General features: G+C 65.1%; 57 protein-coding genes and 3 tRNA genes. 26 read left to right on the forward strand and 34 right to left on the reverse strand.

All coding sequences use genetic code 11. The features are described from left to right. From FCT00_RS16780 to ypfJ, 4 genes are all read right to left on the reverse strand, one after another. The coding region (locus tag FCT00_RS16780) for an Ig-like domain-containing protein (protein ID WP_138423947.1) at positions 1 to 2,892 on the reverse strand (2,892 nt) is incomplete at its 3' end. 1 nt (position 2,893) lies between these two features. Then, a complete protein-coding gene (locus tag FCT00_RS16785) occupies positions 2,894 to 3,085 on the reverse strand; it encodes a hypothetical protein (protein WP_138423948.1) in 192 nt (63 codons plus the stop codon). Positions 3,086 to 3,907: 822 nt separating this feature from the next. Then, positions 3,908 to 3,993 (reverse strand) — tRNA-Leu (locus FCT00_RS16790). A gap of 44 nt (positions 3,994 to 4,037) precedes the next feature. Then, on the reverse strand, positions 4,038 to 4,874 hold the full coding sequence (gene ypfJ / locus FCT00_RS16795; RefSeq protein ID WP_138423949.1) for a KPN_02809 family neutral zinc metallopeptidase: 837 nt from the start codon (positions 4,872 to 4,874) through the stop codon (positions 4,038 to 4,040). Positions 4,875 to 4,990: 116 nt separating this feature from the next. On the opposite strand from ypfJ, the gene FCT00_RS16800 reads away from it, so the two are divergent. After that, a complete protein-coding gene (locus tag FCT00_RS16800) occupies positions 4,991 to 5,569 on the forward strand; it encodes a YqaA family protein (protein WP_040884404.1) in 579 nt (192 codons plus the stop codon). Beyond that, positions 5,566 to 6,033 (forward strand): disulfide bond formation protein B, encoded by a 468-nt coding sequence (locus tag FCT00_RS16805; protein WP_008329034.1) that lies wholly within the window; start codon positions 5,566 to 5,568, stop codon positions 6,031 to 6,033. The genes FCT00_RS16800 and FCT00_RS16805 overlap by 4 nt, the downstream gene beginning before the upstream one ends. Before the next feature lie 90 nt (positions 6,034 to 6,123). Here the strand turns inward: FCT00_RS16805 and FCT00_RS16810 are convergent, their stop codons facing one another. Then, entirely contained in the window at positions 6,124 to 6,873 is a 750-nt protein-coding gene (locus tag FCT00_RS16810) for an RNA methyltransferase (protein WP_138423950.1), read from the reverse strand. Positions 6,874 to 6,919: 46 nt separating this feature from the next. Between FCT00_RS16810 and FCT00_RS16815 the strand changes: the two genes are divergently transcribed. After that, positions 6,920 to 7,258 (forward strand): TfoX/Sxy family protein, encoded by a 339-nt coding sequence (locus FCT00_RS16815; protein WP_040884405.1) that lies wholly within the window; start codon positions 6,920 to 6,922, stop codon positions 7,256 to 7,258. A 53-nt stretch (positions 7,259 to 7,311) separates the two neighbouring features. Continuing rightward, positions 7,312 to 7,932, forward strand: coding sequence for a thiamine phosphate synthase (locus FCT00_RS16820; protein ID WP_138423951.1), 621 nt, complete (start codon positions 7,312 to 7,314; stop codon positions 7,930 to 7,932). Here the strand turns inward: FCT00_RS16820 and FCT00_RS16825 are convergent. From FCT00_RS16825 to FCT00_RS16835, 3 genes are all read right to left on the reverse strand, one after another. Beyond that, the gene (locus tag FCT00_RS16825) at positions 7,929 to 8,759 is read right to left on the reverse strand and encodes a lysophospholipid acyltransferase family protein (RefSeq protein ID WP_138423952.1); all 831 of its coding nucleotides are present in this window, start codon (positions 8,757 to 8,759) and stop codon (positions 7,929 to 7,931) included. The genes FCT00_RS16820 and FCT00_RS16825 overlap by 4 nt on opposite strands. Then, positions 8,756 to 9,541 (reverse strand): GNAT family N-acetyltransferase, encoded by a 786-nt coding sequence (locus FCT00_RS16830; protein WP_138423953.1) that lies wholly within the window; start codon positions 9,539 to 9,541, stop codon positions 8,756 to 8,758. Before FCT00_RS16830 ends, FCT00_RS16825 begins: the two co-directional genes overlap by 4 nt. Positions 9,542 to 9,671: 130 nt before the next feature. Beyond that, positions 9,672 to 9,857: a DUF3553 domain-containing protein gene (locus FCT00_RS16835; protein WP_138423954.1), complete on the reverse strand. Its 186-nt coding sequence runs from the start codon at positions 9,855 to 9,857 to the stop codon at positions 9,672 to 9,674. Between the two features lie 27 nt (positions 9,858 to 9,884). Here FCT00_RS16835 and FCT00_RS16840 point away from each other — a divergent pair, with 27 nt between their 5' ends. Then, positions 9,885 to 10,481, forward strand: coding sequence for a histidine phosphotransferase family protein (locus tag FCT00_RS16840; RefSeq protein WP_138423955.1), 597 nt, complete (start codon positions 9,885 to 9,887; stop codon positions 10,479 to 10,481). A gap of 105 nt (positions 10,482 to 10,586) precedes the next feature. On the opposite strand, the gene FCT00_RS16845 is transcribed toward FCT00_RS16840, so the two are convergent. The 7 genes from FCT00_RS16845 to FCT00_RS16875 all read right to left on the reverse strand — a co-directional run bounded on the left by FCT00_RS16845 (position 10,587) and on the right by FCT00_RS16875 (position 16,426). Beyond that, positions 10,587 to 11,840, reverse strand: a complete 1,254-nt coding sequence (locus FCT00_RS16845; protein WP_138423956.1) for a glutamate-5-semialdehyde dehydrogenase — start codon at positions 11,838 to 11,840, stop codon at positions 10,587 to 10,589. A 221-nt stretch (positions 11,841 to 12,061) separates the two neighbouring features. Beyond that, entirely contained in the window at positions 12,062 to 13,174 is a 1,113-nt protein-coding gene (proB, locus tag FCT00_RS16850; protein ID WP_138423957.1) for a glutamate 5-kinase, read from the reverse strand. Beyond that, positions 13,162 to 14,208 carry a GTPase ObgE gene (obgE, locus tag FCT00_RS16855; protein ID WP_138423958.1) on the reverse strand — a complete coding sequence of 349 codons (1,047 nt, stop codon included), beginning with the start codon at positions 14,206 to 14,208 and terminating at the stop codon, positions 13,162 to 13,164. The genes proB and obgE overlap by 13 nt, the downstream gene beginning before the upstream one ends. 63 nt (positions 14,209 to 14,271) lie before the next feature. Beyond that, positions 14,272 to 14,781 (reverse strand): GNAT family N-acetyltransferase, encoded by a 510-nt coding sequence (locus FCT00_RS16860; protein WP_171043028.1) that lies wholly within the window; start codon positions 14,779 to 14,781, stop codon positions 14,272 to 14,274. Positions 14,782 to 14,785: 4 nt separating this feature from the next. Then, positions 14,786 to 15,343 (reverse strand): GNAT family N-acetyltransferase, encoded by a 558-nt coding sequence (locus FCT00_RS16865; protein WP_008329091.1) that lies wholly within the window; start codon positions 15,341 to 15,343, stop codon positions 14,786 to 14,788. 174 nt (positions 15,344 to 15,517) lie between these two features. Further along, positions 15,518 to 15,787: a 50S ribosomal protein L27 gene (gene rpmA, locus FCT00_RS16870; RefSeq protein WP_008329093.1), complete on the reverse strand. Its 270-nt coding sequence runs from the start codon at positions 15,785 to 15,787 to the stop codon at positions 15,518 to 15,520. 12 nt (positions 15,788 to 15,799) lie between these two features. Further along, entirely contained in the window at positions 15,800 to 16,426 is a 627-nt protein-coding gene (locus FCT00_RS16875; RefSeq protein ID WP_008329098.1) for a 50S ribosomal protein L21, read from the reverse strand. Between the two features lie 292 nt (positions 16,427 to 16,718). Here FCT00_RS16875 and FCT00_RS16880 point away from each other — a divergent pair, with 292 nt between their 5' ends. Beyond that, on the forward strand, positions 16,719 to 17,816 hold the full coding sequence (locus FCT00_RS16880) for a glycosyltransferase family 2 protein (protein ID WP_138423960.1): 1,098 nt from the start codon (positions 16,719 to 16,721) through the stop codon (positions 17,814 to 17,816). 22 nt (positions 17,817 to 17,838) lie between these two features. Then, positions 17,839 to 19,410, forward strand: coding sequence for an acyl-CoA synthetase (locus FCT00_RS16885; RefSeq protein WP_138423961.1), 1,572 nt, complete (start codon positions 17,839 to 17,841; stop codon positions 19,408 to 19,410). 6 nt (positions 19,411 to 19,416) lie between these two features. On the opposite strand, the gene FCT00_RS16890 is transcribed toward FCT00_RS16885, so the two are convergent. Next, positions 19,417 to 20,247, reverse strand: coding sequence for a hypothetical protein (locus FCT00_RS16890; protein ID WP_138423962.1), 831 nt, complete (start codon positions 20,245 to 20,247; stop codon positions 19,417 to 19,419). Positions 20,248 to 20,423: 176 nt separating this feature from the next. Between FCT00_RS16890 and FCT00_RS16895 the strand changes: the two genes are divergently transcribed. Both FCT00_RS16895 and msrB read left to right on the forward strand, forming a co-directional pair. Further along, positions 20,424 to 20,513 (forward strand) — tRNA-Ser (locus FCT00_RS16895). A 123-nt stretch (positions 20,514 to 20,636) separates the two neighbouring features. After that, the gene (msrB, locus tag FCT00_RS16900; protein ID WP_040884406.1) at positions 20,637 to 21,077 is read left to right on the forward strand and encodes a peptide-methionine (R)-S-oxide reductase MsrB; all 441 of its coding nucleotides are present in this window, start codon (positions 20,637 to 20,639) and stop codon (positions 21,075 to 21,077) included. 84 nt (positions 21,078 to 21,161) lie between these two features. Here msrB and FCT00_RS16905 read toward each other — a convergent pair whose 3' ends face one another. The 4 genes from FCT00_RS16905 to FCT00_RS16920 all read right to left on the reverse strand — a co-directional run bounded on the left by FCT00_RS16905 (position 21,162) and on the right by FCT00_RS16920 (position 25,063). Next, a complete protein-coding gene (locus tag FCT00_RS16905) occupies positions 21,162 to 22,667 on the reverse strand; it encodes a cytochrome-c peroxidase (protein WP_138423963.1) in 1,506 nt (501 codons plus the stop codon). 190 nt (positions 22,668 to 22,857) lie between these two features. Next, positions 22,858 to 23,202, reverse strand: coding sequence for a hypothetical protein (locus FCT00_RS16910; protein WP_138423964.1), 345 nt, complete (start codon positions 23,200 to 23,202; stop codon positions 22,858 to 22,860). A 30-nt stretch (positions 23,203 to 23,232) separates the two neighbouring features. Continuing rightward, positions 23,233 to 23,949, reverse strand: coding sequence for an RlmE family RNA methyltransferase (locus FCT00_RS16915; RefSeq protein WP_138423965.1), 717 nt, complete (start codon positions 23,947 to 23,949; stop codon positions 23,233 to 23,235). A 1-nt stretch (position 23,950) separates the two neighbouring features. Then, positions 23,951 to 25,063, reverse strand: coding sequence for a Ppx/GppA phosphatase family protein (locus FCT00_RS16920; protein ID WP_008329130.1), 1,113 nt, complete (start codon positions 25,061 to 25,063; stop codon positions 23,951 to 23,953). Positions 25,064 to 25,270: 207 nt separating this feature from the next. Between FCT00_RS16920 and FCT00_RS16925 the strand changes: the two genes are divergently transcribed. Further along, positions 25,271 to 25,597, forward strand: coding sequence for a virulence factor (locus FCT00_RS16925; RefSeq protein WP_008329132.1), 327 nt, complete (start codon positions 25,271 to 25,273; stop codon positions 25,595 to 25,597). After that, entirely contained in the window at positions 25,594 to 26,649 is a 1,056-nt protein-coding gene (locus FCT00_RS16930) for a methyltetrahydrofolate cobalamin methyltransferase (RefSeq protein WP_138423966.1), read from the forward strand. Before FCT00_RS16925 ends, FCT00_RS16930 begins: the two co-directional genes overlap by 4 nt. Before the next feature lie 153 nt (positions 26,650 to 26,802). On the opposite strand, the gene FCT00_RS16935 is transcribed toward FCT00_RS16930, so the two are convergent. From FCT00_RS16935 to FCT00_RS16950, 4 genes are all read right to left on the reverse strand, one after another. Beyond that, complete coding sequence (locus tag FCT00_RS16935; RefSeq protein ID WP_008329134.1) at positions 26,803 to 27,219, reverse strand: DUF1330 domain-containing protein; 417 nt, start codon at positions 27,217 to 27,219, stop codon at positions 26,803 to 26,805. 84 nt (positions 27,220 to 27,303) lie between these two features. Then, entirely contained in the window at positions 27,304 to 28,635 is a 1,332-nt protein-coding gene (gene tig, locus FCT00_RS16940) for a trigger factor (protein ID WP_138423967.1), read from the reverse strand. Between the two features lie 181 nt (positions 28,636 to 28,816). Beyond that, positions 28,817 to 29,404 carry a hypothetical protein gene (locus tag FCT00_RS16945; RefSeq protein WP_138423968.1) on the reverse strand — a complete coding sequence of 196 codons (588 nt, stop codon included), beginning with the start codon at positions 29,402 to 29,404 and terminating at the stop codon, positions 28,817 to 28,819. A 238-nt stretch (positions 29,405 to 29,642) separates the two neighbouring features. Further along, positions 29,643 to 29,727, reverse strand: a tRNA-Leu gene (locus tag FCT00_RS16950). 136 nt (positions 29,728 to 29,863) lie between these two features. Here FCT00_RS16950 and FCT00_RS16955 point away from each other — a divergent pair. After that, entirely contained in the window at positions 29,864 to 30,379 is a 516-nt protein-coding gene (locus FCT00_RS16955) for a Hint domain-containing protein (RefSeq protein WP_138423969.1), read from the forward strand. Positions 30,380 to 30,406: 27 nt separating this feature from the next. On the opposite strand, the gene FCT00_RS16960 is transcribed toward FCT00_RS16955, so the two are convergent. Continuing rightward, positions 30,407 to 30,871 (reverse strand): Lrp/AsnC family transcriptional regulator, encoded by a 465-nt coding sequence (locus FCT00_RS16960; RefSeq protein ID WP_008329141.1) that lies wholly within the window; start codon positions 30,869 to 30,871, stop codon positions 30,407 to 30,409. A gap of 148 nt (positions 30,872 to 31,019) precedes the next feature. Between FCT00_RS16960 and FCT00_RS16965 the strand changes: the two genes are divergently transcribed. The 5 genes from FCT00_RS16965 to FCT00_RS16985 all read left to right on the forward strand — a co-directional run bounded on the left by FCT00_RS16965 (position 31,020) and on the right by FCT00_RS16985 (position 35,027). Continuing rightward, the gene (locus FCT00_RS16965; RefSeq protein WP_008329143.1) at positions 31,020 to 31,319 is read left to right on the forward strand and encodes a DUF2849 domain-containing protein; all 300 of its coding nucleotides are present in this window, start codon (positions 31,020 to 31,022) and stop codon (positions 31,317 to 31,319) included. Continuing rightward, entirely contained in the window at positions 31,319 to 32,980 is a 1,662-nt protein-coding gene (locus FCT00_RS16970) for a nitrite/sulfite reductase (protein WP_138423970.1), read from the forward strand. Before FCT00_RS16965 ends, FCT00_RS16970 begins: the two co-directional genes overlap by 1 nt. Further along, positions 32,970 to 33,695 carry a phosphoadenylyl-sulfate reductase gene (locus FCT00_RS16975; protein WP_138423971.1) on the forward strand — a complete coding sequence of 242 codons (726 nt, stop codon included), beginning with the start codon at positions 32,970 to 32,972 and terminating at the stop codon, positions 33,693 to 33,695. The genes FCT00_RS16970 and FCT00_RS16975 overlap by 11 nt, the downstream gene beginning before the upstream one ends. Then, complete coding sequence (locus FCT00_RS16980) at positions 33,692 to 34,111, forward strand: DUF934 domain-containing protein (RefSeq protein ID WP_008329148.1); 420 nt, start codon at positions 33,692 to 33,694, stop codon at positions 34,109 to 34,111. The genes FCT00_RS16975 and FCT00_RS16980 overlap by 4 nt, the downstream gene beginning before the upstream one ends. A gap of 64 nt (positions 34,112 to 34,175) precedes the next feature. Continuing rightward, positions 34,176 to 35,027 carry a ferredoxin--NADP reductase gene (locus tag FCT00_RS16985; protein WP_138423972.1) on the forward strand — a complete coding sequence of 284 codons (852 nt, stop codon included), beginning with the start codon at positions 34,176 to 34,178 and terminating at the stop codon, positions 35,025 to 35,027. Positions 35,028 to 35,084: 57 nt separating this feature from the next. Here FCT00_RS16985 and FCT00_RS16990 read toward each other — a convergent pair whose 3' ends face one another. Beyond that, entirely contained in the window at positions 35,085 to 35,981 is an 897-nt protein-coding gene (locus FCT00_RS16990; protein ID WP_138423973.1) for a hypothetical protein, read from the reverse strand. Between the two features lie 232 nt (positions 35,982 to 36,213). Here FCT00_RS16990 and infC point away from each other — a divergent pair, with 232 nt between their 5' ends. Next, positions 36,214 to 36,708: a translation initiation factor IF-3 gene (gene infC / locus FCT00_RS16995; RefSeq protein ID WP_008329151.1), complete on the forward strand. Its 495-nt coding sequence runs from the start codon at positions 36,214 to 36,216 to the stop codon at positions 36,706 to 36,708. A gap of 56 nt (positions 36,709 to 36,764) precedes the next feature. On the opposite strand, the gene FCT00_RS17000 is transcribed toward infC, so the two are convergent. From FCT00_RS17000 to FCT00_RS17030, 7 genes are all read right to left on the reverse strand, one after another. Next, positions 36,765 to 38,309 (reverse strand): glutamate synthase-related protein, encoded by a 1,545-nt coding sequence (locus FCT00_RS17000; protein WP_138423974.1) that lies wholly within the window; start codon positions 38,307 to 38,309, stop codon positions 36,765 to 36,767. A gap of 97 nt (positions 38,310 to 38,406) precedes the next feature. Beyond that, positions 38,407 to 40,356, reverse strand: a complete 1,950-nt coding sequence (locus FCT00_RS17005) for an OmpA family protein (RefSeq protein ID WP_138423975.1) — start codon at positions 40,354 to 40,356, stop codon at positions 38,407 to 38,409. A 201-nt stretch (positions 40,357 to 40,557) separates the two neighbouring features. Further along, on the reverse strand, positions 40,558 to 41,340 hold the full coding sequence (locus tag FCT00_RS17010) for an FAD binding domain-containing protein (protein WP_138423976.1): 783 nt from the start codon (positions 41,338 to 41,340) through the stop codon (positions 40,558 to 40,560). A 15-nt stretch (positions 41,341 to 41,355) separates the two neighbouring features. Continuing rightward, positions 41,356 to 43,722 (reverse strand): xanthine dehydrogenase family protein molybdopterin-binding subunit, encoded by a 2,367-nt coding sequence (locus tag FCT00_RS17015; RefSeq protein WP_138423977.1) that lies wholly within the window; start codon positions 43,720 to 43,722, stop codon positions 41,356 to 41,358. Between the two features lie 36 nt (positions 43,723 to 43,758). Then, positions 43,759 to 44,244: a (2Fe-2S)-binding protein gene (locus FCT00_RS17020; RefSeq protein ID WP_040884415.1), complete on the reverse strand. Its 486-nt coding sequence runs from the start codon at positions 44,242 to 44,244 to the stop codon at positions 43,759 to 43,761. 122 nt (positions 44,245 to 44,366) lie between these two features. Next, positions 44,367 to 45,362 carry a molybdopterin-binding protein gene (locus FCT00_RS17025; protein WP_138423978.1) on the reverse strand — a complete coding sequence of 332 codons (996 nt, stop codon included), beginning with the start codon at positions 45,360 to 45,362 and terminating at the stop codon, positions 44,367 to 44,369. Then, positions 45,362 to 46,330, reverse strand: a complete 969-nt coding sequence (locus FCT00_RS17030) for an XdhC family protein (RefSeq protein ID WP_138423979.1) — start codon at positions 46,328 to 46,330, stop codon at positions 45,362 to 45,364. Before FCT00_RS17030 ends, FCT00_RS17025 begins: the two co-directional genes overlap by 1 nt. Positions 46,331 to 46,501: 171 nt before the next feature. Between FCT00_RS17030 and trpC the strand changes: the two genes are divergently transcribed. From trpC to lexA, 4 genes are all read left to right on the forward strand, one after another. Next, positions 46,502 to 47,302: an indole-3-glycerol phosphate synthase TrpC gene (gene trpC, locus FCT00_RS17035; protein ID WP_138423980.1), complete on the forward strand. Its 801-nt coding sequence runs from the start codon at positions 46,502 to 46,504 to the stop codon at positions 47,300 to 47,302. Then, positions 47,299 to 47,781 carry a cyclic pyranopterin monophosphate synthase MoaC gene (gene moaC / locus FCT00_RS17040; protein ID WP_138423981.1) on the forward strand — a complete coding sequence of 161 codons (483 nt, stop codon included), beginning with the start codon at positions 47,299 to 47,301 and terminating at the stop codon, positions 47,779 to 47,781. Before trpC ends, moaC begins: the two co-directional genes overlap by 4 nt. Further along, complete coding sequence (locus tag FCT00_RS17045; RefSeq protein WP_138423982.1) at positions 47,778 to 48,950, forward strand: molybdopterin molybdotransferase MoeA; 1,173 nt, start codon at positions 47,778 to 47,780, stop codon at positions 48,948 to 48,950. The genes moaC and FCT00_RS17045 overlap by 4 nt, the downstream gene beginning before the upstream one ends. Before the next feature lie 96 nt (positions 48,951 to 49,046). Beyond that, positions 49,047 to 49,739, forward strand: a complete 693-nt coding sequence (gene lexA, locus FCT00_RS17050) for a transcriptional repressor LexA (protein WP_008329183.1) — start codon at positions 49,047 to 49,049, stop codon at positions 49,737 to 49,739. Here the strand turns inward: lexA and FCT00_RS17055 are convergent. After that, a complete protein-coding gene (locus FCT00_RS17055) occupies positions 49,733 to 51,835 on the reverse strand; it encodes a ComEC/Rec2 family competence protein (RefSeq protein WP_138424215.1) in 2,103 nt (700 codons plus the stop codon). The genes lexA and FCT00_RS17055 overlap by 7 nt on opposite strands. A gap of 83 nt (positions 51,836 to 51,918) precedes the next feature. Between FCT00_RS17055 and gltX the strand changes: the two genes are divergently transcribed. From gltX to FCT00_RS17075, 4 genes are all read left to right on the forward strand, one after another. Continuing rightward, positions 51,919 to 53,322: a glutamate--tRNA ligase gene (gltX, locus tag FCT00_RS17060; protein ID WP_138423983.1), complete on the forward strand. Its 1,404-nt coding sequence runs from the start codon at positions 51,919 to 51,921 to the stop codon at positions 53,320 to 53,322. Positions 53,323 to 53,363: 41 nt separating this feature from the next. Then, on the forward strand, positions 53,364 to 54,659 hold the full coding sequence (gltA, locus tag FCT00_RS17065) for a citrate synthase (protein WP_138423984.1): 1,296 nt from the start codon (positions 53,364 to 53,366) through the stop codon (positions 54,657 to 54,659). 86 nt (positions 54,660 to 54,745) lie between these two features. Next, on the forward strand, positions 54,746 to 54,922 hold the full coding sequence (locus FCT00_RS17070) for a DUF4169 family protein (RefSeq protein ID WP_138423985.1): 177 nt from the start codon (positions 54,746 to 54,748) through the stop codon (positions 54,920 to 54,922). Continuing rightward, positions 54,915 to 55,133: a ribbon-helix-helix domain-containing protein gene (locus tag FCT00_RS17075; protein ID WP_008329196.1), complete on the forward strand. Its 219-nt coding sequence runs from the start codon at positions 54,915 to 54,917 to the stop codon at positions 55,131 to 55,133. The genes FCT00_RS17070 and FCT00_RS17075 overlap by 8 nt, the downstream gene beginning before the upstream one ends. Positions 55,134 to 55,166: the final 33 nt, after the last annotated feature.

Genomic DNA, 55,166 nt, shown 5'->3' on the forward strand with positions numbered 1-55,166 from the left:
GGTCACGGTCGCGGTATCGGTCGCGCCCTGATCGTCGGTGATGGTGTAGGTGAAGGTATCGGTCCCGGTGAAGTCCTGGTTCGGCTTGTAGGTCACCGTCCCGTCCGGGTTCAACGTCGCCGTGCCGTTCGTGGGCGTGCCCACGGCCGTCACCGAGAAATCGTCCCCCTGCGGGTCCGAGTCGTTCCCCGTCAGATCCACGATCAGCGTCGTGTCCTCGTCGATGTCGTAGCTGTCATCGACCGCGTTCACGCTGTTCTGGCCGCCGGCGTTCACCGTGACCGTCACGGTCGCCGTATCGGTCGCGCCCTGATCGTCGGTGATCGTGTAGGTGAAGGTATCGACCCCGGTGAACCCGGCATCCGGGGTGTAGGTCAGCACACCGTTGGCATCCGCCGAGACGGAGCCGTTCGTGCCGTTCGAGAACCCGGTGACCGAGAAGCTGTCGCCCTCGGGGTCCGTATCGTTCGCAAGCACGGTCACCGCGACCGCGTTTCCGGCGGTCGTCGTGGCGCTGTCGTCCACCGCGTCGACGGTGTTGTTGTCGACGTCGCCCACGACCACCGTGACGGTCGCCGTGTCCTGACCGCCGTTGCCGTCGGTGATGGTGTAGGTGAAGGTATCCGTGCCGGTGAAATCGGCATTGGGCGTATAGGTCAGCGGACCGGTGCCGCCACCCGTCACGGTGCCGTTCGTGCCCTGCCCGTAGCTCAGCACGTTCAGCGTATCGCCGTCCGGATCGCTGTCGTTGGCCAGCACGTCGATGTCGACAGGCGTGTTCTCATCCGTCAGCTCGACGTCGTTTTCCGCGTCGGGATCGTCCTGCACAGCGCCCACGTTGATCGTGACGGTCGCCGTGTCGGTCGCCCCCTGATCGTCGGTGATCGTGTAGGTGAAGGTGTCGGTGCCGTTGAAGTCGTCGTTCGGCTTGTAGGTGACGGTCCCATCGGGGTTCAGCGTCGTCGTGCCGTTGGAGGCCAAGCCGACCGAGGTGATCGAGAAATCGTCGCCTTCCGGGTCGCTGTCGTTCGCCGTCAGATCGACGATGAGCGTCGTGTCCTCGTCGATGTTGTAGCTGTCGTCCACCGCGTCGACCGAGTTCTGGCCGCCCGCGTTCACCGTGACCGTCACGGTCGCCGTGTCGGTTGCGCCTTGGGAATCCACGATGGTGTAAGTGAAGGTGTCCTGCCCGGTGAAGCCCGCGTCGGGGGTGTAGGTCAGGTTGCCGTCCGCATCGGCGGTGACCGACCCGTTCGTGCCGTTCGAGAAGCCCGAGATCGAGAAGGTATCGCCCTGCGGGTCGGTGTCGTTGGACAGAACCGCGATTTCGATCGGATTCCCGGCCGTGGTCGTGGCGGAATCGTCGTTCGCGACGACCGAGTTGTCGTCCACGTCGCCGACCACGACCGTCACGGTCGCCGTGTCCTGACCGCCGTTGCCGTCGGTGATGGTGTAAGTGAAGGTATCCGTGCCGGTGAAATCGGCATTGGGCGTGTAGGTCAGCGGGCCGGTGCCGCCCCCGGTCACGGTGCCGTTCGTGCCCTGCCCGTAGCTCAGGACATTCAGCGTATCGCCGTCCGGATCGCTGTCGTTGGCCAGCACGTCGATGTCGACCGGCGTGTTCTCATCCGTCAGTTCGACGTCGTTCTCGGCGTCCGGATCGTCCTGCACAGCGCCCACATTGATCGTGACGGTCGCCGTGTCGGTCGCGCCCTGATCGTCGGTGATCGTATAGGTGAAGGTGTCGGTGCCGTTGAAGTCGTCGTTCGGCTTGTAGGTGACGGTCCCGTCGGGGTTCAACGTCGTCGTGCCGTTGGTGGCCGAGCCGACCGAGGTGATCGAGAAATCGTCGCCTTCCGGGTCGCTGTCGTTCGCCGTCAGATCGACGATGAGCGTCGTGTCCTCGTCGATGTTGTAGCTGTCGTCCACCGCGTCGACGCTGTTGCCGCCGCCGTTGTCATTGACCGAGACGGTGACCGTCGCGGTATCCGTGCCGCCGTTCCCGTCGGACACAGTGTAGGTGAACGTGTCCGTGCCGGTGAAACCGGTGTTGGGCGTGTAGGTGATGGTGCCGTCGCCGTTGTCCGTCACCGAGCCGTTCGTCGGGTCGGTGCCGCCGATGATCGTCAGCGTGTCGCCGTCCGGGTCGCTGTCGTTGGCGAGGACTTCGACCGTCACAGCGGTGTCCGGGAAGGTGTTGGTCGTGTCGTTGACCGCGTCCGGGTCCTGGTTGCCGCCGTTGGGATCGGTCACGCAGACGGTCACCGTCGCCGTGTCCTGGCCGCCGTTGCCGTCGGTGATCGTGTAGGTGAAGGTGTCTTCGCCCACGAAGCCCGGGTTGGGCGTGTAGGTGACGGTGCCGTCGCCGTTGTTGGTGACCGTGCCGTTCGCCGGATCGGTCCCGCCGATGACGGTGAGCGTGTCACCGTCCGGGTCGCTGTCGTTGCCGGTCAGGTTGATCTGGACCGGGTCGCCCTCGGTCGTGTTGGCCGCATCGTCGACCGCATCCGGGTCTTCGTTGTTCCCGTTCGGATCGCATTCCACGCGGATGCAAACGGTCGCCGTGTCGGTACCGCCGTTCCCGTCGGAGATGGTGTAGGTGAAGCTGTCGTTGCCCGTGTAGCCATCGTCCGGCGTATAGGTCACCGTTCCGTTGGCGTTGACCGTGACGCTGCCGTGGCTCGGGTTGCCGGTGCTCACGATATTGAGCGCGTCGCCGTCCGCGTCGCTGTCGTTGTTCAGAACGCCGACCGTGACCGGATCGCCCTCATAGGTGCTCGCGCTGTCGTTGACCGCATCCGGGTCGTTGTTGCGATCGCCGCCGCCGCACTTGCCGTAGGAAAACGAGCCGTACTTGAAGTAGCCGTAAAGGTTTTTGCTATAGAACGTCATTTCACTGTTTCCCTTGCTCAAGTCCGCGGCGCGCTGCGCCGTCGGTAACCGTCATGCACGCATGGTTTTCGTTACCGGCGCCTGCCGCACCGGTGCTGAAGTCGCTGATTTCATTGGGTTGAATCACTCGAACGCCGAAGGCACCCGTGCGCGTCGCACAGATGATGAGTTCGTTATCGGTCAAAGACAGCATCGTCTTCTATGTCCCCTCGCCTTGGCGTTCGTTCCTGACCCAAGCATCGGGCGACACCGCGAAGCCACGGATGTGCCGCACACACCTTGGTACACCTGCCATGTGAGGAGAGATCGGGCCCGACTGGGACCCGGCTGGACCTGAAAAATCGATGAGGACCCCCCGTCCGCACGACCGTTCGCCCAGCTTGCAGACCGCCGCACAGCGATCGGCACACACCTCTACCCCACGGCAAATACCGTGGTTCTCGTGTGCGGCCGCCCCCGTGGCCTACAGACATCGCCCCCCAGTTGGGCACTTTGAAATTACTCCCAACCTCGTGTCCAAAAAAGGGAATTCTCGCGGAAACTTCGGTCAGGCCGCGCCGAAATCGTTAACAATCAATCACATCCGATCCGCGGATCGATCTGCCGGATGAGCCGTTTGTTTCGCCACCGGAGACAATTTCAACCCGCGCGTGCAGGCGAAACTACCAGTCTCGGTTATCAACGCCCTTTTCTGTAGCACTTATCCACAGATCAGGGCGAATTTAGGTGAATATTACCCGTTCTATTGTTTCCGTAACGACAACTGGCCAAAATCGATGTCGTGGAAACAAACGGGCAAATGCCGACAGAGACTCGCCCAAATCATTGGTATGGCTAACGTTCTCAAAATGAGACCAATGCCGCCGAAACCGCCGGTTCTGTTCCGAGCGAACGTCCGAAAGGCCTTAACAAAACCCGAATCAACGACACGCGTAATCCGCAGGGCGAGGTCAAATCGGCACAGGCGCGCATTCCGGCAAAGGCTTGCCGCTTCGCAAGGTCTGGATCGGCTGGATGGTGCCCGAGGTCGGACTCGAACCGACACGATATTGCTACCGGGGGATTTTGAATCCCCTGCGTCTACCATTCCGCCACTCGGGCACGACGCTTCGTCTAGCCCTGCACGGCGGCTGCGTCAACGGCGGTTAAGGCCTGTCGGTGGCGAAGGTATCGCAGGCGTTCAGATCGCCCGTCTCATAGCCGGTGGCGAACCACCGCTGGCGCTGCTCCGAGGTGCCGTGGGTGAAGGTGTGCGGCATCGGCACGCGGCCCGCGTTTCGTTGCAGCGTGTCGTCGCCGATCTGTTTCGCGGCATTCATCGCCTCGGCGATGTCGCCGCGTTCGAGCGAGCCGAACTGCGCCTCGGCCTGCCGCGCCCAGATGCCCGAGAAACAGTCGGCCTGAAGCTCGATCCGGACCGAGATTTCGTTCGACTGCGCCGCACTGACCTGCGCGCGAACCCGGTTCGCTTCGCCCAGAATACCAAGCTGGTCCTGAACCGAATGCGCCACCTCATGCGCCACGACATAGGCGGCCGCGAAATCGCCGCCCGCGCCGAGCTGACGCTCCATCGTGGTAAAGAACGCGGTGTCGAGATAGATCTTGCGGTCGCCCGGACAGTAGAACGGCCCGGTCGCACCGGAGGCGCCACCGCAGGCGGACCGGGTCACGCCCTTGTAAAGAACCAGCGTCGGCGGTGCGTAGGCCCCGTCCACCTGACGGTCGAAAATGCCCGCCCACACCTCCTCGGTATCGGCCAGCGTGACGGACACGAACTGCGCCGCGCGGTCGTCGGCTTCGGTGACCTCGCCCCCGCCTTGGGTCCCGGTCACTTCGTCCAGGATCGGCGTCACGTCGATCCCCGCGAAATACCCGATGGCGAGAATGACCAGAAGGCCCACGCCGCCGATCCCCGCCGTGCCGCCGGACATCCGCCTGCGATCTTCGATGTTCCGGCTGCCGCGCCGCCCTTGCCATTTCATCCGAGTCTCCCTTCGGAATTCACAACCTGTTTATGGTGCCGCCGGTTCCCGTGGAACGCATCTGCTTGACCCTTGCTGCGTTTTCAGTGCTTTTATCCGGCAAAAAGGGGCCGGGCATGCTGAGACGACTATACGACTGGACCATCGGTCTTGCGCAATCACCCTATGCGATGTGGGGTCTCGCGCTGGTCGCGTTCCTTGAAAGCTCGGTCTTTCCGATCCCGCCCGACATCCTGATGATCCCGATGATTATCGCCATGCCGCGCAAGGCCTTCCTGATCGCAGGCGTCGCGCTCGTCTCGTCCGTCGCGGGCGGGATGCTGGGCTACTACATCGGCTGGGGCCTGTTCGAGAGCATCGGACGCCCGGTGCTCGAGTTCTACGGGAAGGACGCCTATTTCGACGAATTCGCGGTGCGCTATAACGAATGGGGCGCGTGGATGGTGCTGATGGCGGGCGTCACCCCCTTCCCCTACAAGGTCATAACCATCCTGTCGGGGTCCACGGGCCTGAACTTCGGCGTGTTCATGATCTCGTCGATCATCGCGCGCGGATTGCGGTTCTTCGTGGTCGCCGGGCTGTTGTGGAAATTCGGCGAACCGATCCGGGACTTCATCGAGAAGCGGCTCGGGCTCATGTTCGTCCTGCTGGTTGTCCTCCTCCTCGCAGGCTTTTACGTGGTGAAATTCATATGACACTGAACTGGAAACAACTGGTCCTCGTGGCCACCCTCGGGTCCGTCGCCCTGCTTGGCGGTGCCTTCGTGTTCCAGGCGTTGGGATATGCGCCCTGCAAGATGTGCTATTGGCAGCGTTATCCCCATGCCGTCGCGATCCTGATCGGCGTCGTGGCGCTTGCGCTCGGTCGCAGGTGGCTTGCCTGGCTCGGGGCGCTGGCCGCGCTGACGACCTCCGGCATCGGCGTGTTCCACTCCGGCGTCGAACGCGACCTGTGGGAAGGTCCGTCCAGTTGCACGGGCGGGTCCACGGCAGGGCTGTCGACCGATGACCTCATGGATCAGATCATGTCGGCGCCGCTGGTGCGCTGTGACGAGATCCCGTGGGAGATGTTCGGCGTGACGATGGCGAACCTGAACGCCCTGATTTCCCTCGCCCTCGCGGTGATCTGGGTCATCGCGGCCCGGCGCGCCGCCGCCTGATTTCGGACCGGGCTGCGCCCGATCCGACCCGCTGGAGGGGCCAGCCCCTCCAGACCTCCCCGAGGTATTTTCGGACCAGAGAAGACGCGGTCAGTCGCCCAGCTTGCGAAAGATCTGACGCAGCATCCCGTGGAACATCTGCACGTCGGCGCGGGTGAGCGAGAGCCGGGTCCAGGCGTTGCGCAGGACGAGCTTCATGCCCGCCGCCTTGGTCTGGGGAAAGAAGAACCCGACCTCGTCCAACCGCCGCTCGAAATGGTCGGCCAGCGCCTCGACCTCGACCTGCGTGGCGAAATCGGTCTTGGCGAGGCTCATGACCTCGGGCGCGGCGTCGATGGTCTGACGCCCGTATTCATAAGCGGTGAGCAGCACGGATTGGGCGAGGTTCAGCGATGCGAACTCGGGGTTGACCGGCACGGTGATGATCGCGTTGGCGCGCGACACGTCCTCGTTTTCGAGCCCCGCCCGCTCCGGCCCGAACAGCACCGCGACACGTTTGCCTTCGGCGCGCATCGCGCGGGCTTCGGCCATGGCCCGCTCCGGCGTACGCACGGGTTTCGCCAGTTCGCGCGACCGGGCGGTCGTCGCGTAGACGTAGTCGCAATCGGCCAGCGCGGCGGGCAGATCGTCGTAGACCACCGCCGCGTCCAGCACCCGCCCCGCGCCCGAGGCCATCGCCACCGCCTTTGGATTGGGCCAGCCGTCGCGCGGGCCGACGACCCGCATCCGCTCCAGCCCGAAATTCAGCATCGCGCGCGCGGCGGCGCCGATGTTTTCACCCATCTGCGGGCGCACCAGCACGAAGGCGGGCTGCGGTCCTGTTTGATCTTCGTCGCTCATGGGCCCCGTGTTACTGTGGCGCGGTCGGACGGGCAAGGAGATGGGGATGGCGTTTGACGAGGGCGAGGCCGAGATCCTGCGCACCGACCTGTCGGGCCTGAAGGGGCTGACCGAAAAGGCCATGTTCGGGGGCCTGTGTTTCTTTCAGAACGGCAACATGATCGGCGGCGTGCGCCGGGCAGCCGAGGGCGGCGCGCTGATGCGGGTCGGAAAGGACAACATGAAGGCGGCGCTGGCGTCGGACGGGGTGACGCCGATGGTCATGGGCGGACGCACCATGGGCGGATATGTCGCCGTGACGCGCGAGGCACTGGCCGACGACCTGACGCGCACGCGACTGCTCGACATGGCACTGACCTTCACCGCGAGCCTTCCACCGAAGTAGCGTTTCCCCCCAAACGCTTGTAGAAAGCCGCGAATCCCAACCGAGGACGCGTGATGGCCGAAACCGACCTGCCCCAGCTTTATCTCGTGACGCCGCCGCAGTTCGAGCTGTCGAGCTTTCCCGACCAGCTCGCCCGCGCGCTGGACGCGGTCGAGATCGCCTGTCTGCGGCTCGAACTCGCCACCCGTGACGAGGATACGATCGCGCGCGCGGCCGATGCCTGCCGGGAGGTGGCCCATGCCCGCGACATCGCCATCGTCATCGCCGATCATGTGCTGATGGTGGAACGGCTCGGCCTGGACGGGGTGCATTTCACCGACGGGTCGCGCCAGGTGCGGAAGACGCGCAAGGATCTGGGCAAGGATGCCATCGTCGGCGCCTTCTGCGGCACCTCGCGCCATGACGGGATGACGGCGGGCGAACAGGATGCCGATTACGTCGCTTTCGGCCCCGTCGGCACGTCGAACCTCGGCACCGGCGAAATCGCGGGGCGCGATCTCTTCCAGTGGTGGACCGAGATGATCGAAGTGCCGATCGTCGCGGAAGGCGGGCTGACCGAGGCACTGGTGCGCGACTTCGCCCCGGTCACCGATTTCTTCTCGGTCGGTGAGGAGATCTGGGGCACGGACGATCCCATCGCTGCGCTCACGACCCTGGCAGCGGCCCGCGGCTAACCCGTCAGGCTGTCCAGCACCGGGCCACGCACCGCCGCCTCGCAATGGGCGGCCAGCGTCTTGCGATCTGCGAAATCGGCAACCCGCACCGGGGGGTGATAGACAACCTCGACCGACCCGTTCGGTCGCGCAGCCAGCACGGCCAAAAGGTGCGGGCCAAGGTCCATGCCGCCCCACCAGCCATAGAACCGATCGTCCCGCCCCTTGGGCGCGTGGTAGACGACGCTCACCGGCTGCACCCGCATGGTGTCGCGCAGCGCCGCGTCGAAGAAGGCCGCGAAGAGCGTCGTCTTGAAGGTCAGCACCCGGCGGCTGTCGGTCGAAGTGCCTTCGGGAAAGAACAGCAGCCTGTGGCCCAGCGACAGGCGGCGCCGGAACACCTCGACCTGCCCCCGCGCCTCGCGCCGGTCGCGCACGATGAAGACGGTCCCCGTCGCCTTGGCGAGCCACGAGATGCCGGCCCATCCCGCAACCTCGGCTTTGGAGACGAAATAGATCCGTTTCGGCGCGTTCAGAACGAAAATATCGAGCCACGACGCATGGTTGGCAACGACCGCGCCCGGCTCCTTCATCGGCGTGCCACGCACCCGCAGCCGCAGGCCGATCAGCACAAGCGCGCACAGGCAGATGATGCGGGTGATCGTGGGCGTCACTGGCCGACCCTCGCCCGCGAAGAGCTTTTCGAAGGGACGCAGCGCGAAGGTCAGGATCAGCCCGAGGGCCAACACAAGGGCCAGCGGAACGCCCCGGATAACGGCAAGGCACAGGCCCAGAGGGCCGACGGACAGGTCGGGCTGTGCCGACCCGTCATCCCACGGCTCGCTCACCCCTTCGCCTCGCGTTTGGCGAGTTTTTCGTACATCGCGCGCTGTTTCGGCGGCACCTTGGCCATGTCGACGATGATACAGACGTCCGAGGTGTTGAACGGCTCGTCGATATAGACACCGTCCCCGATCACGCCGTTCAGGCGCAGATAGGCCTTGATGAGCGCCGGCATCGCCTTCATTGCCGCCTTGTCGTCGATCTCATCCGCCGGCATCAGATCGGCCGAGGTGTAGAATTCGTCGAGCACGCGGGTGCGAAGCTCAGGCGGGGCGAGATGGCTGTGGTGCAGATGCGAGAGCGGCAGCTTGATCGCGTCGAGATCGGTGCCGTGAAAGCTCGCCACCCCGAACATCACGTCGATCCCGTGGGCGTCGGAGTAGTTCATAAGGCCCACCCAAAGCTGCGGCAGCGCCGATCCACCCCGGTAGTCCCTGTGTACGCAGGACCGCCCAAGCTCCAAAAGCTTGCGCCCGCAGGTCTTGAGCGCGGTCAGATCGTATTCGGCATCCGTGTAATAGCGGCCCAGTTTCGCGGCCTGATCGTCGCGCATCACGCGATAAGCGCCCACCGCCTGATCGCCTTCGGGCCGGGACCGGTCGTAGAGGATCAGATGATCGAACCAGTCGTCGAATTCGTCGCGTTCCAGCCGGTTTTCGTGATCGACGTCGACACCGTCACCGCCCAATTCCTCGACAAAGACCTGATAGCGCAAACGCTGTGCGTCGCGAATGTCGTCCTCGGTCTCGGCGATGCGCAGTTCGTAGACGGGACTGCTGTCTGACATCGGTACGGCGGGCTCCTCGTTTTCCGGGGTTCTAGGGATCACGCGGAAGATTGGCAACAGCAGCGTTCGCTGCGTTGGTTTGACACAATTCTAGGTTGTGATAGCGTCGGAGAAACGGATGAGGCGACCGTCAGCCTTCGTCGAAAACCGGTGTGAGATCGACTGTGGAGATATCAATGACCTGCTTGCCCGCGTGCTCGAAATTCACCGTCACCTTGCCACCGATATTCGACTGCACCTGCCCCAGACCCCAGTCGGGCTGGGTCGGGCAGCGCACGAGCTGGCCGGGTTCGAGAAGCGAGGCGAGCGGGTTCATCAGGTTCCTTTCGGCGGGTGGCGCGGCATGAGCAAGGACGAAACCGCCCCGGCCCCGGATCTGGTCGCCCTCGTCGGATCGCGCATCTGCCACGATCTCGTCAGCCCCTTGGGCGCCATCGGCAACGGGATCGAGCTTATGACGCTGACCGGGGGAGAGGAAACCCCCGAGATGGCGCTGGTCAATGAAAGCCTTGTGAATGCGCGGGGGCGAATCCGGTTCTTTCGGATCGCGTTCGGGGCGGCTGGCAGCGGCGCCGTGGTGCGTGCGGGCGATCTGGCCGAGGCCGTTGCCGGCATCGAAACCAAGGCGGTTGTGGAGTGGCGTATTCCCGGCGACATGGCCCGCACCGATGCGAAACTCGCGCTTCTGGCGCTCAACTGTCTGGCGAGCGCGATGCCCTATGGCGGGCGGATTTCGGTCGAGCGGGACGCAGGCGGCCTTGTCGTGACCGGGCGCGCCGAGCGGTTTCGCATCGAAGACGACGACTGGGCCTTGATCGACGGGCGCGGAACGGCCACGCCCGCCAACATCCACTTCGCCCTTCTGCCGGAAGAGGCCTTTGCTCAGGGCCGACAGGTCACGCAGGCACAGCTTGAAACCGAGGTTCGGCTGACCGTCTGACCTGTCCGGTCCGGGCACAGGCCAAAGAGAACCGACGGTGTGGCGTTCACGTCGGCACAGAGCCCCGCCGAAGCGAGCGGCCTGCTACGAACATTTTGGCTAGGCCTACGGTCGGACCGTACCGTCACCCTCGACGATGTATTTGAACGAGGTCAGTTGTTCGGCCCCCACCGGCCCGCGCGCATGCATCTTGCCGGTGGCGATGCCGATCTCGGCCCCCATGCCGAACTCGCCGCCATCAGCGAACTGCGTCGAGGCGTTGCGCATCAGGATCGCGCTGTCGAGCCGTTCGAAGAATTTGGCCGCCGCCACATCGTCCTCGGTCAGAATGGCATCCGTGTGGGACGAGGAATAGGTCCGGATATGGTCGATCGCCGCGTCCAGATCGTCCACGACCTTGGCCGCGATGATCGAGTCGAGGTATTCGGTCCCCCAATCATCGTCGGTCGCGACGACAGAGCCCTTGAGGCCCTCGCCCGCACGTACCTCGACCCCCGCCGCCATGAGCGCGTCGATCACGGTCTGGCCCAGATCCAGCGCGTCCATGTGGACGAGCAGACATTCCGCCGCGCCGCAGATCCCGGTGCGCCGGGTCTTGGCGTTGATGACCACGTCCATCGTTTTCTGCGGGTCCGCCGCCTTGTCGATGTAAACGTGGACGATGCCTTCGAGATGGGCGAAAACCGGCACCCGCGCCTCGCGCTGGACGAGGCCGACAAGCCCCTTACCCCCGCGCGGCACGATCACGTCGACATAGTCGGTCATGGTCAGAAGCTCGCGCACCGCTTCGCGGTCGCGGGTCGGCACGCGCTGAATCGCGTCCTCCGGCAGACCCGCCGTGTTCAGGCCTTCGACCAGACAGGCATGGATCGCGCCCGCCGAATGGAAACTTTCCGAGCCGCCGCGCAGGATCACGGCGTTGCCCGCCTTGAGGCACAGGGCGCCCGCATCCGCCGTCACGTTGGGACGGCTTTCGTAGATCACGCCGATCACGCCCAGCGGCGTGCGCACGCGCTTGATGTGCAGGCCCGAGGGCCGGTCCCATTCGGACATCACCGCGCCGACGGGATCGTCCTGGGCCGCCACCGAGCGCACGCCGTCGCACATGCCCTGAATGCGGGCCTCGTCCAGCATCAGCCGATCCATCATGGCGGGCGACAGACCCTTTTCACGGCCATACTCGAGGTCTTTGGCATTGGCCGCAATGATCTCGTCCCGCCGCGCCCACATGGCGTCGGCGGCCGCATCCAGCGCCTTGCGCTTGGCATCCGATGGCGCGAAAGCAAGCTCCGCAGCGGCGGCCTTGGCCTTGCGGCCCAGTTCCTGCATCAGCGCGGGGATGTTTTCAGCGTCTTTCATCGGAGCCTCCGTTGTCGCCGAGCTTACATAGGCGCAAGCGGGGCGTGGGTCAAAACATGATCGTGCGGCGGGGTGTTGGAATGGCGCGAGGCCGGATACCAGAATCCTAGGATTCTAGTATCTCGCACGGACAGCAATGATTTGAAATCAACGCCTTGCGCGCCGCCTTTCATCCGAAAGTGTTAAAAAGGGGCCTGTAACCCCGACCGAAGCACGAAAAATCAGAGCGCCATATCGTCCCGGTGGATCAAGGCCGCGCGCCCCGGATAGCCGAGTGTCGCCTCGATCTGGTCCGACCGCTTGCCGGCGAGCAACTTGGCCTCGTCCGAGGTGTAGCGGCTGAGACCGGCCCCGATATGCGCCCCGCCCGGTCCGACGATTTCCACCGGATCGCCGCGTCCGAACCGGCCCGTGACCAGCGTCACCCCGGCTGGCAGCAGCGACTTGCCTTTGCCAAGCGCCGCCACAGCGCCCGCATCGAGCATGACCGTGCCTTTGGGCTTCATCGACCCGATCCAGTGCTTGCGCGCCGCACTCGGGTCTTCACGCGCAACGAACACGGTCGCCTGCGCACCGTCCTCCAGCGCCGAAAGCGGCTGGACCGTGCTGCCTTCGGTGATGATGAGCGAACAGCCCGCCGCCATCGCCGTCTGGGCCGCAAGCAGCTTGGTCTTCATCCCGCCTTTCGACAGGCCCGTCCCGGCATCGCCCGCCATCGCCATCAATTCCGGCGTGATCTCGTCGACCGTGGGATAATGCCGCGCCTCTGGGTCGGTCTTGGGGTTGCCGGAATAGAACCCGTCCACGTCCGACAAAAGCACCGTCAGGTCCGCGCCGATGGTCACGGCGACCTGCGCGGCCAGCCGGTCGTTGTCGCCGTAGCGGATTTCGTCGGTCGCGACCGTGTCGTTCTCGTTCACGATCGGCACCACACCGAAACTCAGAAGCTGTTCCAGCGTCGCGCGGGAGTTCAGATAGCGCCGCCGATCCGCGCTGTCCTCCAGCGTCACCAGCACCTGCGCGGTTGTGATGCCCTTGGGCGCCAGCACCTCTTCATAGGCGCGGGCCAGCCGGATCTGGCCCACGGCAGCGGCGGCCTGCGACTGTTCCAGCGCCAGACCGCCTGCGGGCAGGCCCAGAACGCCGCGCCCCAGCGCGATGGACCCGGATGAAACCAGCACCACGTCCATCCCGCGTGCCTTCAGCCGCGCCACGTCCTCCGCCAGCCCGATGAGCCAGTCGGATTTCAACGCGCCGGACGTGCTGTCGACCAGAAGCGCAGAGCCGATCTTGACGACCAGCCGCCGCGCCGCCCCAAGGCTCAGGGTTGCCAAGGCTCGTTCTCCTCGTCCCCGCCCTCGGCGGCCTTCTGACGATAGCGGTCCGCCCCGATCTCGGCCTTCAAGGCGCGCAGAACCTGCGTCACGCCATCCTTGGCCACGCCGGACATCTCATAGACCGTGCCGCCCGACGCCTCTTCCAGCGCCGCGCGTTTTTCCTCGCGCTCCTCGTCCAGCAGCGCGTCGATCTTGTTCAGGACCGTGATGCGCGGCTTATGGGCGAGGATGCCGCCATACGCCTCCAACTCGCCCACGATGGTCTCGTAATCCGTGACCACGTCCTCGGCGGTCCCGTCGATCAGGTGCAAAAGCACCGCGCAGCGTTCGACGTGGCCAAGGAAGGTATCGCCCAGCCCCCGCCCTTCGTGCGCGCCTTCGATCAGGCCGGGAATGTCGGCCACCACGAATTCCACGTTGTCCACACCCACGACGCCAAGGTTCGGCACCAGCGTGGTAAACGGATAATCCGCGATCTTGGGCCGCGCGTTGGACGTGGCCGCAAGGAACGTGGATTTGCCCGCGTTCGGCAGGCCCAGAAGGCCCACGTCCGCGATCAGCTTGAGCCGCAGCCAGATCACCCGTTCGATCCCCGGCTGGCCCGAGTTCGCCCGGCGCGGCGCCTGATTGGTCGCGGTCTTGAAGTGCAGGTTGCCGAAGCCGCCGTTGCCGCCCTTGGCGATCACCAGACGCTCGCCCACCTCGGTCATGTCGGCGATGACGGTCTCTTCGTCCTCGTCCAGCACTTCGGTCCCGACAGGGACACGCAGGACGATGTCGTCGCCCGATTTCCCGGTGCGCTGGTTGCCCATGCCGGGCTGGCCGTTCTTGGCGAAGAAGTGCTGCTGGTAGCGAAAGTCGATCAGGGTGTTCAAACCCTCGACCACCTCGATCACCACGTCGCCGCCGCGCCCGCCGTCACCGCCGTCCGGGCCGCCGAATTCGATGTATTTCTCGCGCCGGAACGACACGCACCCGTTCCCGCCGCTGCCCGAACGGATATAGACCTTGGCGAGATCGAGGAATTTCATGGGTTTCAGGCCTTTCTGTTGGCCCCTGCGATAGAGGGAAACGGGGCGTGGCTCAAGGGCCGGTTAGGGGCGCGCGAGGCGATAGTGGATGGTGACGAGCCGGGTCTGACGCGCCCGGTTCTCGTCCAGCGTGCGCTCGACCTCGTGAAACCCGAGCTTGGTGAGGATGCGGGACGAGGCCGGATTATCGGCCCAGACCCGCGCGCGAATGTCCGGGTGATCCCCGGCGTCGAAGCCGTAACCGACCAGGGCCCGCGCCACCTCGGTGCCCAGTCCCCGGCGCCAATGCGTCTTTGCCAGCAGGTAACCGATTTCGCCGTTCGCGAACTGGCCCGTGCCGACGGGCAGGTCGCCATCGCGAATGATGCCGAAGAACGCCGCCTCGTCCATCCGCGTTGCGATCCGGTCGCGCACGAAGTCGAGCGACACGGGGTGCGGCCACGTTCCGGTCATGCGCACCACGTCCCAGTCGGACATGATGGCATGAAGCGCACAGGCGTCATCCGGGGTCTGTCGTGTGATCCGCAGGCGGGGCGTGACGATCACGTCGCCTGCGCCCTGCCCTTGTGTCATGGCGTCAGCGCATCTTTCGGCTATAGGTCCAGGTCGGGACGTTGGCATCGCGCGCGACCGAGAACGCCTCGCTGTCGCCGACATAGGCGAAGCCCGCGTTGGTCAGCACCCGGGCGCTCGCCGGGTTGTCCTGAAACACCTCGGCAAAGAGCGTGTCGTTGCCCAAGGGATTCGCGGCGACCAACGCCTGCACGGCTTCCGAGGCAAGCCCGGTGTTCCAGAACGGCGGCGCGACCCAGTATCCAAGCTGGCTTTGGTTGCGGTCCATCCGGGTCAGGCTGATGACGCCCAGAACCTCATGGCCCCGGTCGCCGCCCTCGACGGACGAGCCGTCCATCACCCAGACGTCTTCCAGACGGTCCGCAGTCATCGCGCGTTTGACGAAGGCGTCCGTGGTGCCGGGGGCCAGAGGATGCGGGATCGACCGCGTCTCTTCGGCCACGCGCCGATCACCGGAGTAATGCGCGAGCATCCCCACGTCCGATGCCTTCGGCGGGCGCAGAACGAACCGTTCGGTTTCGATCAGAACCTGATCCTGATCCATGACTGTCTCGACTTTCATACGCTCTCCTCCTCGAAAGCGTTCACCGGCCCGATATGGGGGCGCAATCCTGCACCCCAAGGCCGTTCGGTAAACACTTCTTGGCGATCCGGCCTCCTCTCCGTCACGCCTAAAACGACGAAGGGGGACCGGTTTCTAGCCGATCCCCCTTGTCTTACTGTGCCGGGTATCGGCTTATTCTGCGGCCTCCGCTGCCGGGAGGACCGATACGAAGGTGCGGCCCTTGAGGCCCTTCGCAAAGGTCACGCGGCCTTCGGCGGTCGCGAAGATGGTGTGATCGCGGCCCATGCCCACGCCTTCGCCCGGCCACACTTTGGTGCCGCGCTGACGGACGAGGATGTTGCCCGGAATCACGGCTTCGCCGCCGTATTTCTTGACGCCAAGGCGGCGACCGGCTGAGTCGCGGCCGTTGCGGGAGCTACCACCAGCTTTTTTATGTGCCATATCGCTCTCTCCTTACTTCGCCAGATCGGCGGCTTCGGCAACCCATTCGGGCTTCACGTTGACCGCGTCAAAGGTTTCGATGTCGACTTTCGCGAGCTCGGCGTAGGTATTCACACCGGCTTCGTTCAGTTTCTTCTGCATCGCCGGGCCGATCCCGTTGATCGCGGTCAGGTCGTCGGACCCACCAGCGGCCGGGGCTTCGGTCTTGGCTTCCGCTTTCGGGGCGGCTTTGGCTTCGGCCTTGGGGGCCGCTTTCTTGGCGGGCTTGGCAGCGGCCGGGGCCGACGGGGCCGAGCCTGCGCCGATGGCGGCTTTGATGCCCGACTTGTCCGCGCCCGATTCGAGAATGTCGGTGATGCGGAGCAGGGTCAGCTGCTGACGGTGGCCTTTGGTGCGCTGCGAGCTGTGCTTGCGGCGGCGCTTGACGAAGTGGATGAGCTTCTCGCCCTTGATCTGGTCGATCACTTCGGCCTGCACACCGGCACCTTCCACGAGGGGCGTGCCAAGGGTCGTGCCGACCATCAGAACTTCGTTGAACTGGATCTTTTCACCGGCTTCGGCTGCAAGTTTCTCGACACGGACGACGTCGCCGGTCTGAACCTTGTACTGCTTGCCGCCAGTCTTAACGACTGCAAACATGGGGTCTTCCTTTTTCTCCCGCGTTCTGTGGCCCCGGCGATCCGGCGTTCGCGGGGGCATCCCCCGGCCTCGAACAGCGCGCCCTGCTAGGGGCGTTGTTTCATATAGCATTCCGGCCCGCGGGAATCCCCCGTGCGCCAGAGCCGCGTATATCGGGGCATTCGGACCCCAAGTCAAGGAAAACAATGGCAACCACGGCCAGCCACCGGCCCGCCGGACATTGACCCCCCAACCGCTTCGCGAAAGGCTCACGGGGATCGTCGAATCGTTTCAGACCCATTGACCGGATTCCATGCCCAAGTTCTTGAATTCCCTGACCCAGCGCGTCGGTTCGCTCGCCGCCCCGCTCAGACCGCGCCGCCCGGCCCCGGCCCCCGTTTCCGGCCCGCTCGGCGGCTTCGACATTCCCGAGGTGCCGGGCATCAGCCTGGTCACCGCCAACAAGAACCGCACCGAAAACATGCTCCCCGCGCTCAGGACATGGATCGACCGGCCGGAGATCGACGAGATCGTCATCGTCGACTGGGATTGCGACGAGCCCCTGCGCGACGTGCTGGAGGCCAAGGGCATCTCGGACCCCCGCCTGCGCGTCGTGCGGGCCGTGCAGGACGAGGTGTGGCATGGGCCGCGTGCCTTCAACACTGCCATGCGGCTTGCGCGTTACGACAAGATCCTGCGGATCGACGGGGATATCGTGCTGAAGCCCGACTTCTTCACGCGCAACAGGCTCCCCAAGAACAGCTTCGTCGCCGGGAACTACCAGATCGTCGAGCAAAGCCAGGTCCACATCAACGGCACGGTGCTGTTTCACCGTGCCGACATCGCAAGGATCGGGGGGCAGAACGAATACACCATCGGCTACGGATGGGAGGACGACGATTTCTACAACCGGCTGATGCGGGCGCGGGTGAAGCGGATCGACCTGATCCCCGAGACGGTCTACCACCTGCCCCACGACGACACGACGCGCGTGCCGCCGCCCGAAAATCAATCGACGCGCGCGCTTTACATGTCGTGGCCCCGGTTCACGATCCGGCGCAATCGTCTGCTGATCGAACAGATGCCCGCCTGGGACGCGAGCCGACCGATGCAGCCCTTCGATCATGTGGTCGCCCCCGACGGCACCGAGACGCTGGTGCGCACCGGCCCCAATCCGTCCGAAGTGTCCGACGTGATCGCCGACCGGGTGACGAACATGGCGATCCTGTTCTTTCTGGCCCGCCGCAAGGGGGCCGAGGTCATGTGGCTTGACGACATTCACCTGAGCCGACTTCTCGACCTGCCGGAGAGCGAGATCAACCGCGACATGGTGAAAGAGATCATCGCCGCACAGAATGCATCCGGCGGCCCGTTTCTGAGCGCCGACATCGCGCGGCGGTTCGAGCCGTAGGGCGCACATTGAGGAGAACAGGATGAGCACGACGACCGACCGAAACATCGCCCGCGCCGGGCGCAACACCATCGCCGACGCGCTGACCCGTGCCGCGCGCCGTTACGGCGATCGCACCGCGCTCCATTTCGCGGACCGGACATGGACCTTCACCGGGCTCTACGATGGCGCGGGACGGATCGCCGCGCGGCTTCTCGAGGCGGGCCTCGTGCCCGGTGACCGGGTGGCGGCCTATGGACGCAATTCCGACGCCTACCTTCTGCTCTACCTCGCCTGCGCCCGCGCAGGGTTCATCCATGTGCCGATCAATTACGCTCTGGTCGGGCGCGAACTGGCGTATATCCTCGACAACTGCGGTGCCGACGCCCTGTTCGTCGATCCGGCGCTTCAGGACATGGCCGACCCGGTTCTGGCCGGGATGGAGCCGCTGAAACTGGTCGGCACCACCCATTCCGGTGACGGACTGGACGCGCTGACGATGGCGCAGGACGACGCGCAGTCCGTGCCCGGCGATCTGGGCGAAGGGATCGACGCCGAGGATCTGGTCCAGCTGCTTTACACCTCCGGCACGACCGCCGCGCCCAAGGGTGCGATGATGAGCCACCGCGCCCTGCTGGCCGAATACACAAGCTGCATCGTCGAGCTGGAGCTGTCCGCGAAGGACCGCGCCCTTGCCGGCCTGCCGCTTTACCATTCCGCACAGATGCATGTGTTCACGGTGCCCCAGTTCCTCGTCGGGGCGACCACGTGGCTGATCGAGGCGCCCCTGCCCGACCTGTGCCTCGAACTCATCGAGACGCATGGCATCACGTCGTTCTTCGCGCCGCCGACGGTCTGGATCAGCCTCCTACGCAGTCCGGCCTTCGACGCGCGCGATCTGACGAGCCTCGAATACGTCTACTACGGCGCGTCGATCATGCCGGTGCCGGTGCTTCAGGAACTGCGCGAACGCCTGCCGGGCGCGCGGCCCTTCAACTGTTACGGGCAGTCGGAAATCGGGCCGCTCGCCACCGTGCTCTATCCGCACGAACACGAAAAACGACCGGCCTCCGCGGGCCGCCCGATCTACAACGTGGAAACGCGGCTGGTGGACGAGGATATGAACGACGTCGCCCCCGGCGAACAGGGCGAGATCGTGCATCGCTCGCCCCAGCTTCTGTCAGGCTACTGGGACAAGGCCGAGGCCACCGAGGAGGCGTTCGCGGGCGGCTGGTTCCATTCCGGGGATGTCGGCGTGATGGACGAGGCGGGCTACATCACCGTCGTCGACCGCACCAAGGACATCATCAAGACCGGCGGAACGATGGTCGCGAGCCGCGAGGTGGAAGAGGTTCTGTTCACCCACCCCGCCGTCAGCGAAGTCGCCGTGATCGCCCTGCCCCATCCAAAATGGGTCGAAGCCGTCACGGCCGTCGTCGTCCTGCGTGAGGGTGCCGAGGCGAGCGAAGACGACCTGATCGCCTTTGCGAAAGACAACCTCGCGCCGTTCAAGCTCCCGAAACGGGTGCTTTTCGCTTCCGAACTGCCGCGCAACACGGCGGGCAAGATCCTGAAACGGACCCTGCGCGACACGCACGAGGCGCTATACGGCTGATCGGGATCAGATGTCGGTCTGCGGCGACAGATCGGCCAACCGGGCGGCCAGCGTTTCATAGCGGTCGCCCATGATCTCATACTGGATGCCGTTCAGGATTTCGTAGACCTGCTGCATCTGGGGGTCTTCGAGGGCTTTGCGGTAGGCCACGACCTCCTCGTCCGAGAACGACTGATAGACGTAGGCCGACCCGAAGACGCCGCTGGTGGAAATCGCGTTGGCAAGCTGATCGCTCTGCTGGCTCAGGATTTCGCGCAACTCGGCCTCGGAATACTGGATGTCCGAGGCACCGGCGGCCATCGCCGCCATCATGTAGCGCACCTGAATTTCGATGATCGCGCGGGTCGATTGTTCGACACCGCCAATCGCGGCGGACATCTTGCGGTATTCCTCGATCCGGTCGGGGTTTTCATCGGCCAGCCGCGTGACGATCATCTCGCCCTCGGCCATCTGGCGTTCGTTCGACACGCCATGGCCCGCGTTCTCGGCCTCGACCAGCCGCTGACCCAGCTCGGAACCGTAAAAGTCCATGCCGTGATCCACCAGCTCCTGCGGCATGATCGCTTCCATCATGTCGAGCGTGTCCTCGATCATCGCGTCGGGGTCGAACACCTGTTCCGACAGGCGCACCCATTCGCTTCCGAAAGCGTCCGGGTCCGCCCCCGCGATGCCGGGGCCGTTCATCGCCCCCTCCTGCATCGAGGTGATGGCGACATCGAATCCCGTGACTTCAAGAAATTCGCGCGAGGTTTCGCGGTCTGCGGCCACGAGCGCGGCCCCGAAACAGATGGCGGCCACGGCCACGGCGGCCCCGGTCATAACACGTTGGAAGGTCATGCTTTGCTGTCCTTTCCTTGCTGGCAACGCTCCATACCCTAAGCACCCGCGCGCCATGGCTCAAGAAACGGTCCCGTGACATGGCGGGGATGGGCGGGGCCCCGCCCGAATTTTCGTGAAGATATGGGTTGCGCCCATCCGCGCCTTACACTACATCGCCCGCCACAGACCCCCGCGGAGAGGTGCCGGAGTGGTCGAACGGGGCGGTCTCGAAAACCGTTGTGGGTGCAAGCCCACCCAGGGTTCGAATCCCTGTCTCTCCGCCACTTCGCCGATGTGCGAAGCGCGCTTTCCTGGACTTTGCCGACCCACGTGACGATCACGTGACCCGATCGGGGCTGGATTTTTCCTGCGTCCGCGCCATGTTGACCCCAAAGACGGAGGACAAGATGGCACAATACGAAAAGAACCCCGACGCCGTATCCGCGCTGGACGAAATGTCGTTCTACGTGACCCAGCAATCGGGGACCGAGCGTCCGGGCACGGGCAAATACCTCGATAACAAGGCGCGCGGCATCTATGTCGACATCGTGTCGGGAGAGCCGCTGTTCGCCTCGTCCGACAAGTACGATTCCGGCTGCGGTTGGCCGAGCTTCACCAAGCCGATCGAACCCGCCCATATCAACGAATTGCAGGACCGCACGCACGGAATGATCCGGACCGAAGTGCGCTCGACCCACGGCGACAGCCATCTGGGCCACGTGTTCCCCGACGGTCCCCCCGACCGTGGCGGGCTGCGCTACTGCATCAACTCCGCCGCCCTGCGTTTCATCCCTTTCGAGGATATGGAGGCCGAGGGTTACGGCGCCTACACCGATCAGGTGGAGTGACCCCGTTCCGCGCCGGGGTCAGCGCACACCGGCGGCTCGGGGTCGGCCCCGAACCGCCGACAATTCCGACGACCGCCGAGGGCCTTAGCGCCCCAGCAGTTGCGCGGTGATTTCCCGGTCCACCCGCACCAGTTCGGCAGGTGTGATATCCGGGCGGCGCACCGGGCCGACGGCGGGCACCGGATTGGCGGCCCGGATGATGCGGGCACGGTTGGGTGTCATCGGTTGCGGCGCGGCAGGGGCTTCGACCAGCCCCGGCGGCAGCACCTGATCCATGGCGAGGCCCGACAGCACGCTGGCGGGAACCCCAAGACGCCCGGTCAGCGCAATCGGGTCTTCCAGTGCCTCTAGAAAAGCGATGAGCGCCGGAATTTGCTCCTCGGTCACATCCACCCCGTCGAATTCGATGGCCGCCGCGATGCGTGCCATTTCCTCCGGGTCGTCCAGCGCCTCGGTGTCCAGATGATCGGTGTCCACGTCATGCAGCACCGCCTGATCGATGGTATAGGCCATGAGGCTGTCCCTCGGGTTCATGTGGTGGCGGATCACCGCCTCCAGCGTCGCATAGGCGCCCGCATGACCGTATGGCGCGGTCAGGGTCACGTTGCGCAGGGACGGCGTGCGGAACTTGTAGGCATCATTCGGGTCCTGCGTCACCGACATGCGCCCGATGTCGGCGTAGATCCGGTCGGCCACATGGGCCTTGCCCGGCCCGATCTGGGGCATCCCGATGGCGTGAAAGCTGTTGTCGGTCTGGAACGTGCCCGCGTGGCAGCCGGAACAGCCCGCGTCACCGTAAAACAACTCCATCCCCTCCATCGCGAGGTCCGAAAGCTGGTCTTCCTCGCCCCGCAGGTAGCGGTCGAACGGGCTGTCGGTCGAGCGGAACTCGAACGTCATGAAGCTGGCCAGCGCATTGGCGATGTCGGTGATGTGCACCGGCTCGTCCGGCCCGATGATCCAGTCGAAGGCCGCGCGATAGGCCGGGACACCCTCGACCTTGGCGGCGATGGTCGACCACGCGCCGGACTCGCCCATGAAGGTCATCTTCTCGACAAGCGCGGCGGTCTCGTTCTCGTCATGCTGGCCCGCCATCTCGTCGGCCGAGGTGATCGGGAGCAGCGCCTGCGCGGCCAGCGGGTTCAGGACCGGCCGTTCGAGGTCGCGGGCGGCGGGCATCAGCACCCCCTGCGGACGCTCGGCATCGGTCTGAAGGCGCCCGTCATGGAACATGGTGTGAAACAGGGTCGATCCCCGGTTCCACAGCGCCGGGGCGTTGCGCGGGATGCGGGCATAGACATGCTCGCCCTCGCCCAGCCGCCGGTCGGGGCCAAGACCCACGCCCCCCTCGCCGATGGACAGCGACATGCCGTCCGATGTGCCCAGCGTCGGGTGGTGGCAGGTCGAACAGGCGATGTTCTTGTTGCCCGCGAGGATGGGATCGAAGAACAGCGACTGGCCCAGCATGGCCTGCTGAATGTCGATCTTCGGGAACATATCCGCCGTCGCCGGGTCCGGCAGATTGTCGGGCGCCGCCAGCGACGCCCCCGCGACGAGGCACATGAGCCCCACAAGATACCCCTGTTTCATCCGATCCCCTCGCAATGTGTCTTGAGCAAATTCCTTGCCTCAAGCCTACCTCACGTTTCCGAGATCACTCAAACATTTCAGGTATTTGCCGTTACTTTGTCGCGCGTTGCGACAAGGTAACCAGGCGAATTGCGGGATTGTTTCGAAGAGCCGGACAGTTGCCCGGCCCAGGTATTTCGCGACTCACCCGTCACTCGATCGCGGCGACATCCTCGGGCGTCGCACAGGTCGTCGCTTCGTCCGGGTATTCGTGGGTCCAGACCAGCGCATTCAGAATGTCATCGACGTCGAACCCGTAAGTGCCATCGAAATACTGATAGCCACGCACCCCGCGCTTCATGACATGGGTGCGCTCATCCTCGGTCATGTCGTAGCCGCCGCGCAGCTTGAGCGTCACCGTTTCCGGCGCGTCAGTGTCGAGAAAGACCTCTTGATAGACGTCGCCGAACTCCGGCTCGCAGGTGAATTTCAACAGATCGGCAGAGGCCGCATTGCCCGCCAAAGCGAATGCGGAACACAGGATGAAAGGCTTCAATGGAACTCTCCTCAAACAAGTGAGGAAAGGTTAACCGCGGAACCCCGTCGCCACCACGAATTTTTCCGAGGAATCCGACCGTGACGCGGGCGGCTTGATGTTCACGACCTTGGTGAACTTCTGCTTGAGCAGCTTCTGAAGATCGCCCTCGGCCCCGCCCGCTAGAACCTTGGCGACGAATGTGCCGCCCTCTTCCAGCACATCGAAGGCGAAATAGGCGGCGGTCTCGCACAGCGCGATGATGCGCAGGTGGTCGGTCTGCTTGTGGCCCGAAGACGCGGCGGCCATGTCGGACATGACCACGTCGGCCTTGCCGCCAAGCCATTCCTTCACCTTCTCGTCCGCATCGTCCTCCATGAAATCGAGTTGATAGGCCTCGGCCCCCGCCACCGGCTCGACCTCCTGCAAGTCGACGCCCAGAACAGTGCCGACCTTCTTGCCCTTCTTCTCGCCAAGCGCGTTCACCCGTTCGACGGCGACCTGAAGCCAGCCGCCGGGCGCGCAGCCCAGATCGACGACGCGCGCGCCGGGGACGAGAAAGCGGAACTTCTCGTCGATTTCGAGGATCTTGAAGGCCGCCCGGCCCCGATACCCCTCGTCGCGGGCGCGTTTCACGTAAGGGTCGTTCAATTGCCGTTCGAGCCACCGGGTCGAACTCAGCTTGCGCCCACGCGCCGACTTGACCTTCACGCGAAGGTCACGCTGCCCCCGGCCGGAGGCGTTCTTCTTTCCCGGTGGTTTGGTCATCTCAGTAGGGTCCGTCTTCCAGCACGCCGTCGCGCGACATCTGCGCGTAGAGCAGCCCCTCGCGCAACCCCCGGTCGGCCACGGACAGGCGGTCGGTGGGCCAGATCCGCAACAGCGCCTGAAGGATCGCGGCCCCGGACATGATGAGCGCCTGACGGTCCTTGCCGATACGCGGGTCGCGACGGCGCCCTTCCGGCCCGGCGGCGAGGTAGCCGCGAATGACCTTGTCGATCTGGTCCGAAGTCATGCGCAGCCCGTCGACCTTGTTGCGGTCATAGCGCCGGAGGCCCAGATGGGTCGCGGCGACCGTCGTGACCGTGCCGGAGGTGCCGATGATCTGGAACCCTTCGCGGGCCTGTTCCTTGTGGAACGGGCTGAATTCGCCCAGTTGCTCTTCGAAATACCAGCTCATCAACGCGAACCGCGCGGCGTCGTCGTCCACGTCGTCGAACTGCTCACGCAGCGTCGCCACGCCCAGCGGGACCGAGATCCAGTCGACCACTCGGGCGAGCGGAAATGGCCCCGGATCGCCCTTGAACCCGGCGTGAAGCCGCATGATCGACTTCTGCCGGTCCTTCGGCGCGATCTTGGAGAGGTCGAGCCAGACAAGCTCGGTCGAGCCGCCGCCGATATCGACCACCAGAAGCTGTTCGGTCTTGCGCCCGACCAGCGGCGCGCAGGAGATCACGGCAAGCCGCGCCTCTTCCTCGGGCCGGATGATTTCCAGCTTCAGTCCGGTCTCGCGCTGCACGAACCGCATGAAATCGCGCGAGTTCGTCGCCCGTCGGCACGCCTCGGTGGCGATCAGCCGCATGTGGCTGACTTCGTGCTTCTGGAGTTTGCGCTGACAGATCTTCAACGCCTGAACGGTCCGGGCCATCGACGCGCGCGACAGCCGCCCGGAGCCGCCAAGCCCTTGACCGAGCTGGACAGATTTCGAGAAACTGTCCACGACGTGAAACTGGTTCCCCTTGGGCTGGGCAATCAGCATACGACAACTGTTGGTGCCGAGGTCCAGAGCCGCATACAGGCTATCTGGATCCGGCTTGACCGGCGCGGGCTGCTCGACCGCTTTCGGGAACGCGCCCGCACCATCGGGACGCTTGGGCGCCATAACTACACGCCCTCCATATCGAGTTACCTTAAAGGTAGTGCGGGGGCGGTGCGCTGGCAAGCGCCCTAATATGCGAAGATGCTTATGTGAAACCGCACAGGCGCTCTGCGAACATGCCGATGCGGGCCGCTATCACGCGGGGATATGTCGCAAACTGGCCCGCAGCCCGTCCCCCGTCGGTCTAAGCGGGTTGGAAACGGAGGGCACATGGCCGAGGTCACAATCGTCTACTGGCGCGACATTCCCGCGCAGGTCATCGTCGGCCGCGGTCGCAAGGCCGCGAAGGTGCCGTTGCCCGAACGCTTCGAACAGGCGATCGACCGGGCCGCGATGGGCGCGGGCCTTGCCGGAACCGACGACTACCTTGGCGAATGGCGCCGTGCCGCACCCTATTCGGTCGATGGCGACGACCGGGCCGTCGCGGAGGCCGAGGCCGCGAGACTCGACGCCGCGTACGACCAGGACCGCCTCAAGACCTTGATTTCAAACGCAGGCCGCGCCCCAGAGGCCGGACAAGACAGGGACAGACCATGACACGCACCGTTCTCGAAAGCGCGACCAAGACCGTCACCATCGGCTTCGACGAGCCGTTCTGCGTGATCGGCGAACGCATCAACCCGACGGGCCGCAAGAAGCTCGCCGCCGAGCTTGAGGCGGGCGATTATTCGACCGTGGAACGCGATGCCGTGGCGCAGGTCGCCTGCGGGGCCACCGTGCTCGATGTGAACGCGGGCGTCGTCTACAACTCCAACCCCAACCCGAACGAGACCGAGCCGCCGCTGATGACGGCGATCCTCGAACTCGTGCAGGGTCTGGTGGACGTGCCGCTCTGCATCGACTCGTCCGTGCCCGCCGCACTCGAAGCCGGGCTGAAGGTGACCAAGGGCCGCCCGCTGGTGAACTCGGTCACGGGCGAGGAAGAGCGCATGGATTTCGTCCTGCCGCTGATCGCGAAATACAACGTGCCGGTGGTGGCGATTTCGAACGACGACACCGGGATTTCCGAAGACCCCGACGTGCGCTTCGCCGTGGCGAAGAAGATCGTGGAACGCGCCGCCGACTACGGCATCCCCGCGCACGACATCGTCGTCGATCCGCTGGTCATGCCCATCGGCGCGATGGCGACCGCAGGCAAGCAGGTCTTTACGCTGGTGCGCCGCCTGCGCGACGAGCTCGGCGTGAACACCACCTGCGGCGCGTCGAACATCTCGTTCGGCCTGCCGAACCGCCATGGCATCAACAACGCCTTCCTGCCGATGGCGGCGGCGGCGGGCATGACTTCGGCGATCATGAACCCGCTCGCCCTGCCCGTCCCGCAGGCGAAGATCGCCGAGAAGAAGGCCGAAGTGGAAGCCGCCGGGATCATCCTGCCCGACGGCATGGACGACGAAACCTTCGTGACGCTCTTCGGCATGGGCTCGACCCAGTACAGGCCCGGCAAGGAGATGGAAGCGATCCGCGCGGCGAACATGCTGCTCGACAACGACCCGCATGGCGCGGAGTGGATCCGCTTCAACTCCGCCAACCAGGGCGCGGGCGGGGCCGCCGGGGGCCGTCGCGGCGGCCGCAATCGTCGGCGCGGCTGATGTGACCCAGCGGTGCGCGCCCAAGGGCGCGCGCTTGGGGAGCCTGAAATCTCGGGAGATTTCAGGCGGAATGAGGGGCGCTGCCCCTCAAACACCCCGAAGTATTTATGAAACGAAGAAGAACGGGACCACGCGCGTTCTTTTCGGGCGGTTTCAGCCGAAGTGTTCGCCCGCCTCGCCCGGTGCCATGCGGATCAGGCGTGAGGTCTTCACCCCCGCCTGCCGGTGTTTCATCGCCTCACGATAGGCCGGGTCTTTTATCATTTCGACGAATGCGTCGACCGAGGGGTATTCGGCCACGAAGCAGAAATCCCACTGCTCGTCCTGCGGCCCGATCAGCATGAATTCCATCTTCCCCGACCAGACGATCCGTCCCCCGACACGTTTGAAAATCGGCCCGCTTTCGCGCCCGTAGGCCTCGTAGGCCTCGAACCCCGTCGAGGTGCGCCCATCGTCGTAGGTGGCGATCTCTTTCATCTTGACGAGGTTCAGCATGTGGATCGGCCCGTCGCGGTCGATCCCTCGGAACTCAGCGAAGGCGTCGCCTTCGAAGCCAGTGTAATCGGTCATGGCATCCTCCCTTCTCCGACCGTAACACCGGGAACGAAAAAGGCCGCCCCGAAGGGCGGCCCGTCACGCAACGTCACGCTGCGCTCATTCGTTGTCGAGTTCCTCGACCGCTTTTTCGAGCTCTTCCTTGGAGACCTCTTTCTCGGTCACCTCGGCTTTTTCCGCGATGTGGTCGACGACCTTGTCCTCGAACAGCGGCGCCTGAATCTGCTGGCGCATCTGCGGGTTCTGCTGCACGAAGTCGAAGAACTGACGCTCCTGCCCCGGATACTGACGCGCCTGGTTCATCACGGCCTGGGTGAACTCGGCATCCGTCACCTGAACTTCGGCCTTCTGACCGATGTCGGCCAGCACCAGGCCAAGGCGCACGCGGCGTTCGGCCAGTTTCTGGGCGTCGTCGCTCACCTCGATCTCGGGGTGGTCGTGGCCGTGCACGTCGGGGTTTTCCTCGTGCCACAGCTGATGCGCGATCTGCTTGGCCTCGGCCTCGACGAGCGACGGGGGCAGATCGAACGACACTTTGCCGTCGAGCGCGTCGAGCAGGCTGCGCTTCATCACCTGACGAGCCGCACCGGCGTATTCGGCTTCGAGACGCTCGGTGACCTGCGTTTTCAGAGCTTCGAGGTTCTCGGCACCGTATTTCTGGGCGAGGTCGTCGTCGATCTCGGCCGGTTTCGGCTCTTTCACTTCCTTGATCGTGCAGGAGAACACGGCTTCCTTGCCCGCAAGGTTTTCCGCGCCGTATTCTTCGGGGAAGGAGACGGTCACGTCTTTCTCTTCACCGGCCTTGACGCCGACGAGCTGCTCTTCGAAGCCCGGGATGAACTGGCCGGAGCCGAGCACCAGCGGGAAATCTTCGGCCGAACCGCCGTCGAAGGCTTCGCCGTCGATCTTGCCGACGAAGTCGAGCACGACCTGATCGCCGTCCTTGGCTTTCGAGCCTTTCTTGCGGTCTTCGAAGTTCTGCGCGTTTTCGGCGAGGTTCTTCAGCGCGTCGTTCACCTCGTCGTCCGAGGCCTTGACCACCAGACGCTCGAGCTTGATGTCGCTCAGGTCGACGTCGGGGATGTCGGGAAGCGCCTCATAGGTCATTTCGACCTCGACGTCGTCGCCTTCTTTCCAGTCCTCGTTGGTCATCTTGACCTCGGGCTGCATCGCCGGGCGGTGGCCGGTTTCCTCGAAATGCGCATTCATCGCACCGTCGACGGCTTCCTGCATCGCCTCGCCCATCAGGCGCTGGCCGAAGTTCTTTTTCAGAAGCGCCATCGGCACCTTGCCCTTGCGGAAGCCCTTCATTTCCACTTCGGGCTGCGCTTCGGCAAGCTTTTCGTTGACCTTCGCGTCCAGATCGGAGGCAGGCACCACGATCTTGTAGCCGCGCTTGAGGCCTTCGTTCAGGGTCTCGGTAACGCTCATCTTCGGTTCCTTCATAGGCAAACAGGGCGCGCGCACGCGCCCCCGGAAATTTTCACGCCCTTCTATTTGCGCGATGCGGGGTGTGCAAGCGGTTTGCCCGCGAATTCGGCACCGGACCCGTGACACGCAAAAAGGCCCCCGCCAATGGCGAGGGCCCCATGGGTCACGATGCGACAGGGCGTCAGCCGCGATCGTCGACCAGCACGTCGTAGCTGCCGTCGGCCTTGGCAAAGATGCCGATGACATTCTCGGCCTCATAGCCGCTTTCTTCGAGGGCCGCCGAAAGCTTTTCATTGGCTTCGATGTCGGCGCTCCAGTCGCCCTCCATCGACGCCATCGCATTGTCGAGCGCCTGCGCGTTGCCCGAGGCGTTGCCCTGAATTTCGGACAGGGCCATCACGTCGATCGTGGCGTCTTCGCCGATGTCTTCGAAGTTCACGTCGGCGTTGGCGCCGGTCTGGATCGAGGACACGATGCGACCGTAGTTCCAGTCGCCCGACTTGCCCGGTGCCTCCATGTCGTCGCCACCTTGGGCCACCACGTCGGCATTGCCGGTCACCTCGCCCGCGACGCCGCTCTTGCCCCACGCATCGCCGGCAGTGACCGAGCCGTTGCCGCCCGCAATGGCCGAGATCGACCCGTTGCCGCCGCCGACATCGGCCGAGACGCCGCCGCCGACATCCGCGCTGACGCCCTGGGCCAGTGCCCCGGTCGCGACGGTGCCCGCGAGCAGGGCTGCGAGGGTGATGGATTTTTTCGAGTTGGTCATTGGATTTCTCCTTTGCTTCGGGCGCATCGCTGCGCCTTTGGTGAGGGGCCAATGAGGGGGGAGCGGTTTGGGTTCCTGTCGATTTCGCCCTGTCGGCGCGGTCGGAACTTTCCCGCCGCATCCGACAGCGCCGCGCAGCGAACGACCGCCGATTTTTCACGCAGGTCTTCACAGGGCTGGAACGAACGGCAAGTGCCGGAGGGCGCGGTCCGGCGCATTGCTTTGCATGAGAATTGAGTGGTGCGGGTGAAGGGACTCGAACCCCCACGCCTCGCGGCGCCAGAACCTAAATCTGGTGCGTCTACCAGTTCCGCCACACCCGCACGGGCGTGGATTTAGCATCACGCATTCGCGCTGGCGAGAGGCGATTGCCGCCTTTTCGACAAATTTTCTTGGCGCTTAACCCTTTGTTTGGTTAGGGTGAGGGAAAACAAACAGGCAAAATTGAGCAGGTAAACCATGACCCAGATCATGTCTCGGGTCGCGCAGGGACAGCCCCTTCGCGTCACCCTTCCCCTATGCCGTTCGGGCCTTGGCCTCGGCACCAACGTGATGACGGCGGACGGGGCCATTCCCGTCGAGTTCCTGACCCCCGGAGACCGCATCGTGACGCGCGACGCGGGCCTGATCGACCTCACCGACATCGCCGTCAGGACCGTTCCGATGGGCGACCTCGTCCGCATCCGGCCATCGGTCCTCGACGAGGTCGGCGACGGGCGCGATCTGGTCATTTCGGCGCGCCAGAAGGTGCTGATCCGCGACTGGCGTGCGCAGGCGATGTTCGGCAAACCCGCCGTTCTGGTCGAGGCGCGCAAGATGGCCGACGGGGCCTATTTCACCCATTTGACCGGCGCTGCGCCGATGCGGTTGTTTCAACTGACGCTCGAGGGCGGCACGCATCTTATGCAGATCGCGGGCGGCATGGTGGTCACATCCGTCAAGACGCCGAAAAAGGTAACCGTGTCAAAGGGCTGACCTTCGCCGGCCCAATGACGGGCACGGTCACGTCAACGGCAGTTCGGTGGTGAACTTGATCTCTTCCATCGACAGAAGCGCGGTGACGTTGAAGATCTTCACCTCGGAAATCAGCGCCTGATAGAACTCGTCATAGGCCCGTGCGTTTCGGACCCGGACCTTCAGGATGTAGTCGATCTCACCGGCGAGGCGATGCGCCTCCATCACCTCGGGCCGCGCCTTGAGCGTGGCGAGGAATTTTTCCTGCCAGTGCGCCTCGTGCTCGGAGGTGCGGATCAGCACGAAGAAACAGGCCTCGAACCCCAGTTTTTCGGCGTCCACGATGACGGTCTGCGCACCGATCACCCCTGCCTCGCGCATCTTGCGAATCCGGTTCCAGACCGGGGTCTTGGACGAGCCGACTTTGCCCGCGATCACGTCCAGAGACTGGCTCGCATCCGCCTGTAGTTCGCTGAGAATTTTCCGGTCGATGTCATCCAGCCGTAACGTCATTCTGCCATGCTCCCGTTTCATGGGCCAATCATCCCGACTGACTTCGGACTTGGAACGAATGTTCTTATTCGCCCGCCCTACTGGCCCGGAATTGGGACAATGTCCTATATTCTGCATAAGCGAAAGCCAAGATACGACGAGGCATAACATGGCCAAACGTTTCCAGCCCGGAATTGTCAGCGCGAACGACCTTCTGTCGGGCGCCGTCATCTACCTTGCCGCGGACGGCAAGTGGGTCTCGACCATGTCGGGAGCCGAATTCATCACCGACGAAGAGCGCGCGGCCGAACGCCTGTCGCTCGCCGAAAGCCAGCCCGAGATCGCCGTGGGCCCCTACCTCGCGCCCGCCGACAACTCGGACAACGGCCCGGTGCCCAATCACTTCCGCGAAAGCTTCCGCGCCGCTGGCCCCTCGGCCCCGGCCCGCAAGTCCTGGGGGATCGCCTGATGCTCGACGCACAAAGCAACCCGACCCGCACCTACCTCGACCGCCGCGTCGAGGAGTTTCGCGCGCAGGTTCAGCGCCGCATCGACGGCTCGCTGACCGAGGACGAGTTCCGCCCGCTGCGCCTGATGAACGGCCTTTACCTGCAACTGCACGCCTACATGCTGCGCGTGGCCATCCCCTATGGCACGCTGAACGCCGATCAGTTGGACGTGCTGGCCGAGATTTCCGAGCGGTGGGACCGGGGCTATGGCCACTTCACCACGCGCCAGAACATTCAGTACAACTGGCCCAAGCTGCCGGATGTGCCGGACATGCTCGCCCGTCTGGCCGACGTGAACCTGCACGCGATCCAGACCTCGGGCAACACGATCCGCAACGTGACCGCCGATCCGCTGGCGGGTGCCCATGCCGACGAGCTGATGGACCCGCGCCCGGTGGCCGAGCTGATCCGCATCTGGTCGACCGACCACCCGGAATACCAGTTCCTTGGCCGCAAATTCAAAATCGCCGTGACCGGTAGCCCGAACGACCGCGCCGTGACCAAGGCGCACGATCTGGCCGTTCGCATCGTCGAACGCGACGGTGAGGTCGGCTATCAGATCATCGTCGGTGGCGGCCTTGGCCGCACGCCCGTCGTCGGCAAGGTCATCCGGGATTTCCTGCCGCAGGCCGATCTGCTGCCGTATCTCGAAGCAGTTCTGAGCGTCTACAACCTCGCCGGGCGGCGCGACAACAAATACAAGGCGCGCATCAAGATCACCGTCAACGAAATGGGGCTCGAGGACTTCTCGGCGCTGGTGGACGAGGCGTTCGCCCGCATCCGGCCCGAATTCAAGGGCGCCGATCAGGACCTGCTGGCCGAGCTTCAGGTAGCGTTCGAGCCGCCCGCCCTGCCCGCACGCGACACCGACGCCTATGAGGCCGCCCGCGCCGCCGACCCGGTGTTCCGGTCGTGGAGCGATATCAACCTGCGCCCGCATTTTCAGGACGACCACGCGATCGCGATGATCTCGCTCAAGCCGCACGGCGGCGTGCCGGGGGATGCGAGCGCGGATCAGATGCGCCTCGTCGCGGCTCTGGCCCGCAAGTTCGGCAACAACGAAATCCGCGTGACGCAGGAACAGAACCTCGTCCTGCCGCATGTCGCCAAGGCCGACCTGCCCGCGCTCCACGCCGAACTCAAGGCCGCCGGGCTCGCCACCGCGAACGTCGGGCTGGCATCCGACATTATCGCCTGCCCCGGTATGGACTACTGCGCGCTGGCCACGGCGCGCTCGATCCCGATTGCCCAGCAGATCGCCGAACGGCTGGAAGAATACGAAGTCGAGGTCGGCGAAATGGCGATCAAGATTTCGGGCTGCATCAACGCCTGTGGCCATCACCACCTGGGCGACATCGGTATCCTCGGTCTCGACCGGGCCGGCGTCGAAAACTACCAGATCACGCTCGGTGGCGACGCCGGGGCCGACCTGAAGATCGGCGACAAGACCGGGCCGGGCTTCGGCTATGACGAGGTGACCGACGCGATCGAGCGCCTGATCCTCGCCTATCTCGAACTCAGGGCCGAAGGCGAGCGGTTCAGGGACACCATCGCGCGGACAGGCTCCGAGCCGTTCAAGGCCGCGCTCTATGAAGAAGAGGGGAACCGAGATGCCGCTTGAAGCCTTGGCCTTTCCCGACCGTCACGATCTGGCCCGCCGGATCAATGACAGGTTCGACCCGATGGACGCGCAAGGCGTCGTCGAAGCCGCGCTGACCGAAAACGGCCATGTCGCGCTGGTGTCGTCCTTCGGCACCGAATCCATCGTGCTGCTCGACATGGTGAGCCGTGTCGACCAGACCGCGCCGGTGCTGTTTCTGGAAACCGGGATGCTGTTTCCCGAAACGCTCGACTACCAGAAGGACGTGGCGCTGATCCTCGGCCTGACGAACGTGCAGATCGTGCGCCCGGCGCCCGAGGATCTGGCGGCGAAAGATCCGTTCAACCGCCTGCACATCGGCAACACCGATGCCTGCTGCGACATCCGCAAGGTTCTGCCGCTGGAACGGGCGCTGACGCCCTTCGACGGCTGGATCACGGGCCGCAAACGTGCCCACGGCGGGCAGCGCGCGCAGCTCGACCTTGCCGAGGTCGAGGGCGACCGGCTCAAGTTCAACCCGCTGGCCCATTGGTCGGGGCAGGAATTGCGCGACTACATGAAGGCGCACGGCCTGCCGAACCACCCGCTGACGGCCAAGGGGTTCCAGTCGGTCGGCTGCGCGCCCTGCACCTCGGCCACCAAGCCGGGCGAAGACCCGCGCGCGGGCCGCTGGCGCGGTTCGGACAAGGAAGAATGCGGAATTCACTTTATCGACGGAAAGGCGGTGCGCGGATGACTCGGATCGTAACCGACAAGGGCTTCGGCCAGGACGATTTCACCGGCGGCTTCGTCGCGCTCGAAGGGATTTCGGCCGGCGCGGGCTGTGACGATTGCGGCATCGACCTGTCGCCCTCCGACGACCTGAACGCCCATCGCGACCTGTTGCTGAACGCCCGCGCGATCCGCATCTCGTTCGGCTCCTTCGCCGACGGTCGCGGCTTCACCACCGCCAAGTCGCTGCGCCTCATGGGCTACACCGGGCGGCTGCGGGCGGGCGCGGGCCTGATCGCCGACCAGTATGCGATGGCGCGCCGGGCGGGCTTCGACGAAGTCGAGATCACGGACGAGCTTGCCGAACGCCAGCCCGAGGGCCAGTGGCTCTTTCGGGCCGACTGGCAAGCCTATGACCATCAGTCGCGGCTGCGCGGGTAGAAGCGCAGCCGAACCTCCTGTATAGCCTGACGAGAGGACGGGGGCGCAGGCCCCCGCATTGCTTATGAATGACGTGACCCCAGTGACCGAAGCCCAGAAAATCAAACCCGTCCCGACCCTGCCCGACGCCCAGACCGTGACCGAGGTCAAACACTGGACCGACCGGCTGTTCTCGTTCCGCTGCACGCGCCCCGCGTCGATGCGGTTCCGTTCGGGCGAGTTCGTGATGATCGGCCTGATGGGCGGCCCGGACCCGAAGACCGGCAAACAGAAACCGCTTCTGCGGGCGTATTCCATCGCGTCGCCCTCGTGGGACGAGGAGCTGGAGTTCTATTCGATCAAGGTGCAGGACGGTCCGCTGACCTCGAAACTCCAGCACATCCAGCCGGGCGACGAGATCATTCTGCGTCCCAAGCCCGTGGGCACGCTGGTGCATGACGCGCTGCTACCCGGCAAGCGCATCTGGTTCTTCGCCACCGGCACCGGATTCGCCCCCTTCGCCTCACTTCTGCGCGACCCGCAGACCTACGAGGATTATGACGAGGTCATCATCACCCACACCTGCCGTGAGGCGGGCGAACTTGTCTATGGCGCCGAACTGATCGAGGGCATCAAGAACGACGAGTTGCTGCGTGAACTGATCGGTGACGAAAACCTCGCCAAGCTGAAGTATTACCCGACCACGACCCGCGAAGAGAGCCCGAAGATGGGGCGGATCACCGATCTCATGCGTTCGGGCGAGGCTTTCACCGATCTGGGTGTCGAGCCGCTCAACCCCGAGACCGACCGCGCGATGATCTGCGGCAACCTCGCCTTCAACCTCGAACTGAAGGAAATGCTCGAAGACTACGGGCTTGAGGAAGGGGCGAACTCCGACCCCAAGCACTATGTGGTCGAAAAGGCATTCCTCGACTGAGATCGCCCGACAGGAACATGAGCAAGCCGCCGCAAGCAATTGTGGCGGCTTGTTTTTTTACTCCAACCCCAGCGCCGCCTCGATTTCCTCGATCACGACCGGGACCAGTGCGTCGTCACGGGCGGCGGCGTCGATCTTGGTGGCGAGCGAGGCTTTCTGCACGTCGTCCAGTTCGCTGTCCTGAATGAAGGCCTTTACCGCGTCCGCCTCGAAAGCCTCCAGCGTCAGGTAATCCGCGAGCGTCATCGGCTCAGGCTCGGGCGTGGGTTGCGGCGCTGGCGCGGGGTCGGGCGCGACGGTCGCTTTCTCCTCCACCACCTCCTCGGCGGTTTCGGCTGCCGTTTCGGCCACGTCAGCCGAGGTCCGGGCGCTTTCGGCGGCGTCCTGGGCGGTACTCATGTCCCCGTCTTCCGCCGCGGCCTGGGCCGCTTCAGCGGCGTCCTGCGCGTTTTGGGCGGCCTCCTGCGCGGTCTCGGCGGCGTTTTCGGCGGCCTCAGCGGCTTCGACGTCACCCGCGCTCTCCGCGTCCTCGACCGCAGCCTCGGCCTCCTGCGCGGCGTCCAGCGCCGCATCTGCGGCGTCCTGCGCCGCTTCGACCTCGCGGTTGGTCCCGTCCGCGCCCGCGTCGGCGGGTGTTTCCGGGTCCGCCGCTTCCATCGCCTCTTCGACGTCGGTGGCGATCCGTTCGGCCTCGTCGGCGTCGCTTGGCGCATCGGCTGCCGCAGCCGCCTCGCGCGCCTGTTCGGCCGCCTCGGTCGCCGCAGCCTCGGTCTCGTCCATCGGGTCTTCGGCGACGGTGTCCGCCGTGGCGTTCTCCACCGCTTCCTCAACGATGTCGCCTGCATCCTGCGCAGCCTGTTCGACCCCCGTCGGATCGCCCTGCTGCGCGTTCCAGACATAGCCGCCGACGACGACCACCGCGCCCACGACGAGCACCATCACACTGCGGTTCATTTCGACCTTCCTTTTCTCAGCCGGCACCTTCCGGCACACCATGATAGGCGGGTCGCGGGCAAAACCGTCAAGCTCCTAAAATATTTGGCCCTCTTCCCGCAGATATCGGCTTGAAAGCCCACCGGGCCGGCCTTAGGTTCTGGCCCCAAACTTTCCTGCCAACGAACGAAGGAATTCAACCATAGCCCGTAGACCCCACAACGCGCCGCCAACGCGCGATACCGGCCCCCGAGTGAACGAAAAGATCAGGGCCCCTGAAATTCGACTGATCGGTGCCGAAGGCGAAAACGTCGGCGTCGTGTCCCCTCAGCGGGGCATGGAATTGGCCGAACAAGCCGGTCTCGACCTCGTCGAAATCTCTCCGAATGCGACCCCGCCGGTCTGCAAGATCATGGATTTCGGCAAGTTCAAATACGAGACCCAGAAGCGGGAAGCGGAAGCGCGCAAGAAGCAGAAGACCATCGAGGTCAAAGAGGTCAAGTTCCGTCCGAACACGGACGTGCACGATTACGACGTGAAGATGAAGAACGTCGTGAAGTTCCTTGAAAAAGGCGACAAGGTGAAGGTCACGCTCCGCTTCCGGGGCCGCGAGATGGCGCACCAGAACCTTGGCCGCGACCTGCTGGAACGGGTCGCCGAAGACGTGAAGGAAATCGGCAAGGTCGAGAACATGCCGAAGATGGAAGGCCGCCAGATGATCATGATGATCGGGCCGCTGACCAAGTAACACCGCCCATCATGGCGTGAGAAAGCCCTGCCGATCCGGCAGGGCTTTTTCGTTGGTCATTCGCCTTCTTGTGCGAGGCCCGCGTAGCGGATGCGCGTCAGTTGCGCGACCTCGCGTTTCCACGTGGTCAGATCCTTGGGCGAGAACTTGGCGAGCGCATCGTGACCGCAGGCGCGTGCCATCACCTGCATGAGTTGCGTGGATGCGCCGAAGAACCGGGCGAGCTTGGCGGCACCGACTTCGACGTCGAGCCGTTTGCGCAGCTCCTCCTTCTGTGTGGCCACCCCGGTGGGGCAGTTGTTCGTGTGGCACATCCTTGCGCCCACGCAACCGACCGACTGGATCGCGGAATTGCCAAGCGCCACGGCGTCGGCCCCGAGCGCCAGCGCCTTGACGAAATCCTCCGGCACCCGCAGCCCGCCCGTGACGACGAGCGTGATCTCGCGCCCGGCCTTTCGGTCCAGATGCGCCCGCGCCCGGGCGAGTGCCGGGATCGTGGGGACCGAGATATGGTCACGGAAGATCAGCGGCGCCGCCCCGGTGCCGCCCCCGCGCCCGTCGAGGATGATATAGTCGGCGCTGGCCGCGAGCGCGAAGTCGATGTCGTCCTCGATATGGTTGGCGGACAACTTGAACCCGATTGGGATGCCGCCCGAGCGTTCCCGCACCTCGTCGGCCATCTTTTTGAAGTCTTCGGGCGTATCGAGGTCCGGGAAGGTCGCGGGCGAGACCGCGTCCTGCCCTTTCACCAACCCGCGCACCTCGGCGATCTTGTCGGTGACCTTGGAGGCCGGAAGGTGCCCGCCGGTGCCCGTCTTGGCCGCCTGCCCGCCCTTGAAATGGAACGCCTGCACCATCTCGGCGATCTCGGGCGACCAACCGAACCCGGCGGAAGCATATTCGTAGAAGTAGCGCGAGTTTTCGGCCCGCTCCTCGGGAAGCATGCCGCCCTCGCCCGACGCGATGCCGGTTCCGGCGGCTTCGGCCCCCTTGGCAAGCGCGATCTTGGCCTCGGGCGACAGCGCGCCGAAGCTCATGTCGGTGACGAAGAGCGGGATGTTCAGAATCAGCGGCTTTTTCGCGCGCGGGCCGATCACCGTTTCGGTCGCCACATGGGCATCGTCCATCAGCGGTTTTCGGGCAAGTTGCGCGGGCAGGATCTGGATATCGTCCCACAGCGGCAAGTCTTTGCGCGGAACGCCCATCGCGCCGACCTCGCCATGTTGGCCCTTCAGCCCGTTCTTCGCCATGTCGTGAATGCGCGCGACGGTCGGCTCCTCGGGTGTCGGTTCCGCCTCGGGCGCGCCGTCACTGTCGTTCACGGGCGACGGGTCGCCCGGTTCGAGATCGTCGTCCAGCTTGGCATGGGTGCCGTCGCAATAGGGCTGATCCCCCGTCGCCTTGCACCGGCACAGATAGGCCGTGCCGCTTTCCTCGGCGGTGAAGCCGACCGGCGTGATCCCGGTGCCCTTGTGGGAGCCGTCGCAGAAGGGTTGGTTCTGCGACCGTCCGCAGCGGCACCAATAGTATTCCTTGCCTTCTTCAAGCTCCACTTCGGCGGGGGATTTGGCGGCGATGATCGGGACCTCGTCCTTTGCCATCTGGCTGACCTCTCTGTTTGAATTCCTTTATTCGACTACGCATGAAAAGGGCGCGAGGATCAAATCCTCGCGCCCAAATCCTTGATCTTTCAACCGCTTATTGCAGAAGCGGCGTGATGTTGCGGACGTTGGCCCGACGGTTCTGCCGCTCGGCCTCGGAGGTCACGATCTTAAGCTCGCTCTCCCCGTAGCCCTGCGTGATCATGTTCTCCGGCGGAACATCGAAGTACTCGGTCAGCGCGAGGGCCACGCTTTCGGCACGACGGTCCGACAGGGCGAGGTTATAGGCCGCGCCACCGACCGCGTCGGTATGACCTTCGATCAGGAACACCGCGTCGGGTCGCTCTTCGATCACGCTGCGGATCGCCTGACCCAAGGCGGCCAGTTCTTCCGCCTGCCCCGACCGGATCACGGCCGAGCCGGTGTCGAAGGTGATCGCATCCACTTCGATCACGGGGGCGAGGTCACGCACACCCGAGAACTGACGCACCTGACGCAGGGAATAGGTGCGGCCCGGATCGCGGTCCATTGAAGCCATCAGGGCCTCGCGCAGCGCCGCCTCGTCCGAATCCGACGCGCGGATGTCGTCGATCGGCTCATAGTCCTGCACGTCCTGCTGACTGACAGGTTGCGCCTCGACCGTATCGTCGAACAGCACGTACTGGTCGCCGTTCGGCATGACGCGGGTCCGCTTGAGCACGGTGCCGTCCGCGGCACGAATGGTCACGATGCGCACGCCGTTGTCACGCTCGACAACCGTGCGGGTCGAACCGTCGTTGTAGGACTTGGTCGAGACGACCACGCCCGGCTGACGCAGGATCGTGTCGTCGTTCTTCAGCACCTGATAGGTGCCATCGGGGTTCTGAACCACGATGCGGTCACCCGAGTTCGACACGATTTCCTTGCCATTGGCGAGGATGGTGCCGACGGCGATCCCGCCAAGACCGGCAAGCACGAGCTTTTCGAAATCGGTCAGCTGGCGGTTGAGGCCCGAGCCGTTGTTGTTGCCGCCATTGTTCGACGCGGCGGCTTCTTCGGTCACGGTCGCCGTGGTTTCGAATTCCTCACCCGAGGACCGGGCTTCGGCTTCGGTCACCTCTTCGACGACGACGTCTTCATCCGACGCCATGTCTTCGTCCGTGGCTTCGGCCTCGGCATCCGCAGCGGCGGCGGCTTCGGGCGCCTGATCTTCCATCGGCTCTTCGGGGGCTGACGGCGCCTGCGCGGTTTCGGCCGAGGTCTCTTCCTCGATCCGCTCGCCCGCGGTCATTTCCTCGTCCGACGCTTCGGCTTCGGCTTCGGCGGTGGCTTCGGCTTCGGCGTTCGCGTCTTCTTCAAGCGCGTCGGCCAGTGCGTCTTCGTCGCTCGTCGCTTCGGCTTCGGCTTCCGCTTCTGCGGTCGCTTCAGCTTCGGCTTCCACGGTTTCGTCTGCCGGCAGCTCTTCGGCCAGCTCTTGCGCCGCGTCGCCGGCTTCCTCTTCAGCCGCGTCCGCCGCAGCTTCCGCGGTGTCGGCCGCATCCTCGGCGGTCTGCTCTGCCGCATCCGCCGCGTCTTCGGCGGTCTGTTCGACGGCGTCACCAGCTTGTTCGGCGGTTTCCTGAACCGTATCGGCGGCCTCTTCGCCCGCGTCCACCAGATCGTTGGCGAGGTTTTCGACCAAGCCTTCATCGTCGGCTTGCGCTTCGGCTTCCGCTTCCACTTCGGCCTCGGCCTGTGCGTCGGCCCGCCCCGGCGCATCGGCGGCGGGCGTTTCATCGGCCACGTCCTGACCCGGCGCGTCCGGCGTCGCGGGTTCAGCGGGCGTTTCCGGTTCCTCTGGCGCGGTCTCGGCCTGCTCGGCTTCCTCCGCCTCGCTGGGCATCAGGGTTTCCTTGGCGAGTTCCATCGCGCTTTCGACCCGCACGCCGTTTTCGGTCACGCAGGGAAACGGTCCGGTGACCGTGCACTCTTCGAGGTTCTCTTCGGCATCCTGAGCCAGCACCGGCGGCGTCATCAGCGCCGTGCACAGTGCGACGACCGAGGTCGATTTCAGAGCGTTCTTGAGCATGTTTTGGTATCTCCGTGTTCTGCCCGAGCCTTGGGCTTCGTTGGCGCATCAACGTCGAAGGTATGGGTCGGGTTCCTAGACGACCTGCAAGAAAATGAGACACCTCAGCGGTAATCCGCTGAAAACACGCGCGTTTAGGCGAAACAAAGAAAAACCGCGCCCCAATGGGACGCGGCGTCGTTTTTAGATGCGGGGGTGGCGTCAGCCCGCCTTCATCACCGCGCGTTTGGTGATGACAGCCACAAGGTGCGCGCGGTATTCGGGCGTGCCGTGCAGATCGCCGATCATGCCGTCCGCCGGCACCGAGAGCCCTTCGAGCGCCGAAGGGGCGAAGTTGGCCGACAGGGCCTCTTCCGCCTCGCTCCAGCGGAACACGCCGCCTTCCGAGGCCCCCGTGACGGCCACGCGAACGCCGTTTGCGCCCTTGGTCACGAACACCCCGACAAGGGCGAAGCGCGACGCAGGCTGCTCAAACTTCACGTAGGCCGCTTTTTCCGGGATCGGGAACTTGACGGCGGTGATGATCTCACCCTCGTCCAGAGCCGTCTCGAAGAGGCCGGTGAAGTAATCGTCCGCCGCGATCTCGCGATTGTTGGTCACGATGGTCGCGCCAGAAGCGAGCGCCGCCGCCGGATAGCAGGCCGAGGGGTCGTTGTTGGCGAGCGAGCCGCCGATTGTCCCCCGGTTGCGCACATGCGGGTCGCCGATGTGGCCCGCAAGGTCGGACAGCGCCGGGTAGGAGCCGTCCTTGGCGACGTCGGCATGGCAGGTCGCGCCGCCGATGGTGAGGGTGCCGCCCTCGTTCTTGATGCCTTTGAGCTCGTCGATGCCCGTCAGGGACACGAGGGTCGAGGGCATCGCCAGACGCTGTTTCAACGTCGGGATGAGGGTCTGACCACCGGAGAGGGGCTGCGCCTCCTCCCCGCCCAGAGCCTTGATCGCATCGGCCAGCGTGGTCGGCCGTTCCAGTTCGAATGCGTACATGGTGTCGGTCCTTCCTTACTGGTTCATCGCGGCCCAGACCCGCGACGGGCTGAGCGGCATGTCGATGTGGGTGACCTCGGTCTTGCCCGCGCGTTGCAGCGCGTCGACCACGGCGTTCACCACCGCAGGCGGCGACCCGATGGCCCCGGCCTCGCCGCAGCCCTTCACCCCAAGCGGGTTGTGGGTGCACGGCGTCTGGCAGGAGTGGTCGACGGCGTAATACGGCACGTCGTCAGCACGCGGCATGGCGTAGTCCATGTAGGACCCGGTCAGAAGCTGGCCGTCTTCGTCATAGACGCACCCTTCGAGCAGCGCCTGCCCGATGCCCTGCGCGATCCCGCCATGGACCTGCCCGGACACGATCATCGGGTTCACGATGTTGCCGAAATCGTCGGCAGCCGCGAAGCTTTCGATGGTGACCTTGCCGGTTTCCGGGTCGACCTCCACCTCGCAGGCATAGGCGCCCGACGGATAGGTGAAGTTATTCGGATCGTAGAACGCCGTTTCCTCAAGCCCCGGCTCGATATCCTCGAGCGGGTAGTTGTGGGGCACGTAGGCCGCGAGCGTCACATCGCCCCAAGCAACCGATTTGTCGGTGCCTGCGACCGAGAACGCGCCATCCTTGAGCTCGATATCCCCTTCCGAGGCTTCAAGCAGGTGGGCCGCGATCTTCTTGGCCTTGTTGATGATCTTCTCGGTCGCGCGCACCATCGCCGACCCACCGACCGCGAGCGAGCGGGAGCCGTAGGTGCCCATGCCCATCGGGGTGTTGGCGGTGTCGCCATGCACAATCTCGACCATCGACGGGTCGATCCCGATCATCTCCGCGATGACCTGCGGGAACGCGGTTTCATGCCCCTGCCCGTGGCTGTGCGAGCCGGTCATGACGACCAGACCGCCGGTGGCGTTCACCCGGACCGTGGCGGATTCGTAAAGACCCGCGCGGGCGCCGAGTTGGCCGACGAGATGCGAGGGCGCGATGCCGCAAGCCTCGATGTAGCAGTTCACGCCGAGACCGCGCAGCTTGCCTTTCTTCTTCGATTCTTCGAGACGCGCCTCGAAGCCCGACAGATCGGCGATCTCTTCCAGCTTGGCCATCGTCGCTTCGTAATCGCCCGTGTCGTACTCCACGGCGACCGGGGTCGCATAGGGGAACTGGGTGATGAAGTTCTGACGTCTGAGCGCGATGGGATCGACGCCCAGCTCACGTGCCGCCTTGTCCACCACGCGTTCCAGCTGGAACGTGGCCTCCGGGCGGCCCGCGCCGCGATAGGCGTCGACCGGCACGGTGTTGGTGAACACGGCCTTCACGTTCACGTAGATGAGCGGCGTCTTGTAGTTGCCGGCCATCAGCGTGCCATGCAGCCATGTCGGAACCGAAGGCGCGAAGGTGGACAGATAGGCCCCCATGTTCGCGTAGGTCTCGGTCCGCAGCGCGGTGAAGTTGTTGTCCGCATCCAGCGCCAGTTCGATTTTGGTCACGTGGTCGCGCCCATGCGCGTCGGACATGAAGGCCTCAGAGCGCGACGAGGTCCATTTGACCGGACGGCGAAGCTGTTTGGCCGCGAAGGTGCAGAAGGCTTCTTCGGCGTAGTGGAAGATCTTGGTGCCGAAACCACCGCCCACATCGGGGGCCACGACGCGCAGCTTGTGCTCGGGGATGCCCAGCACGAAGGCGCCCATCAGAAGCCGGATCACATGCGGGTTCTGCGAGGTCGTGTAGAGGGTCGAGTTATCGCCCGCCGGGTCATAGTCGCCGATGGCCACACGCGGCTCCATCGGGTTCGCGACAAGGCGCTGGTTCTTCAGCTCAAGCGTGGTGACGTGTGCGGCATTCGCAAAGGCCTCGTCCACGGCGCCCTTGTTCTCTTCCACGAAGCCCCAGTCGTAACACAGGTTCGACGTCAGATCGTCGTGCACCTTGGGCGCGCCGTCCTCGAGCGCCTTTTTCATGTCGACGACCGCGGGAAGTTCCTCGATGTCGGCCTCGATCGCCTCGGCGGCGTCACGCGCCTGATCGAGCGTATCCGCGACCACGGCGGCGATCGGGTCGCCCACGTGGCGCACCTTGCCCTGCGCCAGAACCGGGTGGCCCGGCTCCTGCATCGGCTGACCATGCTTGTCGGTCACCTGCCAGCCACAGGGCAGCCCGCCGATGCCTTCGAAATCGGCGCCGGTAAAGATGCGGATCACGCCGGGCATGGCGGCGGCCGCCTCGGTGTTCACGCTGTTGATCTTCCCGTGCGCCACGCTCGAGCGCAGGAAATAGACATAGGCCTGTCCGGGCCGGTTGAGGTCGTCCGTGTAACGCCCGGTTCCCGTCAGGAACCGCACATCTTCGCGGCGCTTCATCGGTGCGCCGATACCACCATCTGCTGGCATGGTAATCCTCCCTGGATTGTCGCTGGCTGTGCGCCGTTATTCGGCAGCGATCGACGACACGTCCTGACCGGACGCCGCCATGATCGCCTTGACGATGTTGTGGTAGCCCGTGCAGCGGCACAGGTTGCCCGACAGGTATTCCCGCACTTCGCCCTCGGTGGGCGTCGGGTTCTCCTTCAGCAGCGCCGCGGCGGTCATCACCATGCCGGGCGTGCAGAAGCCGCACTGAAGCCCGTGGTGATCCTGAAACGCCTGCTGGATCGTGCCGAGCGAGCCGTCGGCATTCGCCATACCCTCGATCGTCGTGACATCCGCCCCGTCGGCTTCCATCGCGAACATGTTGCAGCTTTTGACCGATGCGCCGTTCACGTGCACCGTGCAGGCCCCGCATTGCGCGGTGTCGCAGCCGACATGCGTGCCGGTCGCTCCGGCGGTTTCGCGAATGAACGTCGACAACAACGTGCGACCCTCGACCGTGCCCGAAACCGAGCGGCCGTTGATCGTCATGGTTACATTCGTCATGAGATCCTCCCTATTGAACCTGTACTAGACCACCGATCCCGGCCTCTGAGAACCGGGTATCTCGGTGTAAATCCCTGTTGATTTGGCAATTTTCCGTGACCGATTGCTATAGTCCTAAAGTGTCATCCTCCCCGGGGTTGTTTTCGTGTGGGTATCTCTTTCAACAGCCCGCCGACTCCCATCGCGCCGACCTCGGCGCGGGTCGGCGGGTGCCCGGCGGCAAGGCGCTCCAGCACCCAGTCGGCCCCGTTCATGGCCGGTGAGCGGGCGCAGCCCGGCAGGCCGATGACGGGCCGACCATCCCCGAGCGCCCCGTAAAACAAAAGGTTTCCGGGGTCGACCGGCATCCCGAAACGGGTCACCTGCCCGCCGGCCTGCCTGAGGGCTTCGGGGCCGACATCCGCCGGGTCCGACGTGGCCGACGCGGTCAGCACGAGGATCATCGCCGTCTTCGCCGCGCCGATGGCGTCGGCGACCGCTTGGGCGTCGTGCGGCACCTGCACGGTATCGGCCAGCGTCATGCCAAGCGAAGTGAGTCGCCCCTCAATTGCCTTGAACCCCTTGCCGGTCTCCTCGCTGGACCCTGCTTTATGGGTGGTGACGATAAGCGTGGCATCGGGCGTCACCACCGGGGCAAGCCGCACCGCGCCGCGCCCCAGCGCCGCCGCCTTGTCGACCGACGCACGCGCGGCGCCATAGGCGATGACCTTGACCGTCGCGACCATCCCCCCCTCGCCCATCCGGCGCCAGTTGGGGACCGTGGCGAGCGTCACCATATCGTCGACCGCGTTCACCGCGTGAAGCCGGTCGGCATCGAGATGCGCCAGCCCGATCTTCGTTGCGTGGATGTTGACCCGTCCGGTGAAGGGCTTCGAGAGCCGCAGCCCCTCGCCCCCGTCCACGAGCGCATGGGCCAGTGTCATCGCCGCCTCGTCCTCGCCCAGATCGCCCGGTCCCAACCGCGCGACCGTCACCCGCGCGATGCCCGCCGCGCCGAGCGCCGCCACGTGATCAGTGTTCAGCACTGTGCCCTTCTTGAGCTTGCCACCGGGCAAGGCGACCGAATGGGCCAGAACGGCACCTGCGGCCTCGCCCACCGTGACCGCGCCGAACTCCATCAGCCCTGCCTCAGCGCCTGCGTGATCTGCGCCATCACCGAAATCGCGATCTCGGCGGGGCTTTTCGACCCGATGTCCAGCCCCACGGGCGCATGAATTCTGGAGATCTGGTCGTCGGAAAACCCCCGCTCCTTCAATCGATCCACCCGCTTGGCATGGGTGCGGGTCGATCCCAATGAGCCGAGGTAGAAGCACTCCGACGCAATCGCCGCCTCGATGGCCGGGTCGTCGATCTTGGGATCGTGGCTCAAAGTGACCACCGCCGTGCGCGTGTCGAGACCGTAGTCCGGCAGCACCTCGTCCGGGTAATCCTCGCGGATGTCCTCGCCGGGAAAGCGGTGCTCCTGCGCGAAGGCCCCGCGCGGGTCGATGATGAGCGGATCGTAACCCGCGAGCCGTGCCATCGGCACCAGCGCCTGCGCGATGTGCACGGCCCCGACCACGACCATGCGCAGAGGCGGGTTGTGGACGGCAACGAAGGTCTGCTCGTCCTCCTCGAACCCCGACCGATCGCCCCGGAACCGTTCGGGATAATCTTCCCGGCCCACGAGCTTGCGCTCCCACGTCCCGGTGTTCACCACGTAGCCCACCGGCCTGCGCGCCGCGCGCTTGTCGACGAGGTCCGCCAGAACCTCTTCTGACACCGCTTGGCCCACCGGCTCGACCAGCACCCGGATCGTGCCGCCACAGGCCAGCCCGACCGCGAAGGCCTCGTCGTCCGACACGCCGAAGGTCAGGAGCCGGGATTTGCCGTCCTCGACCGCTTCCAAGGCCTCGACGATCACCGCACCTTCGACGCAACCGCCCGAGACCGAGCCCTGAATTTCCCCGGTGCCCGACACCGCAAGCTGGCTGCCCACGGGCCGTGGTGCCGACCCCCAAGTCTGGACGACCGTGGCCAGAACCGCGCCCTTCCCGGCGCGATGCCAATCCAATGCCACCTCGGGAATATCGTCAAACCGGTCCATCAATGGTCCTCCACTCACCCCCGACCCTGCCCCCCGCACCGCACAAGAGCAAGTCCCTCTCTGTGGTCAGCGCCGAGCCTTCGACCAAAGTCTGAGGCGCGGGGGCCAGGCCGCACAGATTTTGCCAACAGCAACTTGCCCAAGTCCCGCGCCCTGCGTAAACCCGTGCGCATGACCAACGTGCTCGACAAGATCAAGGCCTACAAACTCGAAGACGTGGCCGCGCGCAAAGCCGCCCGGCCCCTGTCCGAGGTCGAGGCCGCCGCCCGCGACGCCACGCCCACGCGCGGTTTCGCCACCCGCCTGCAACAGGCCGCCGATACCGGATACGGGCTGATCGCGGAGGTGAAGAAGGCCTCGCCGTCCAAGGGCCTGATCCGCCCCGATTTCGACCCGCCCGCGCTTGCGAAAGCCTATGAGGCCGGGGGCGCCACTTGTCTGTCGGTGCTGACCGACACACCGTCGTTCCAGGGCGCGGACGAATTCCTCGTGGCCGCCCGCGCGGCGACCACTCTGCCCGCGCTGCGCAAGGATTTCATGTACGACACCTATCAGGTGGCCGAGGCGCGGGCGCTTGGCGCCGACTGCATCCTCATCATCATGGCCAGCGTGTCGGATGCACAGGCCGCCGAATTGGAGGCCGCGGCGTTCGAGTGGGGCATGGACGTTCTGGTCGAGGTGCATGACGCCGAGGAACTGGAGCGGGCGACCGCGCTGAAATCGCCGCTCCTCGGGATCAACAACCGCAACCTCAAGACCTTCGAGACCACGCTCGACACCACGCGCGCGCTTTCGAAGATCGCCCCGAAAGACCGGCTTCTGGTCTGCGAATCCGGCCTGTTCACGCCTGACGATCTGGCCGAGATGGCCAAGGTCGGCGCGCGCGCCTTCCTGATCGGGGAAAGCCTGATGCGGCAGGACGATGTGGAGGCCGCGACCCGCGCGATCCTCAAGGACCCGGTGCCGGCATGAGCGGCAAGCTCACCCATTTCGACGAGGCCGGACAGGCCCACATGGTCGACGTCTCCGCGAAAGAGATCACCGACCGCACCGCCATCGCGACCGGACAGGTCATCATGGAACCCGCCACGCTGGCGCTCGTCATGGACGGCACCGCCAGGAAGGGCGACGTGCTTGGCGTGGCGCGGCTTGCGGGCATCATGGGGGCCAAGAAAACCGCGGACCTCATCCCCCTGTGTCATCCGCTTCCCGTGACCAAGGTCGCGCTCGATCTGGTGCCGGACGAAGAGCTTCCCGGCGTGCGCATCACCGCGACCGTCAAGACCTCCGGCCAGACAGGTGTCGAGATGGAGGCGCTCACGGCCGTTTCAACCGCCGCGCTCACCGTCTATGACATGCTGAAGGCCGCCGAAAAGGGGATGCGGATCGAGGGGATCAAGCTTCTCGCCAAAACCGGCGGCAAGTCAGGCACTTACGAGGCGACGACGTGATTTCGGTCGAAGAGGCGCTGGGGCGGATTTTCGACCTCGTCGGCCCCGTCGGCACCGAAACCGTCCCGCTTGCCGAGGCCGCGGGCCGCATCCTTGCCAAGACCGTCACCGCCACGCGCGACCAGCCGCCATTCCCGGCCTCCGCCATGGACGGCTACGCCCTGCGCGGGGTCGAGGCCGACCCGGAAGCGCAGTTCAAGGTGATCGGCGAGGCCAAGGCGGGCGAGCGGTTCACGGGCAAGGTGGGTGCCGGTCAGGCCGTGCGCATCTTCACCGGCGCACCCGTGCCCGAGGGGGCCGACCGGGTGATCATTCAGGAAGACGTGGACCTGCGCGGATCGCTCATCACCCTGCACCGCGACCTGTCCCCCGGCGCGAACATCCGGCCCGCCGGCAACGATTTCCGCGTCGGTGACACGGTCACGGCCCCGCGCCGCCTGTCACCCCGCGACGTGGCCCTGATCGCGTCGATGAACGTGCCGCAGGTGACGGTCGCCAGAAAGCCCGACATCGCGCTGATCGCCACGGGCGACGAACTGGTCATGCCCGGCGAAGAGCCCGGCCCCGACCAGATCATCGCGTCGAACTCCTTCGGCCTGAAAGCGATGCTGGAGGCCGAGGGCGCGACCGTCCGCCTCCTGCCCATCGCGCGCGACAATGCCGAAAGCCTGCGCTTCGTCCTGGGCCTCGCGGCGAGCGCCGATCTGGTCGTGACCATCGGCGGGGCCTCTGTGGGCGATCACGACCTCGTCGGTCCCGTGGCGGCCGAGCTTGGGATGGAACAGGCGTTCTACAAGGTCGCCATGCGCCCCGGCAAACCGCTGATGGCGGGCAAGCTGGGCGATGCCGCGATGATCGGGCTTCCGGGAAATCCGGTCTCGGCAATGGTTTGCGGGACGGTTTTCATCCTGCCCGCGCTGCGCGTCATGCTGGGCCTGCCCGCCGCGCCGGTCACGCCCCACACCGCGACGCTCACCGCCGATCTGGCCGCGAACGGGCCGCGCCAGCATTACATGCGCGCGGTTCTGGACGAGGCCGGGATCGCGGCGATGGACCGTCAGGATTCGGCCCTTCTGTCGGTCCTCGCCACCGCGAACGCCCTGATCGTCCGCCCGCCGAACGACCCGGAACGGGGCAAGGGCGAGATCGTCGAATACCTCCCCCTCTGATTGCATATCGTTGACACGAAACGAGAACACGGGTAGAACTTTACCCGAACAGACCTGTGTGGTCAGAGAACATAACGGGCAGCCGGAGGGCGAACGATGCTGACGAAAAAGCAATTGGACCTGCTGGAATTCATTCACAAGCGCATTCAACGGGACGGCGTGCCGCCCAGTTTCGACGAGATGAAAGAGGCGCTTCAGCTTCGCTCCAAATCCGGCATCCACCGTCTTATCACGGCGCTGGAGGAACGCGGTTACATCCGCCGCCTCGCCCACCGGGCCCGCGCGATCGAGGTGACGCGGCTTCCCGATGCGCTCGACCCCTCCGGCAAGGCCGGGTTCGAACCGCGCGTGATCGACGGCGACAGGCCCGACAGCCGCCCGGCGCAGGCCATGCCGCTCGAAGGCAGCGCGATGGACCTGCCGCTTCTGGGTCGGATCGCTGCGGGCACGCCGATCGAGGCGATCGAGGACGGGCAGAGCCACGTCTCGGTCCCCGGCGCGATGGTCGGCAACGGCAAGCACTACGCGCTCGAGGTCAAGGGCGACTCGATGATAAACGCGGGCATCAACTCCGGCGACGTGGTCATCATTCGTGAGACGTCGCATGCCGACAACGGCGACATCGTCGTGGCACAGGTCGATGGCTACGAGGCGACGCTGAAACGCTTCCGCCGGGCGGGCGACATGATCGCGCTCGAAGCCGCGAACCCGGCGTTCGAGACGCGCATCCTGCCTCAGGGCCAGATCAAGGTTCAGGGCAAACTGGTCGGATTGATCCGCACCTACTGACGCGCGATCAGTAGCGGCAGGTCGGACGCGGCGGGCTGGGTCCGCCGCGTTTTCGTCTGGTCCGCACGGGTCCAGGGCCGGTTGCCCGACACCTGAGCGACCGATGTGACGCGCGGACCGTCAGCGGTCAGTGTGATCGCCAGCGCGCCCGTGCGCGCCAGCGCCGCGCGGTCAAGCATATTGCACCCCTCGGGGTAGCGATCCAGCGGCTTGGCGGCGAAAATCACCAGCGCCTCGGACGCGCAGGCCCCCTCAAGCCGGTCCGCTGCGCCACGACCGCTGACCAGTCTCAACGTCAGTCCGGGCAGATCGAACTGAGGATCGGTCGCCTGCGCCATGCGGGCCGCCGCACCTTCCTGATCCGTGGAATCACCGTCATTTTCCAGCCAGGATCGGGCCGCGAACCCCTCGCCCCGCGCCTTGGTCAACGCGCGTCCTTCGGCGGTCATCGCCCCGATCAGGCTGCCGGATGGCGAAATCAGCACATCGGGGCGCGTCGCCTGCGTCCACAGGGCCAGCGCCGCGACGACCGCGATCGCGCCAGCCGCCCGCCCCGCGCCGCGCAGCAGGATCACCGCCAGACCGCCGAGCGCGATCATGGGCATCACGGCATCGGGCGGCGTGATCACGTGGCCCACCGCACCGTCGAGCGCGGCCACCTTCTTGGCGACCCAGAGAATCCATTCGATCGGCCAGCGCATCAGGTCCAGCGCGATCCAGCTCAATCCCAATGGTGCCAGCAGGGCCGCAAGGACCGCGAGCGGCATGACGAGCGTGCCCATCACCGGCACCGACACCACGTTGGCGATCAGGCCGTAATGCGCCACGCGGTTGAAGATCGCGGCCGAGAACGGCGCAGTCGCCAGCCCCGCCACGAGGGACGAGAGCACGACCGCGAACACGGGCCGGGCCCATTTCGGTAGTTTGCCGCGCTGCACGTCGCGCAACGCCCCGAACACGAACACGAGCGCGGTCGTCGCCGCGAAAGACATCTGAAACCCGGCCTCGACCAGTGATTCCGGTTTCAGGATCAGCAGGATCAGGGCCGCGACCGCCACTGCGCGAAGTGTCAGCGCCCGCCGCCCGACGAGAATCGCGACCAGCATGACCGCCACCATGACGAAGGCACGCGAGGTGGACACGGCCCCGCCCGACATGGCGAGGTAGAACGCTCCGGCGGCCAGCGCCACGACCGCGGCCACCTTGCGCACGTCCATCGACACGCCGACCCCCGGTGTGAGGGCAAGGCCAAGACGCAAAGTGCCGAAGACGAACCCGACGAGCAGACCCATGTGCAGCCCGGAAATCGCCAACAGATGCGCAAGGTTCGATGCGCGCAACGCCTCGACCGTCTCCTGCCCCATCGCGGACCGGTCGCCGGTGGTGATGGCGGCGGCGAAGGCTCCGGCCTCGCCCGGAATTTCAGCCTGAACCGCCGCCGAAATCGCAGCCCGAAGCCGATGGATCGGCAAAGCCCGTTCCGGTAGCGCGAGGGCGAGGGCCGGTTTGGTCGTATAGCCGACCGCGCCGATGGACCTGAACCACGCCATGCGCCGGAAATCGAACCCGCCCGGCTCGACCGGTCCTTCGGGGCCGGACAGGTGCGATGTGACGGCGATCCGCATCCCCGGCACGGGATCGACGAACCCCTGTTGGCCATGCAAGGACACGCGAACGCGGTCCGGCACCTTCCACGGCGCCACATCGTCAAGCCGGACCTGATCCAACGTCAGGCGCACCGCGTCGGACTGGCTCCGGTCGATCACGACGATGCGCCCCTCGACCGGGCCGTAATAGCGGAAATCGAGCACCGGGGCCGCCACCATGGAGGTGCGTCCCCCGGCCAGCATCAGGCCCGTCATCACGGCGGCCGCGGCAAGGAACGGCAGGCCGAACCCCGGCAGGGTGCCGCGCCCGATCAACCAGCCCGCCATGGCCGCACCGACCGCCAGCCCGGCGAGGACCGCCCAGCCGATGACACCCGGTTCGGTGCGAAGAAGGAAATAGACACCGATCCCGATGCCCAGAAAGATCGGCGCGAACAGGATCAACCGTCCGCGCAGACGCTCCAGCCGTTCCGAGATCGCGCTTGCCATGGGCACACTTGTTCTCCCGCCGCGTCCCGTCTATCCCTCCCCCGACGCTACGCCCGAGATGGTTTCCAAAAGGTTAACACCCGATGTCCAACACCCCCGTCGTCACCCGTTTCGCCCCGTCGCCGACCGGATACCTTCACATCGGTGGCGCGCGCACGGCCCTGTTCAACTGGCTTTACGCGCGGGGTCGCGGCGGCAAATTCCTGTTGCGGATCGAGGATACGGACCGCGAACGCTCTACAGCCGAGGCGACGGCCAAGATCTATGACGCGATGGAGTGGCTCGGCCTCGACTACGACGGCGAGGCGATCAGCCAGTATGAGCGCGCGCCGCGCCATGTCGAGGTGGCCGAGGCGATGTTGGCGGCGGGAACGGCCTATAAATGCTTTTCGACTCAGAACGAGATCGAAGCGTTCCGCGAAGCCGCGCGGGCCGAGGGCAAATCGACGCTCTTTCAGTCGCCGTGGCGCGATGCCGATGCGTCGAAGCACCCGGACGCGCCCTACGTCGTGCGGGTGAAGGCCCCCCGCGACGGAGCGACCGTGATCGAGGACCGGGTTCAGGGCGACGTCACTTTCCGCAACGATCAGCTCGACGACATGGTCTGCCTGCGGTCGGACGGCTCGCCCACCTACATGCTCGCCGTCGTCGTGGACGATCACGACATGGGCGTGACCCACGTGATCCGGGGCGACGACCACCTCAACAACGCGGCGCGGCAGATGATGATCTACGACGCGATGGGATGGGACGTGCCGGTCTTTGCGCATATTCCCCTGATCCACGGCCCGGACGGCAAGAAACTGTCCAAGCGGCACGGCGCGGCGGGGGTCGAGGAATACCGGGAAATGGGGTATCCGGCCTCGGCCATGCGCAATTACCTCGTCCGCCTCGGCTGGTCGCATGGCGACGACGAAGTGTTCACCGATGCACAGGCGAAAGAGTGGTTCGACCTCGACGGGATCGGCAAGGGGGCCGCGCGTCTCGACTTCAAGAAACTCGACCATGTCTCGGGTCAGCACATCGCCATGGCCGGGGCCGACGAACTTATTTTGCAGGTGCAGGATTATCTTGACGCGACGTCCCAGGAAAAGCTGACGGATGCGCAGGTCGAAGGCCTGAGCGCGGCACTCGATTTCGTGCGCACCGGCGCCAAGACCCTGCCGCAACTGATTGAAAAAGCGAGATTCATTCTCACGTCCCGGCCCATCGAACGGGATGAGAAAGCGCAGGCCGCGCTTGACGATGTATCCCGTGGTATACTGACGGAATTGACGCCGCAGCTGCAAACTGTTAGCTGGAACCGCGAAGAATTGGAGACTATTCTCAACGCATTGGCAGAGGCCCACGGCATCAAGTTCGGCAAGCTGGCAGCGCCCCTCAGGGCCGCCCTCGCCGGGCGCGCAGCGAGCCCGAGCGTGTTTGACATGATGCTGGTCCTCGGGCGTGACGAAACCATCGCCCGGCTCAACGAGGCCAGCCAGTAACCAGCCTGCCGCCCGGCGGGCCCCAACGAAGGGATATCGGAATGGCGAACCAGACAGGAACGGCGAAGCTGACATTCGGCGACAAGGAGTTGGATCTGCCGATCTACTCGCCAACCGCAGGGCCGGACGTGCTCGACATCACCAAGCTCTATGCGCAGGGCGGCGTCTTCACCTTCGATCCCGGCTATACCTCGACCGGGGCCTGCGAAAGCGCGATCACCTTCATCGACGGCGAAAAGGGTGAGCTTCTGCACCGGGGTTACCCGATCGACCAGCTGGCCGAGAAGTCCCATTACCTCGAAGTCTGCTTCCTGCTGCTCTACGGCCACCTGCCGACCGCCGCCGAGATCGAAGACTTCGAATTCCGCGTGACGCGCCACACCATGCTGCACGAGCAGATGGCCAAGTTCTATTCGGGCTTCCGCCGTGACGCGCACCCGATGGCGATCATGGTGGGTGTGGTCGGCGCGATGTCGGCCTTCTACCACGACTCGACCGATATCGCCGATCCGTGGCAGCGCGAAGTCGCGTCGATCCGCATGATCGCGAAGATGCCGACCATCGCAGCCATGGCCTATAAATACACGATCGGCCAGCCCTTCGTGTATCCGCGCAACGACCTGGATTACGCGTCGAACTTCCTTCACATGTGCTTCTCGGTGCCGGCCGAGACCTATGAGGTGAACCCGATCCTGAGCCGTGCAATGGACCGGATCTTCACCCTGCATGCCGATCACGAGCAGAACGCCTCGACCTCGACCGTACGTCTGGCCGGTTCGTCGGGCGCCAACCCGTTTGCCTGTATCGCCGCCGGTATCGCCTGCCTCTGGGGACCGGCGCATGGCGGCGCGAACCAGGCCTGTCTTGAGATGCTCAAGGAAATCGGCTCGGTCGACCGCATTCCGGAATTCATCGCGCGTGCGAAGGACAAGAACGACCCCTTCCGCCTGATGGGCTTCGGCCACCGCGTCTACAAGAACTTCGACCCGCGCGCGAAGGTGATGAAACAGTCGGCGGACGAAGTGCTCGACCTGCTGGGGATCGAGGACAACCCGGTGCTTCAGGTCGCCAAGGAGCTGGAGAGGCAGGCGCTGGAAGACCCGTATTTCGCGGAGAAGAAGCTGTTTCCGAACGTCGATTTCTACTCCGGCATCATTCTGGAAGCGATGGGTTTCCCGACCTCGATGTTCACCCCGATTTTCGCCCTGTCGCGGACCGTCGGCTGGATTTCCCAGTGGAAAGAGATGCTTGCGGAGCCGGGCCACAAGATCGGCCGCCCGCGTCAGCTTTACACCGGCGAGACGCTGCGCGACTACGTGGACGTCGAGAACCGCTGATCCGGTTCTCACAGAACACCAAAGGCCGCCCCGACCGGGCGGCCTTTTTCGTTGCGGGCGTTCATTCAGACGGTCAGAATTGGCGCATGTCCAAGGTCACCAACCTCAACCAGATCCGAAAGCAAAAGGCTCGCGCCGACAAGCGCGCCGAGGCCGACGCGAACGCCGCGAAATTCGGGCGCACCAAGGCGCAGAAAGCATTGGAACAAGCCGAAGCGGACAAGGCGCGGCGGGAACTGGACCGGCACCGCAAGGATGACTGATGCCCGCCCCCGCAAGCATTCGGTGACCCTGCGCGGGCATCGGACCTCGATCTCGCTCGAGGATGAATTCTGGGATGCGTTTCGCGAGATCGCCGAGGCCGAGGGCAAAGGCGTGAACGAGCTGACCGCCGAGATCGACGAGGCGCGCGGCCTATCCTCGGGTCTGGCATCCGCGATCCGGCTTTACGTGCTGCGCCACTACCGCGGCTGACCCTGAGTGCGACATCGCGCAGGCGCCGAAAAG

The organism is Maritimibacter alexandrii, assembly GCF_005871115.1.
Lineage (GTDB): Bacteria > Pseudomonadota > Alphaproteobacteria > Rhodobacterales > Rhodobacteraceae > Maritimibacter > Maritimibacter alkaliphilus.

Bases quoted from the DNA above. Each gene is read 5' to 3' on its own strand.
- FCT00_RS16785 (WP_138423948.1), bottom strand. From the start codon at position 3,085: ATGCTGTCTTTGACCGATAACGAACTCATCATCTGTGCGACGCGCACG.
- ypfJ (WP_138423949.1), bottom strand. From the start codon at position 4,874: ATGAAATGGCAAGGGCGGCGCGGCAGCCGGAACATCGAAGATCGCAGG.
- FCT00_RS16800 (WP_040884404.1), top strand. From the start codon at position 4,991: ATGCTGAGACGACTATACGACTGGACCATCGGTCTTGCGCAATCACCC.
- FCT00_RS16805 (WP_008329034.1), top strand. From the start codon at position 5,566: ATGACACTGAACTGGAAACAACTGGTCCTCGTGGCCACCCTCGGGTCC.
- FCT00_RS16810 (WP_138423950.1), bottom strand. From the start codon at position 6,873: ATGAGCGACGAAGATCAAACAGGACCGCAGCCCGCCTTCGTGCTGGTG.
- FCT00_RS16815 (WP_040884405.1), top strand. From the start codon at position 6,920: ATGGCGTTTGACGAGGGCGAGGCCGAGATCCTGCGCACCGACCTGTCG.
- FCT00_RS16820 (WP_138423951.1), top strand. From the start codon at position 7,312: ATGGCCGAAACCGACCTGCCCCAGCTTTATCTCGTGACGCCGCCGCAG.
- FCT00_RS16830 (WP_138423953.1), bottom strand. From the start codon at position 9,541: ATGTCAGACAGCAGTCCCGTCTACGAACTGCGCATCGCCGAGACCGAG.
- FCT00_RS16835 (WP_138423954.1), bottom strand. From the start codon at position 9,857: ATGAACCCGCTCGCCTCGCTTCTCGAACCCGGCCAGCTCGTGCGCTGC.
- FCT00_RS16840 (WP_138423955.1), top strand. From the start codon at position 9,885: ATGAGCAAGGACGAAACCGCCCCGGCCCCGGATCTGGTCGCCCTCGTC.
- FCT00_RS16845 (WP_138423956.1), bottom strand. From the start codon at position 11,840: ATGAAAGACGCTGAAAACATCCCCGCGCTGATGCAGGAACTGGGCCGC.
- obgE (WP_138423958.1), bottom strand. From the start codon at position 14,208: ATGAAATTCCTCGATCTCGCCAAGGTCTATATCCGTTCGGGCAGCGGC.
- FCT00_RS16860 (WP_171043028.1), bottom strand. From the start codon at position 14,781: ATGACACAAGGGCAGGGCGCAGGCGACGTGATCGTCACGCCCCGCCTG.
- FCT00_RS16865 (WP_008329091.1), bottom strand. From the start codon at position 15,343: ATGAAAGTCGAGACAGTCATGGATCAGGATCAGGTTCTGATCGAAACC.
- rpmA (WP_008329093.1), bottom strand. From the start codon at position 15,787: ATGGCACATAAAAAAGCTGGTGGTAGCTCCCGCAACGGCCGCGACTCA.
- FCT00_RS16875 (WP_008329098.1), bottom strand. From the start codon at position 16,426: ATGTTTGCAGTCGTTAAGACTGGCGGCAAGCAGTACAAGGTTCAGACC.
- FCT00_RS16880 (WP_138423960.1), top strand. From the start codon at position 16,719: ATGCCCAAGTTCTTGAATTCCCTGACCCAGCGCGTCGGTTCGCTCGCC.
- FCT00_RS16885 (WP_138423961.1), top strand. From the start codon at position 17,839: ATGAGCACGACGACCGACCGAAACATCGCCCGCGCCGGGCGCAACACC.
- FCT00_RS16890 (WP_138423962.1), bottom strand. From the start codon at position 20,247: ATGACCTTCCAACGTGTTATGACCGGGGCCGCCGTGGCCGTGGCCGCC.
- msrB (WP_040884406.1), top strand. From the start codon at position 20,637: ATGGCACAATACGAAAAGAACCCCGACGCCGTATCCGCGCTGGACGAA.
- FCT00_RS16905 (WP_138423963.1), bottom strand. From the start codon at position 22,667: ATGAAACAGGGGTATCTTGTGGGGCTCATGTGCCTCGTCGCGGGGGCG.
- FCT00_RS16915 (WP_138423965.1), bottom strand. From the start codon at position 23,949: ATGACCAAACCACCGGGAAAGAAGAACGCCTCCGGCCGGGGGCAGCGT.
- FCT00_RS16920 (WP_008329130.1), bottom strand. From the start codon at position 25,063: ATGGCGCCCAAGCGTCCCGATGGTGCGGGCGCGTTCCCGAAAGCGGTC.
- FCT00_RS16925 (WP_008329132.1), top strand. From the start codon at position 25,271: ATGGCCGAGGTCACAATCGTCTACTGGCGCGACATTCCCGCGCAGGTC.
- FCT00_RS16930 (WP_138423966.1), top strand. From the start codon at position 25,594: ATGACACGCACCGTTCTCGAAAGCGCGACCAAGACCGTCACCATCGGC.
- FCT00_RS16935 (WP_008329134.1), bottom strand. From the start codon at position 27,219: ATGACCGATTACACTGGCTTCGAAGGCGACGCCTTCGCTGAGTTCCGA.
- tig (WP_138423967.1), bottom strand. From the start codon at position 28,635: ATGAGCGTTACCGAGACCCTGAACGAAGGCCTCAAGCGCGGCTACAAG.
- FCT00_RS16945 (WP_138423968.1), bottom strand. From the start codon at position 29,404: ATGACCAACTCGAAAAAATCCATCACCCTCGCAGCCCTGCTCGCGGGC.
- FCT00_RS16955 (WP_138423969.1), top strand. From the start codon at position 29,864: ATGACCCAGATCATGTCTCGGGTCGCGCAGGGACAGCCCCTTCGCGTC.
- FCT00_RS16960 (WP_008329141.1), bottom strand. From the start codon at position 30,871: ATGACGTTACGGCTGGATGACATCGACCGGAAAATTCTCAGCGAACTA.
- FCT00_RS16965 (WP_008329143.1), top strand. From the start codon at position 31,020: ATGGCCAAACGTTTCCAGCCCGGAATTGTCAGCGCGAACGACCTTCTG.
- FCT00_RS16970 (WP_138423970.1), top strand. From the start codon at position 31,319: ATGCTCGACGCACAAAGCAACCCGACCCGCACCTACCTCGACCGCCGC.
- FCT00_RS16975 (WP_138423971.1), top strand. From the start codon at position 32,970: ATGCCGCTTGAAGCCTTGGCCTTTCCCGACCGTCACGATCTGGCCCGC.
- FCT00_RS16980 (WP_008329148.1), top strand. From the start codon at position 33,692: ATGACTCGGATCGTAACCGACAAGGGCTTCGGCCAGGACGATTTCACC.
- FCT00_RS16985 (WP_138423972.1), top strand. From the start codon at position 34,176: ATGAATGACGTGACCCCAGTGACCGAAGCCCAGAAAATCAAACCCGTC.
- FCT00_RS16990 (WP_138423973.1), bottom strand. From the start codon at position 35,981: ATGAACCGCAGTGTGATGGTGCTCGTCGTGGGCGCGGTGGTCGTCGTC.
- FCT00_RS17000 (WP_138423974.1), bottom strand. From the start codon at position 38,309: ATGGCAAAGGACGAGGTCCCGATCATCGCCGCCAAATCCCCCGCCGAA.
- FCT00_RS17005 (WP_138423975.1), bottom strand. From the start codon at position 40,356: ATGCTCAAGAACGCTCTGAAATCGACCTCGGTCGTCGCACTGTGCACG.
- FCT00_RS17010 (WP_138423976.1), bottom strand. From the start codon at position 41,340: ATGTACGCATTCGAACTGGAACGGCCGACCACGCTGGCCGATGCGATC.
- FCT00_RS17015 (WP_138423977.1), bottom strand. From the start codon at position 43,722: ATGCCAGCAGATGGTGGTATCGGCGCACCGATGAAGCGCCGCGAAGAT.
- FCT00_RS17020 (WP_040884415.1), bottom strand. From the start codon at position 44,244: ATGACGAATGTAACCATGACGATCAACGGCCGCTCGGTTTCGGGCACG.
- FCT00_RS17025 (WP_138423978.1), bottom strand. From the start codon at position 45,362: ATGGAGTTCGGCGCGGTCACGGTGGGCGAGGCCGCAGGTGCCGTTCTG.
- FCT00_RS17030 (WP_138423979.1), bottom strand. From the start codon at position 46,330: ATGGACCGGTTTGACGATATTCCCGAGGTGGCATTGGATTGGCATCGC.
- trpC (WP_138423980.1), top strand. From the start codon at position 46,502: ATGACCAACGTGCTCGACAAGATCAAGGCCTACAAACTCGAAGACGTG.
- moaC (WP_138423981.1), top strand. From the start codon at position 47,299: ATGAGCGGCAAGCTCACCCATTTCGACGAGGCCGGACAGGCCCACATG.
- lexA (WP_008329183.1), top strand. From the start codon at position 49,047: ATGCTGACGAAAAAGCAATTGGACCTGCTGGAATTCATTCACAAGCGC.
- FCT00_RS17055 (WP_138424215.1), bottom strand. From the start codon at position 51,835: ATGGCAAGCGCGATCTCGGAACGGCTGGAGCGTCTGCGCGGACGGTTG.
- gltX (WP_138423983.1), top strand. From the start codon at position 51,919: ATGTCCAACACCCCCGTCGTCACCCGTTTCGCCCCGTCGCCGACCGGA.
- gltA (WP_138423984.1), top strand. From the start codon at position 53,364: ATGGCGAACCAGACAGGAACGGCGAAGCTGACATTCGGCGACAAGGAG.
- FCT00_RS17070 (WP_138423985.1), top strand. From the start codon at position 54,746: ATGTCCAAGGTCACCAACCTCAACCAGATCCGAAAGCAAAAGGCTCGC.
- FCT00_RS17075 (WP_008329196.1), top strand. From the start codon at position 54,915: ATGACTGATGCCCGCCCCCGCAAGCATTCGGTGACCCTGCGCGGGCAT.